The organism is Gemmatimonadaceae bacterium (assembly GCA_036273715.1).
Lineage (GTDB): Bacteria > Gemmatimonadota > Gemmatimonadetes > Gemmatimonadales > Gemmatimonadaceae > JADGGM01.
The window spans coordinates 1-57,426 of sequence record DASUHB010000011.1 but is presented as its reverse complement, the minus strand read 5'-3'; the positions used below and the strand labels follow the sequence as shown (position 1 = coordinate 57,426).

The following is a 57,426-nucleotide window of genomic DNA, read 5'->3' as shown; positions in this document are numbered from 1 at the left end:
GGCACGGTGGTGAACGGCACGGTCGAGCTTGCAGAGCCGGGGCGAGTGCGCGTCACCGTGCGGCTCGTCGACGCGCTCAGCGGCACGCAAATCGACAAGACGGTCATCGAGCACCCCATGGGCAGCTCGCTCGACCTGCAAGATTCGGTGGCGCACACAGTGTCGCTGTTTCTCCGCAAACGCCTGGGGCAGGAAGTGCAGGAATTGGTCTCCCGCGTAGGCACACGCAACGAGGCGGCGTGGGACGCGCTTGAGCATGCGCGGCAAACGGAATCCGAGGTGGATGCGCTGGTACGTGCGCACGACGTGCCGGCGGCCGTGGCCAAGCTCTCGGCGGCGGACACGGCCCTGGCGGCAGTCGAGTCCATTGACAAGAGCTGGCCCACGCCGAGCGTCGACCGGGCGTGGCTCGGCTTCAAGGCGGCGCGGCTGGTGGGCCCGTCCGACTCGAATTTCACCAGATGGATCGACGCCGGACTCGCCGATGCCGCGCGGGCGCTTTCGCGGGCGCCTAACAACATCGACGCGACCGAGGCGCGCGGCACGCTGCACTACCTGCAGTGGCTGTACAACCTTGCGCCTAACCCGGCGGCAGCCGACGCGTTGATGGCGTCGGCCGAGCGCGATCTGCGCACCGTGACGCAGGCCAACGACCAGCGGGCCTCGGCGTGGAACACGCTGAGCCACCTGCTCATCAACAAGGGACAGCTCGCCGAAGCCAAGCTCGCCGCCGAGAACGCGTACAAGGCTGACCCGTATCTGACTGATGTCGACAAGACCATCCTGCGGCTCTTCCTCGCGTCGCTCGACCTCGGCATTAGACCGGAGGCCGAGCGCTGGTGCACGGAAGGCCGGACGCGATTCCCGCAGAGCTATCGCTTCACCGAATGCAAGCTCTGGCTCTATGCGCTGCCCGCGCCCACGCCGCCCAACATGGCCGAGGTCTGGAAGACCTACGACGAGTACGTGGCGGCGAGTCCGGCGAACGTGCAGGAGTTCGACAAGTTGAAAGGGAAAATGATGGTCGCCCTGGCGCTCGTTCGCGCCGGACAGATGGATAGTGCTGCCTCGCTGGCCAAGGCATCGGAGGGCGACCCGCAGATCGATCCCACCGGCGAGCTGACGAACTACGCATCGATCGTGTTTGCGCAGAGCGGTCACAAGGATGCCGCGATCGCGCTCGTTGCCCGGTTCCTGGCGGCGAACCCGCAGCAGCGTGCGTTTGCCGCCAAGGATGAATCGTGGTGGCTCAAGGACCTTCGTTCGGATCCGCGCTACCAGGCCCTGCTCAAGGGAGCCAACTGATCGTCCTGCGCGGCCCCGTCCGATACCGCCTAACGGAGTAGTTTTTTTCACCAGGACGTGCGTTGCACCAGCACGTTATTCCCGCAGTTCCGGAGACTTTTTAACTCATGCGCTACCTCACTACGGTTGGGTTCGTCGCTGCATCGGTGTTGGCCCTCACGGCCTGCGGCGACACGGCCCGGCCTTCCGCGACCGCCGCACCACGGGCCGACGTCACGGGCCCGCTCGCCGTCAGCTGCAACTTCACGACGCTCAAGCAGAACGCCCGCTCGTATGCCGCATCGAACAAGGATGCGCTGTTCACCATCATCGGCGACCTGCAGTCGTTGTCGAAGAGCGGTCCGAACGCGGCGGCCACGGACAGGGCGTTCGACGGACTGTCGCGTCTCGCGGCCATGCGCGGCACGAGCGCACAGGCGAGCGGCGCGACGGGCGCCGTGTTCAACGCGCTGACGACCGGGTTCCTGGGCTGCATGGAGAGCTACATCACCGCGACGATACCGGGCGACTTCACGGTGGCCGGCGCCCTGGGACCGGGCTGGCTGTACGAGGTGCGCGGCAAGGACGCCTCGGATGGTTCGTTAGGCGCGTACGAGCGCGGCACGACGCCCGACTGGGCCGCCGAGGCGCCGGCAGGCTGGGGCGCGTCGATCAGCGCCGCCTCGCAGGCGAAGCGGTTCCTCGTTTACGGGTCGCAGATCACGGACTTCCTGACCAACGATCCGGAGGTCGGCAGCTCGTTCGAGCTGCGCACGATCCCCACCATTGCGTCGGGCGTGCTTGCGTTCTCGTCGCCGCTCACCATCGGAGTGTGCAACATCGACGTCACGCCGACGCTGCGCGTACAGCACGTCGACGCGATTCTGCCGCTCCGGCCGCTCACCTGCAGCGCGCCGCCGGCGTTTGCCGCCGCCGCCACGCGGAGCACGCGGTTTCTGGCTGCGCTCGCCCGGCAGGCCGCGAACCTGGTTACGCCTAACACCGCCGAAGCCGCGTTCAAGCTCGGCGCAATCGGCGGAGGCGCCAGCGAGCTCAGTCCCAGTGTGGTGATCGACATGCAGCGGGTGACGCTGTCGTTCGTGAAGGGAATTGCCAATGGCACCAACAGCGCGCCCCTGGCCGATGCCAACGGCAACCCGATTCAGGTCGCGGTCACGACGCTCAACGGCACCCCACTACCAAACGTGGTGGTGACGCTGAGCATCGTCGGCAACAGCAGCTCGATCGCGTTCTTCGCCGATGGCACGAGCACACCGAGCGCGACGGTAACGCGGACCACCGGCGCCGATGGGATTGCCACCTTCACCGGCGTCTCGTTGACGAAAGCCGGCGGATATCAGCTCAGCATAGCGGGAAGCTTCGACGGTGTAGCGGGCGCGCCCGTTGCATCGAACTCCTTCAACATCCAGAACAAGTAGACGAGCCTCACCGGTCGGGAGGGAGATCGCGTGTGCGATTTCCCTCTCGACGCTCTGCTACCCATCACTCGGCGCGGAACGCCCTCGCTGGATCGATGCGGCTTGCGCGTCGCGCGGGCAGGAAGGCCGCGAGTGCGCCGATCGCCAGCAGCAGCGCCGGCGCGATCAGGAACGCCGCCGGATCGAACGCCGCCACCCCGAACAACAGCGACTGGAGTGCGCGGGCCGCTGCCGCCGCCACGAGGAGGCCGATCGCGGCGCCGATCCCTACCAGCATCACGCCGTCGCGCATGAGCAGCCGCACGACGCTGTCGGGCCGCGCGCCGATCGCCAGCCGGATGGCGACCTCGCGCGAGCGCCGCGCGACCGCGTAGCGCACCACGCCGTAGACGCCGATCATCGCCAGGATGAGCGCCAGCGCGGCGAAGAGGGCGAACGCCACCGCGCCTAACCGGGCCGGCAGCAGCTGCGTCCCGAGCAGCTGTGCCATCGTTTTCGCCTGATAGATGATGAAGGACGGATCGAGCGCCCGCAGCACGGCGAGTACGCGCGTCGTCGCGGCGGCCGCGTCGCCGCGCGAGCGCACGACGACGTTCAGGAACGGCGTCACGTCCTGCGTGTACGCGGCGATGATGAGCGGCCTCGGCGCTTCGCCTAACGAACGGACCTTGGTCGTCTTGACGATGCCGATGATGTGATACTCGAGAGAGTCGCTGCGGAAGGTCCGGCCGATCGCGTCGCCGCCGGACCAGAATTTGTCCGCCATCGCCTGATTCACCAGCGCCACCCGCTCGCGCGCCGGCGTGTCCGACGAATTGAACACCCGCCCGCGCACCAGTGTGAGGCCGGCGGCGTCGAAGAAGCCGGAATCGGCGCTCGTGTAGTCGATGTCGAACGCCGTGTGGCCGGGCGGCGGCTGGACGCCGTCGACGCGGATGCGCTCGGAGTTGTTGCCTAACGAATTGAGCAGCATGTCGCTGATCACGCCGGCGCCGCTCACGTCGTCCAGCGCCCGTACCCGCCGCTCGATCTCCGCCACGGCCTGGGCCCGGCGCGCGGCAGGATATTGCTCGCTGGGCAGCGCCATCCAGACCAGACCGCCCGGCGCCGCGCCGAACCCGGCGTCCACCTTCGATTGCGCGGCGAAGCTGCGGAGAAACAGCGCCGCGGTGATGAGCAGCACCAGGGAGCCGGCCGTCTGCGCCACCACGAGTCCGCTCCGCATCGTGAACCGGCGGCCGCCGTTGCCGCCCGTGTTTTCGCTCTTGAGCGTCTCCACCACGTCGGGCCGCGTGGCTTGCAGCGCCGGCAACAACCCGAACAGCACCCCCGCCGCGACCGTCGTCGCGATCACGAACGCCAGCACGCGGCCGTCGATGCCGACGTCGAGGTTGATCGGCAGCGGAATGGGCAGGTTGGCCGTGAGGAGCACGTGCAGCGCGAGGCGCGAGAGCACAATGCCTAACGCTCCGCCCGCCGCCGCCACCGCCAGCGACTCGACCAGCAGCTGCTGCATCAGCGCGCGCCGCGTCGCGCCGATGGCCAGCCGGATCGCGATCTCGCGTCGCCGGTCCCGCGCCTGCGCCAGCAGAAAACTCGCCAGGTTCGCGCACGCGATGATCAGCACCAGACCCACGACGACCATCAGCGCCGCCGCCGCGGGCACCACGATGTCGTCGACGATCGGATTCACCGCGATGTGCGAGAGCGGAATGACGCGCACGCCCATGCCCGACGGCCACGAATTCGGGTACTCGCGCTGCATGTCCCGCACGTAGCGCTCGATCACCGCATTGGCCGCGGCGAACGACTGCCCATCGGCCAGCCGCACCTTCACAAAGAACGAATGATTGCCGCGCTCGGCGAGCTGGTCGTCGGGCGAGGGTTCGAGCTGATTGATCATCTGGATGGGGACGTACACCTTGGGCAGCAGGCCGGGGAGCAACCCCTCGACGGCCTTCGGTGCGACGCCGACGATCGTGTACGCGCGGCCGCCTAACCGCATCTCCCGCCCAACGACGTCGCGATGCCCGCCGAAGTCGCTCATCCAGTACGTGTAGCCGAGCACCAGGACCGGGTGCGCGCCGCGCGCGATGTCGTCCTGCGGTCCGAGGAGCCGCCCAACCGCGGGCTCGAGACCGATCAGCGGGAAGTAGTCGCCGTTGACGAGCTCCCCGGTGAGCGATTCGACGTGGTCGCCGGCGTCCCGCGGGAACATGCTGAACTGCTCGATCGCCAGCTGGCTGAAGACGCCGGCTCCTGCCTCGCGCAAGTCGCGCAGGTCCGGATACGAAAGTGGTCCCGAGATCTGTCCGTGATCGGTGAGATCCAGCTCCGCTACCCGTTCCGAATGGACGGTCGGCGTTTTTCGGAGGATCACCGCGTCGATCAAGCTGAACGCGGCGGTGTTGACGCCGATGCCCAGGCCGAGCGAAACGACTGCGATCATGGTGAAACCGATCCGCGTGCGAAGCCGGCGGAAGGCATACTGCAGGTCGCGAACGAGTCCGCTCATCGGAGTCTCCGGCGCCAGGTGGGGGGCGCGACGCGCGCCAGTACGACCACTCCTACGGAACGGGAAGGGGAGTGTTTCGCGGCCGGCGGTATTTCTATGGGGCGGTCGTCCTCTTATTGCTGGTGTTACTATGCTCCGCGTGCCAACGGTGCTCACGAAGGCGTGTGTGTCTCCGCGGAAGTAATCCGTTGCCTGCGGGTTACGGGCGTTTTGGCGGGGAGTCTGTCTGACGTATGGAGAGCGTCGAAGCCCAACCCGCCTTACTGGTGACCCGGCCCACTCGCTGGATGGCAATCCTCGTCGGTACTGTGGCGGCATTGCCGTATCTGAGCACGCTCGCCTACCCGTTCGTGTACGACGACGGCTCGATCATCGTCGCGAATACGGCGTTGCACACGCCCGCGGGATTGATCAAGGCATGGGCGCTGCCGTACTGGCCGCCGGCGGTATCCGGACCGGCGGGCCTGTATCGGCCGGTGGCGCAATTCATCTACGCGGCGCTCTGGAACGTCGGTGGCGGACGGCCGCTCGCGTTCCATGTGTGGGCCGTTGGCGTGCACATCGCCGCGGCGCTGGCGGTGTTCGCGCTGCTGGCGTTCGCGCTGGCGCCGAGGGTGGCGCTCTGCGGCGCGCTGCTGTTCGCGGTGCACCCGGTGCACGTCGAAGCGGTGGCGAGCCTCGTCGGCTCGGCCGACGTACTGGCAACGCTGCTGGCGCTCGGGTTCGTCCTCATTCTGTTAGGCGCACGAGATCGCGGCGCGCCCGACGAGCCGTTGGGTTGGCGGACGGCGGTGCTGCTCGGCGTCCTCTATGCGCTGGCCATCGGAGCGAAAGAAAGCGCGGCCGCGACACCTGCGTTAGGACTCGTCGCGCTCTGGGCGTGGCGCCCGGCCGCGGACGGCGCGTCCCGTTGCATGGCGGACGCGCTGCGTCGCGGCTGGCGCGTGTGGCTGGCCTGCGCGGCGGCGCTCGCCGTGATGACGATTGCGCGCGGCGCGGTGCTGGGCGAATGGTCGCCGCCGGCCGGCATGATCGCCGACGGCATCGCCGGCGTGTCCACCGCGGCGCGATTCTGGACGATGACATCGGCGTGGCCCACCGTCGCCGCGCTGCTGTTCTGGCCGGCGCATCTCATGATGCACTACGGCCCGTCGGCCATCCCGACGCAGCATGCGCCGACGCTGCGCGCCGGCGCGTCGTTAGTCCTGGTGATTCTGTGCGGTGTCGCCGCCGCCGTGCGACGAACCGACCGGCGGCCCGCGGCGGCGCTGGCGTTCATTCTGTTAGGCTACTTGCCGGCATCGAACCTGCTCGTACCCACCGGCCAGCTGCTTGCCGAGCGCACATTGTACCTGCCGTCGGTCGGCGCCGTGATGCTGCTTGCCTGGATGCTCGGCGCCCTCACCGACCAACTGGCGCGGCGCGCCATCCGCCGCGCGCCCAGGCTGGCGGCGGCCGCCGTCGCACTTGTCACGATCGCCGGCCTCGTTCGCACGACCGGCGACGCGGGCGTGTGGCGCAGCGAAGACGCGTTGTTCGCGTCGGGCATCGCCGCCGACCCGCGCGCCTTCCATCCGCGAATCCAGCTGGCGCGCTGGTATGGGCGCCACGGGCAGGAAGCGCTGGCGCTGGCGGAGATGGATACCGCCGTCCGGCTCGCGCCTAACAAGGAAGACCTGGCCTTCGAGTATGCCACGCATCTGCTCGCGGACCATCGCGCCGCAACGGCACTACCGGTGCTGGCGCAGGCGAGCGCGGCCAACGACACGTCGACCCGGCTTCGCCTCACGTATCTCACGACGCTGCTCACGGTGCGGGGCCCGCGCGCGGTCGTGGACGAAGTCACCGCGCACAATGGCGTCGCGGAAGCTGGGGGCGGCCCGCTGCGGTTCGTCGTGCTCGGCAATGCCTACGAAGAGTTAGGCCTCGCCGACTCGGCAGTCGCCGCGTACGGCGCCGGCGTGGAGCAAGCGCCGAGGAACGCGTCGATACGCATGGTGTTCGCGCGCGCCCTGGACGCCGCCGGTCTAACCGATGCAGCGCGAGCGCAGCGTGACACGGCTGCGCGCCTGGGGCACGACGGCGGCTGATCAGCCGCGGGCCTGGACACCGTGGCTCGACCTGCCGTCGGCCTGAGGCAGATCGAGCCGCACCGATGGGCCGCGTGTAGCCGCGCACGGAGCTTGCGACGCTGATGTCCCGCACGCTGTGCTGTAATCCACGCGACAACAAGGCGGTGTCCCATGCTGAAGGTGTCCGACATCATGACCAGAACGGTGCTCACGGTGGAGCCCGAGACCACGCTCCGCGACGCGGCCGAGCTCTTTTCGGCGAAGCACATCGGCGGCGCGCCGGTGTGCCGGGGGAACAAGGTGGTCGGCGTCATCTCGTTGGGCGACATCATCGACTTCACCACCAGCGCGCCCGACGAGGTGGTTGCGGACGCCGGCACGTCGCCGACCGACGGCGGCGACGCCTCGGAACGCCAGGATCGCGCTGCGGCGTCGTTCTACATGGATCTGGCCGACGACGATGCCGACGTCGACGATCGGATGCGCGACCCGGAGTTCGTCGAGCGGCGCTTGTACGACGAGCACGTGGTCGAGGAAGCGATGTCGCGCAACCCGATCGGCGTTGCGCCTAACGACAGCGTGGTCACGGCCGCGGATGTGATGCGGCGCCGCGGCGTCCATCGCGTCCTCGTTCTCGACGGCGGAAAGCTGGAAGGCATCGTCAGCACGATGGATCTCGCCCGCGCGCTGGCGGATCGGGCGATCGGGTGACGCACGTGAAACACGCGACCGCCGGCACTCGTAGTCCGGGTGTCTTCACACACCCGAGACTCTTCCATGGGCCTGCCCTCGTCGCTCAGGCACTCCTGGCGCTCGCTTCGCCGCGCGCCCGGATTCAGCGCGTCCGTCATCCTCACGCTCGCCATCGGGATCGGAGCGGCGACCGCCATCTTCGCGGTCGTCGACGCCGTGCTCTTGCGGCCGCTTCCGTATGGCGATCCCGGACAGCTGGTCGGCGCCTGGTTTCACATCCCGTCCGTTGGACTCAATCAGGCACAGCAGACGAAGGGCACCTTTTTCACGTTCCAGCGCTACGCCCACACGATTTCGGGCATCGCTGCCTACCAGTCGAACTCGGTCGATCTCGTCGATCCGCAGGGGAGCGCTGAGCCCGCGCACCTCGACGACGCGCAGGCGACCGCGAACCTGGCGCAGGTGCTCGAGGTGCCGCCCGAGCTCGGACGCTGGTTCTCAGCCGAGGAGGATCTGCCTAACGGAGCCCGCGTTGCCGTGCTGAGCGATGGGCTCTGGCGGTCGCGCTACGGCGCCGACCCCAAGGTGATCGGGAAGACCGTCCTGATGTTTGGCCGCAGCACCGAAATCATCGGCGTCATGCCCGCGTCGTTCCGGTTCCCCGACAACACGACGAAGCTCTGGGTGCCGCTGCGCCTCGATCCGACCGATCCCCAGAGCGGCGGCTTCAACTACAACGCGGTCGCGCGGCTCAAGCCCGGCGTCACCATCGAGCAGGCCGAGCGCGACTTCAAGGCCGTGCTGCCGCGGTTCGCCGACGTCACCCCGATGATGGTGCAGGGGGTCACGACGCAGATGGTGCTGAACCAGGCCAAGCCCGTGCCGTTTCTCACGCCGCTGCGGCAGGATGTGGTCGGCGATGTCTCTCGCACGCTCTGGATGATCGCGGCCACGGCCCTGCTGGTGCTGCTCGTGACGTGTACCAACGTCGCCAACCTGATGCTCGTCCGCGCCGACGCCCGGCATCGCGAATTCGCGGTGCGGGCCGCGTTAGGCGCCGGCCGCCGCCGCGTGGTCGGACAGTTCTTTGCCGAAGCCATCGTGCTGGCGTCGGTGGCCGCCGTGTTGGGGTTAGGCGGCGCATGGGCCGGCGTCCGGGTGCTCGTCGCCGGCGGACCGACCGGGATCCCGCGCCTGAGCGAGATCCACGTCGGATGGCAGGTGGTCGCCTTCACGGTCGTCACGACGGTGCTCGTCGCGTTCGCCTGCAGCCTCGTGCCCGCCGTGCGATTCCTCCGGGGCCCCGTCTACTCCGGACTGCGCGAAGGCGATCGCGGCGGCACCACCGGCCGCGCGCGCCAGCGGGCCCGCAGCCTGCTCGTCGGCGCGCAGATCGCGTTCGCCCTCGTCGTCCTCGCGACCTCGGGACTCCTGCTCAGGAGCTTCGAGCGCCTCATCACGGTGCGTCCGGGCTTCGATGCCGGCGGCCTCGCCACGCTCTGGATCACCGCGCCGCACCAACGCTATCCCAACGACACCGCCATCGTCCAGTTCTATTCCCAGGTCGCACAGCGGGCCGCCGAGATCCCGGGCGTGACATCCGTTGGCCTAACGGCACATCTCCCGCTCGCCGGCAACGGCATGAACTGGGATCCGACCTACGCCGAAGGCAATGTCGCCGATCGAACGAAGATTCCCCCGCTCGCGATCTACAGCATGGTCGACAGCGGCTATTTCTCGACGATGCACATGCCGATCCTCGCCGGACACGGCTTCGGTGACATCCGGCGCCAGAGCCCCGGCGAAGTGGTCATCAGCCGCACGGCGGCGCGCGTGTACTTCCACGACTCGACCGGCGCGAACGCGCTCGACAAGACCGTCCGCGAGCTGCCGACGAGCGTACCGCTGCGGGTGATCGGCGTGGTGGGGGATGTTCGCGATACGTCGTTGGCCGCACCGCCGGCACCCGAGATCTACCAATCCGAGTCGGTTGGGAGCGACACCACGTTCGGCGGCGTGCAACAGACGATGGCGCTCGTGGTCCGCACGCACGAAAACGTGGTGACAACGACTCGGGCCATGGAAGCGGTGGTCCACGACATCGATCCCACGCTGCCGACGTTCGACGTCGCGACGATGCGCCAACTGATGGACAAATCGATGGCGCGCCTCACGTTCACGATGATCATCCTCGGCGTGGCGGCGGCGGTGACGCTGATCCTGGGCGTGATCGGCCTGTACGGCGTGATCGCCTATATCGTGACGCTCCGGCGCCGCGAGCTCGGCGTCCGCATTGCGTTAGGCGCGCAACCGGCATCGGTGGCGGCGATGGTGACGAGGCAGGGACTGGCGCTCGGTGTCGGCGGCGTGGCGGTGGGACTCGTGCTCGTCGCCATCGTCGCGCGGTTCCTCAGGTCATTCCTCTTCGAGATCGGGCCGACCGACCCGGTGACGTTGGGCGGCGCGACGGCGGTGCTCGTGTTCTTTGCGCTCGCGGCGAGCTGGATTCCGGCCCGGCGGGCGGCGCGGGTGAACCCGATCGAGGCGATGCGCGGGGACTGACGCACGCCTAACGAAAGGCGGCGCCGCCGCGGCCATAGCCGAACGGTCGGGCTTGTCATCGCCCGCCGGCGCCGCTCACCGCGCGCGGTTATCCGTTCCGCCGGAACGCGTCGGAGCCCGCGGCAGCCCGCACGCGCCCCGGTCGTACGGGGCGCGCGTGAGGCACGCGGTTATTTCATGGACTGCACGTGCGCCACGAACTGCTCGAGCGCGATCTCCGTCCCTCGCCGCCAACCCGACGCTTTGTTTTTCTCGAAGTCGGCTTCGTCCCGGTGCAGGGCCGTGAACACGTAGCGCGTTCCGGTTCCCACGGTTTCCATCGTCATGATGGCCGTGATCGGAACGTCGTCGAAGATCGCTGGGCGATAGCCGGGGAACAACATGGACGTCCAACTGAGCCGCTCCGTCGGAATGACTTCCAGGAAGCAGCCGAGGTTCGGGGCCTCGCGTCCGTCTGCCGTTCGGATGTCGATGCTGAATTTGCCGCCCGGTCGCAGGTCCATTTCACACTTCGATACGGTGCCCCACGGCTTGGGCATGTACCACTCCTTGAGGTGTTCCGGCTTGGTCAACGCTTCCCACACCAGGCGCTTGGGCGCGTCGATGAAGCGTTCGATGACGAAATCACGTTTCGGATCGATCGTGGCTTGGGCGCTCATCGTGTCGACTCCCGTTCCTTGAGGTGTTTGACGTATCTGTCGAACCGGTCTAACCGGGCTTCCCACGTTTTCCTCCGCTCCGTTAGCCAGTGCTCGGCGACCTTGAATCGTTCGGGGGTGATCTCGTACGTCCGGACCCGTCCGCGCTTCGTCGATTTCACCAGCCGGCTCCGCTCGAGCACCGACAGGTGCTGCACGAACGAGGGCAGCTTCATGTCGAACGGCGCTGCCAGCTCGCTGACCGTGGCTGGTCCCGATGACAGGTGCTCGAGGACTTTCCGCCGAGTCGAGTTGGACAGGGCATAGAACACATCGTCGGCGACTGCGGATTGCATCATTGCGACACCGCTGGCTGGTTGGGTGGCGTGGTCGTACGGAGGGAAGGTATCACGAGGCCATACTAAGGTCAATACCTAAGTATTTGTGGACATGAATCAAGACTATCGAGCGGCGTGTGGTGGCGCGATGACTACCTGGCCTTCGTTCCTGCCAATTTGATGTGCACCACCGACTCGGTCGACCCAACCTTGTAGTACGCCGACTCGGTGCCGACGAGCTTCGCGTCGCGCAGGTATAGCACACCATGAATCGTGACCGTCGCGTCCTGGCGGGCAGTGCTGGCGTATGGCCCTGCATCCATGATGATGCTGTCGGCATCGGTGCGAACGCGCAGTGCGATCGGCGTCGTGTGGTTTGGATACAGAATGGACCAGCCGGCGGTGTCGGCGGTCGCCGTCATCTCGTACGTCACGAGTGTCGAGTCGTTCGCGGCATTGGTGGCTGTCATCGTCCACGTTCCGGCGAGCTCGGCCAGCTGGAGCGGAGAGCGGGCGTCGTTCTTACAGGCGACGAGGGCGAGTGCGGCGACAGCGAAACGTGAAAGTGGCGGCCTTCGCCGGACCTTCATTTGTGCAGTCCGGCCACGAACGACGCAATTGCGTCTACGAGTCCTGTCGCGAGCGGAACATCGGGTCCCTGGTAGCTCGCCATCTGACCGGCCATGTCTGCAGGCGTTTGCTTGAGCACGTGGTTCATGCCATCGATGCGCGCCATCTGACAGCGCGGGTTGGCGCGCTCGAGCAGATCGGCCTCCGAGGGCGCAACTTGTAGATCATGCGAGCCCTGCACGATGAGGCACGGGATCTCAAGCCGAGCAATTTCGGACTGCCCGGAGTATCGAAACCAGGAAATCAAGTACGGCTGGACGCTCGGGCGGAACAGCGCGGCCAGCGCGGGTGGCGTCGAGTCGGTGACGAGGCCGCGCGTTAGGCGGTCCAGTATCGTGTCGCTTTCCGCCATGAGCGGCGCCGGCAGCCGCGGCACAAGCTGATCGTGGAGCACTTCGTTCGCCGGACGCGCCGGGCCCTCGAGGGAGATGTAGGCGGCCGCGGGAGCGGTGTGGAGCGCCAGCAGCGCGAGTAAGGCGCCCTCGCTGTGACCGGCGACGATGACACTCGAGAAGCGGTGGTCGTTCGAGAGGAAACGCAGCCAAGCCGCGACGTCATCGGCAAACATCTCGAACCGGAGCTCCGCCTCGGAAGGCGCCGCAGAGACGCTGCCACCCACCCCGCGCTTGTCGACGCGCAGCGTCGCGATGTGTTTCGTCGCCAGTGCTTCGGCAAGCTGCCGGAGCGACGACGGGCCAACGCCTCGTTGGTTTCCATCGCGGTCCGTTGGGCCCGATCCGGCGACCAGGAGCACGACAGGCATCGGGCCGGTCGGCCGCGGAATGAGGAGCGTGCCGGCGAGCTCACCGTGCGCTAACGGAAGCGTGACGGCTTCGCTGGACGCGGCGGCCGTGTCCTGCGCCTGCAGAAAACCCGCGGCAGCGAGCGTGAGGCTCGCGGTGAGCGCCGTGCTTGCGATCAAGTCCAAAATCAGCTCCCGTGGTTAGAGATGAAGAACAGGTACTGGTTAGACGGCGCAGCCCGCTGCGACCCCAGCAGCACTTTCCGAAACTGCACCACGCGACCGACCTCTTCGTAGCCCAGTTGGTTGTGCGCGGCGTGGCTCACCGAATTGTCCAGCAGCGCGTCCGAGGCCATCTCGCTGTAGCCACGGGCCACCGCCCACGCTTCAGCTGCCGCTATCAGCGTGCGACCGTGCCCCTGGCGTCTCGCATCCGGGTCGACATACCACGCTTCGATGAGTGGCCGCCGAGTACTCAGGGAAGAGTGCCACACTCAAGCGGAGCCACTCCGTCCAGTCGCCGTCGTCATATGGCCGAATCTTCATCGAAAGGTGGCATCCGCCTAACGCCCAACCAGCGGCGGCGGTCGCAGCGGTCGGCGTCGGGCCCTCGATAATGGTGTCGAGACGACAGGCGCGCAACCTGATGCTCCAGGATCGGCCCGAGCATGCTGGAACTGACGATACAGGCGACGGACGTACCATCTGAGAGAGCGATCCCGTATCGCACGTTCACCTATTCCTTTGGCGAGCTCCGTACGTGGATAGAGCGCGAGCAGGAGGCCGCTCTCCATTTCAAAGAACGCCGCCGCGCCGGCCGCGTCCTCGGCCGTTGCCTCGAATTCAGTAGCGACGATGCCCTTCGTCGGAAGGCCGAGGCCGTCGCGGTAGAACGCGACGGCCCGTTCGAGGTCGCGCACCGCCAAGGTGATCACGTCGAGATGAGGTTTCATGGTCGCTCGGATTCGCTGGTCGGTCTGGTCGGGAGCGAGCCCGCGAAAACCGTACCTCGCCGCGACCACGCGGCGACACGTCGTTAGGCGAGCCTCAGGCGCCCATCGGCAATCATCGCCGGACAGAAACAAATGGAGCTCCCTACTATAGTATGGTCGGAATGCGAATGCGCAGACCCCCGTCGCGGACGGTGCGCATTAGACCGACTCTCTCGCCTAACGGCTCGGCGCTGAGGGACAGGAAAGACTGGCAGTTGCGCGCCTACCTGCCTGCCGCAAGCGCATCACCGAGTTTTTGCCTACAAAGTAGGTAGAAACTCTGTGATGAAGCGCGTGACCACGCCGACACGTACTCACGACCTCGTCGCTCGTTGCATGACGAGGACCACGCCGACCGCGGCAACGAACGCGACCGCCGTCAGCACATCAAAGCGCCGTTTCCGCGTGAGGAGCGCCGTGAGTTCAGGGTCGTCGAGTGCCAGGTATCGCTTGCCGCGGACGAACTGCACGAAGGCAATCGAGTGGACGGACTTCACCCGCAATGCATCCCACGTGGCGGGATGGCGTTCGCGGATGCGAGCGCCGGCCCGGCGCAGGAGGACAGCGTCGACGGGCAGGACAACCAGAAAGTACAGGGCCAGAATCGCGACCAGGACAGCGTCACTTGGTCTCATGGTCGGAGCGCGAAGTGAGTGTCAGCGGGCCAACTACGGTGCGTGCCGTCGCGCCGCGATCGCGAAGTGCAAGAAGTAGCGGGACAGACCAGCGGCTGAATCCGGAGAGACCGATTCGTCGAAGAACAGGCGGCAGAACTCGGATCGTGCTCGCAGGATCTCGCGCCGACGCGCACCTCGCCAGCGGTTGTCCGCTGCCGTCAAGTCGAACAGTTCGAGCGCGCGCGCGAGCGCACCGTCGAAACGGTTACGATTCCCCGCGTTGTACGCTCGGATCGCCCGGTCGACCTCGCTCCCGACGTGTGCGAGCTGCTCCACGAGTTCCAGCGTGTTCCAGCGCCGCGCCGCGTCGGCATGGAGCATCGTGTTGGCGCTCATGCGTCCGGCACCAGTGTGTGGACGACACGCCGGATGGTCGCGCGCGTGTTTTCGTCCTCGACGGATCGGCTGCGATTGTTTTGTGAGGGGCGCACGTTGATCACGGAGTCAAACTCGATCCAATCCTCGCCGGCTTCAGCAGGGTAGAGGTTTATTCCCCACAGGTCGTGCTGCTGCGAGCCATCGTCCAACAGGAGGGCTTCTTCATCCGAGTGCAACTCGCCGCTGACAGCCATGATGCCGCGCGCGATGTCGACGACCGCCTTGACGAGGTCGCCGAAGCGAGATGCGGCAAGGGTCGTCAGTTCCGAACGTGAGATCGGAGCACGGACGATGCGCGGTTGGTCTGGGTTCATGGCCACGCAAGATAACGAAGCGTTCGTTCCGGGCGAGGAACCGTCAAGTCCGGGGACGCCGGTTCAACGCACGCCGTGAACGAATCCCGATAGCCACGCGAGGACGAGCGGCGCCGCCAGCAGCGTGTAGAAGCCCAGTCGTGCGAGCACGTACGTGACCGGCTCGCAAAACCAGGACGCCCACCATCCTGCAGCCGTGATTCCGCCAGCAAGGACTTGCAGGGCAACGATGCTCCGAATTGCGCGCTGCTCGATCGGCGGCTGAAACCGCCGGCGCCCAAGGTCCTGGAGTAGCGTGGCGAACAGGGTAAACAACCATCCCCCGCCGAACCCGAACGCGATAGCATGCTTGGGTTCGCGCGTGATCCATATCGCCCACGCGAGCAAGACGCACCAAAACGTGAGCGCAGACAGGAGACAGCGGCGGCTCGCCATGCGCAATGATCGCTGATCCGAGCAGGGCTTGCCAGGGCGAGCTCCCATATGGTAGGCCGCTCGCGCTTGTCCGGTGGAAGAATTCGTTAGCCAGCGTGGTCGAGAATGAAACGCGCACCGGCATCCTCGCCCTCGAAGTACGCCAGCCGTCCGGGAATGCAGGAGAGGAATGTACCGATGCCGCGCCCCACGACCAACGCGAGCGCCTCCTCGAGCGGAAGTGCGCGAGGCCGACTCGGAGCTTCGCGCGCCCTTTCGCGCTCGCCAGGAGGCTGCGGAGCCGCGCTTTACGTTCGGGCCGCACGAACGCGTCCACCAGAGCCGAACCCGAATGTTCAGCGCTCATGACCAAGAGTGATGTTGTAGGTGGCTAACGCTGTGGCATAAGCTGCGCGCCTCCAAAGGCGCGAGCCGGTCCATCGGCCGCCGAACACCGACACAACGGATTTTGACCCGTTAGGCGTCAATGCCCACGGCGAGCCTCACGAGTCCTTCGCGGCCACCCCTTGCGCGCCGCGACCGCGTGCGTTAAATACTGAACCGTATGGTTCAGTATACGACCACCCGCCTTGATGCCTCGTTCGCGGCGCTCTCGGACGCCACGCGGCGCGGCGTGCTCGAGCAGCTCGGACGAACCGACGCGTCGATCACGGACCTCGCCGAGAAGTTCCACATGACGCTCACGGGCATGAAGAAGCACGTCGGCGTGCTGGAGCAGGCGGGGCTCGTCACCACGAAAAAGGCCGGGCGCGTGCGGAAGTGCCAGCTGGGCCCGCGCCGCCTGGAAGACGAGACGGCCTGGCTCGAGCGGTATCGCCGGCGCTGGGACGAACGCTTCAACGAGTTGGACAAGATTGTCGAGGAACTTTCACGAAAGGAGAAGAGCGATGAACGCAAAAATCGAACGTAAGCCCGGCCCCGTGAAGAACCGCACTACCGTAGAACGGACGTCGGATCGCGAGGTGGTTGTCACGCGGACCATCAATGGCCCGGCGCGCATCGTGTTCGAGGCATTTACCAAGGCCGAGCTGCTCAAGCGGTGGTGGGTGCCCAAGTCGATCGGCATGACGCTGCTGTCCTGCGAGGTGGATGCTCGTGTCGGAGGCAAGTACCGATTGGTATTCGACGCGAGCCCCGAGCCGGTCGCGTTCTTCGGCACGTATGTCGAAGTCAAGCCGTATTCGCGCCTCGCGTGGACCAATGAGGAAGGTGGCGAGGCCGGCCCTGTCACCACGGTGACTTTCGACGAGCAGGGCGGCAAGACGCTCGTGGTCCTGCGCGAGAGCCATCCTTCGAAGGAAGCGCTCGACGCTGCCGGCACCGGAGCAGCCGATGCAATGGTCGAGACGTTCGACCAGCTGGACGAGCTGCTCGTCGCTCTGGGTGAAAGCTCGGGACAGTAACGGCGAGGGTGATCGGGCCGGGAGTCATTTCTCGAAGGCAGCGACACGCGTTCGCTGTTATCATTCGACCGGCCCCACACACCTCAACCTCCGGACCCCGATGACCACGACTGCGCCAGCACCCGCCTCCACGCCGACCCTTCATGCGACCGGCATGGGTTGTTCGCTCACTTGCAAGAACGTCGAGGCGTCGATCCGTTGGTACCGCGATGTGTTAGGCTTCATCGTGGCGCAGACGTTCGATCGCGATGGAAAAGTCGCCGGCGCCGCCATGAGTGCGGGCGACATTCGGATCATCCTGAACCAGGATGACGGCAAGCTGGGCTGGGACCGCATCAAGGGGCAGGGGCTCTACCTCCAGCTCAACGTCAACGGACCCGCCGATGTCGATGCTGCCGCGGCGCGGATCAAGGCTGCCGGGGCAGGGACGCTCCTGGATGAGCCGGCCGATCGCCCGTGGGGCGTGCGCATGTTCCACTTCAAGGATCTCGACGGGTTCAAGCTCGGCGTATCCACGCCGCTGACGAAATGAATCTCGGCGAGCGCGGCTGCCGTTAGAGCTTCACTCTGCGGAGCAGCTGTGCATTGACGGCGACAATGATCGTGCTCAGCGACATGAGCACGGCGCCCGCGGCTGGACTGAGCACGATACCCTTCCACGCCAGCGCGCCCGCTGCCAGCGGAATCGCCACCACGTTGTATCCTGCCGCCCACCACAGATTCTGCACCATTTTCCGATAGGTCGCGCGGCTCAACGCAAAGATGCGCGGCACGTCGCGCGGATCGTTGCGCACCAGCACGATGTCTCCTGCCTCCACGGCGACGTTGGTGCCGGCGCCGATTGCAATGCCGACGTCGGCCGTCGCAAGCGCCGGTGCGTCGTTGACGCCGTCGCCGACCATTGCCACTCGCTTTCCATCGCGCTGGAGTCGCTTAATCGCGGCGACCTTCTGCGCGGGCAACACCTCGGCAAACACTCTGTCGATCCCGAGGTCGCGCGCAACCGACTCGGCGGCGGCGCGGCTGTCGCCGGTGACCATCGCCACGTCGATGCCGGCGTCGCGCAGCAGTTGGACGGCCTCGCGCGATTCCGGGCGCACGGCATCGGACACGATGAACGCGGCGCGAACGGTCCGGCCGTCGATCAGGTAGAGCACGCTCTGGCCGCGCGCGGCGGCGTTAGACGCAAAGGCGAGCATCTCCGGTGCCGGTTTCAGGCTGCGTTCGCGGATCAGGTTAGGCCCGCCCACGGTCACCGTGCGGCCATCCACGGTTGCTTCGACGCCTAACCCGGGAATCGCGCGGAAGTCCGCCGCGCGGGGCAGGGCGAGCGCGCGGTCCGTCGCCGTGGCCAGCACGGCGCGCCCAACCGGGTGCTCCGAGTCCTGTTCGACCGCCGCCGCGAGGCGGAGCGCGTCGTTTTCCGTCAACCCGTCGGTCTGAACTCCCACGACGCGGTGCTGTCCCAGCGTCAGCGTTCCGGTCTTGTCGAACACCGCCGTCGTCACCAGGCGGGCTTGCTCGAGGCCGCGCCGGTCACGCACGAGGAGTCCGTTGCGCGCGGCGACGGTGGTGGAGAGCGCGACGACGAGCGGCACCGCGAGGCCGAGCGCGTGCGGACACGCGATCACGAGCACAGTCACCACGCGTTCGACGACGAACGAGCCCGGCGCGCCCGCGGCGACCCACGCGGCGGCCGTGATGGCCGCGCTCGCGAGCGCGCCGATTGTGAGCCAGAGGGCGGCGCGGTCGGCCAACACCTGTGCGCGGGAGCGCGATGCCTGGGCGTCGGCAACGAGACGCATGATACCCGCGAGGGCCGTGCGATCGCCCGTGCGCGTGACGTCAACGCGAAGCGATCCATCGCCGTTGACGGTACCGGCGATCACGCTGCTCCCGGGGTTTTTGGCAACCGGTTTGGATTCGCCGGTGAGCATCGATTCGTTGACGAAGCTTCGTCCCTCGCGCACCGTGCCGTCGGCGGGGATCGCCGCGCCGGGGCGCACGAGGACCACATCGCCATCGCGCAGTGCGCCGATCGGCACGTCTTCCGTTAGGCCTGCATCCGTGAGACGCGTCGCGGTGTTGGGCAGGAGCTTCACCAGCTCGGTGAGCGCGCCCTGGGCCCGCGAAATGGAACGCATCTCCATCCAGTGGCCGAGGAGCATGATCGTGATGAGCGACGACAGTTCCCACCAGAGCGACGCGCCGCGGGCTCCGAATGTGACGGCCACACTGTAGGCGAACGCCACCACGATAGCGAGCGAGATGAGCGTCATCATGCCCGGGCGGCGGTCCACGAGCTCGCGCCAGGCGCCCTGGAGGAACACCCAACCGCCGTAGACGAACACGGCGGTGCCGAAGACTAACGGAATGAAACGGGATCCCGGGAACGCGGGCGGCGCGACGCCCCACGCGTGCGCAAACATCTCGCCCCAGATCGCGGCCGGGATCGTGAGGATGAGGGCGATCCAGAATTTTCGCCGGAACATCGCGACCGAATGGCCGGCGTGTGTGTCATGGCCTGCTCGGGCGGCGGAATGGTGTGGATCCACGTGCATCACCCTGCGCCGCGGCGGGCATCGGCTGCGAAATGCTGCAAGACAGCGGATCGTTTCAGGATTGACATTGGCCGCGCGCGCACGCGACCGATGGTGAGCGATATCCGTCCGAGCCAACGCCGGCATCTACGCTCATGAAGACGCGGACAAAGCACGGACACGACGGACAGGGCAACAAGAAAAAGACAGGAGACCGCGTCCGAGTTTCTGATTACACGCCGGCGGTACGTTTGCAAGGTGCAGGCAGTCATCCAGCGACACCGAGAAACGCACGCATGCGGTCGAGCTCGGCGTCGAGCTCCCGCGCGAATGCCGCGTCGCGCGGCGCGCGCGCCCCCACAAAGCGAATCTGCGACTCGAGGATGCCGTTAGGCACCGACACATTGCCCCAGCCGATCAGCCGGTCGCGCCACTGCAGCGGCAACGCATAGTAGCCTAATTTCCGCTCGGGCGCCGGCACGTAGGCCTCGAAACGGTATGCCCAACCCCATAACAGCTCGAACCGGTCGCGGTCCCACACCACAGGATCGAAGGGCGCGAGCACGCGCACCGTGTCCGCCACCGGCTGGTGGTCCGGATGCTCGTCCGGCGGCCAGTACCACTCGACACCGTCCACGCGCGTGTGCGCGAGCTGGTGCGTTGCGCGTTCGAGGGCGCCCGTCAACTGGTTGCGCCACTGCGGGACGGCATACCGGAGCCGGCGCACCAGTTGCGTTAGGCCTTTGGTCGTGAGCGGCGCATAGATCGCGACCGCCGCTCGCGCCAGCGCGTCCACGCGCTCGCGAATCGCTCCCGCAGCCACGGGTTCTTCCCCATGCTCGTGCGGCGCATACACGCGAATGCCCGCGTCGCGGCGCTGGATGCGCAGCATGCCGCGGTAGTGCATGCCGGCGAGCAAGGCGGTCGTGGCGTTGGACGACCCGCCCCAGTAGTTCCTAACGGAACGCGGCGAAAAGTGCGCGGCCACTTCCCGCGGATGGACGCACCCGCGCTCGCGGACGAACTCGAGCAGCCGCTCCGCTTGCGCTCGCCGGGCACGGGACCATGGCACGCCGGGAGTGACAGGCACACCACGAATCGAGCGCGGGTGCATGAGCGACTCGATGGACCTGGTCACGAAACCATAGGCGAGGAAGAAGTCTTCCTCGACGCCGAGGGTGGGATAGAGCCGTTCGAGATCGCCTGTGCGGTAGCCGGTGACGCGGTGGCGGAGGATCAGATCCTGCGCGCGGGCGGGTGCCCGAATCGGGTCGGCCTGCACGTACCCAAAGCGAGTGAGGGCGCGCTCGAGCGTCGTCGGCGCAAACAGGCTCCGGCCGATGGCAAAACGCCGGAGGTCATCGAGTGTGATCGGGCGGGAACTCATTCTCCGTATGGAAAGCGGCGCCACGGGCGCGCTATTGGCGTGTGACCGATGTCGTAGACTCATCCCTAACGACCTCCGTGACCATGACTGCATCAGCCTCCCCGTCCAGATGACGCGCAGGGCATCTGCCTAACGCGCTGGCCACGGGAGAAATCGCCGACAAGCGACGCACGGCATCGCACTGCCTCGGACTCCGCGCGCCTACACGGCGACAGGCACCTTCGGCTCGACGGGGGAACATAAACGGATTGACACATAAAGGGCTTGAAGAGTCACCGGGTGTCGTTGCATGATCGGCGTGACGACCCGTCCGTATCGCGGTCGAAAGCCGGGCGGCTTGCTTCGGTGGCGCGAGTGTCGAGCCAAGCATACGCGATTGCGGCAACGGAACGCCGTCGCGCGCGGAGCAAGCGGCCTCGTCGATGACGAGGCGTACTGCAAGCACAATTTGTCAAGCGCTGGCCGAGTCCGGCGCGCCTAACGACGTCACCGCGCCGTGTACGCGGCATAGAGCTCGTCGAAGAGGAGCGACCCGCGTTCGAGCCGGGCCTCGTCGGCGCGGTTGTCGGCGGCGATGCCCGCCAGCACGCGTTCGATGCCCGGCGCCTCATCGCGGCCGAACTTTGCATCCTTGAGATCGATGTCGTGGACGATCTCGGCGATCGCCCGCAGCGCAGGATCGCGGATCGCAAACCGGCTGAGCAGGGTCTCGAAGGTGCACCGGTCGCCGTCGTGGGTGAACTCTCCCTCGAACATGTCGAACCGGAGGTCGCGGGGCGCGGCGTGGTGCGCGGCCGGGTCGACGAACTTGAAGCGGGCGTCGCGATCGATGAACCGGCGGATGAGCCAGGCGCTGGCGATGCGGTCGACGAAGATGCCGGTGCGCGTGACCCAGGTGCGCCCGCGGACGCGCCGGCCTTGCGCTCTGCCTAACGGCGGCCGCGGCGCCGGCGGCGCGGGCTCCAACGCGTCCGACACCGTGCGGACGGACTGCTCCGCCATCGCCCGGCCCGGCGCCCGGAAAAAGTCGATGGCCGTGATCGACGCGAGCCGCTTCGTGAGTCGCACCAGGTCGTCATCGGAGCCCGCGCTGCGGCGTCCGGCGTCGGGACGGGGGCGGCGCAGTGCGGCGAGCGTGTCGCGCGCCGCCGCCGCGAGCTCGGCGTAGTCCTCATCGCGGGCCCCGCGAAAGAGGGCGACGATCTGCTCGTTGGTCAGCCCGTCGACGAAGTCTGCCTTGCAGATCGACGCATCGCCGCCGCCGTCGATGATCTCGGCGCGGACCCATTGGAAGTCCTCCACGGATTGCGGCCGGCCGGGCAGCACGTACACCGACTTCTTGACCGGCACCGCGCCTAACCGCTGCAGTCGTCGCCCGATCTTGACGCGCAGGTAATCCGGTTTGGGCGGTATCTGGTGGATGAGGAGGAGCCACGGGGCCGCCGAATCGGCGCGACGAGATTTCATGCGGGGGTTATTGGTCTAACGGGCGGAGCGGGGCAGGTGGGCCGCGCCGCGACGTGCGGATGCTCGCCCGCGCTCGCACGCCAGAAAGATGGGTCACGCCCATATTGCTAATATCACAATTGAAGCATCGCAATAGGACTCCGCCCAGCCGAACGCCGCGCCCGCCGCCGGCGCCCGGGACGGCCGCACCGATCCCCTGGTGAGCCCGCCAACGGCTCCTTGCCATGGCCGCAATCCACGCTATTATCGCAACTGAATCAACCCTGGCCACTCCTTCACCGGCAGGACTCCTATGGCTCGCGTCTGGTCGCGCGCAGTGCGACGCCTCGCTCTCATCGCGATGCTCGCTTCGTCCGCCGCGGCGTTGCCCGCGCAACAGAGCGCATCATGGACGGCCATCGAACAGGCGCTCGGTCGCACCGGCGCGCTGCAACCGGGCGGCGTCATGAAGTTCTCCTTCCCGCGGCGCGATCTGCACGTGGTGGTCGGCGGCGTCCCCGTGCGGCCGGCGCTCGCCCTCGGGGGCTGGGTGGCGTTCAAGCCGCTCGCCAACGGCATGGTGATGGCCATGGGCGACCTCGTCCTAACGGAAGACGAGGTCGGCCCGGTCATCTCGGCCCTGCAGGCAGGCGGCATCGAGCAAACGGCGTTGCATAACCATCTGTTAGGCGCAGTGCCCAACCCGATGTATTTGCACATCGCGGCGCGGGGGACGGGCGTCGACGTCGCGCGGGCGCTTCGCCGCGCGCTCGAGGCCAGCAAGACGCCGCTCGACTCGTCCGCCGCCGGGCCGCCGCCGGCGCTCGGCCTCGATACCGCCGCCATCGCCAAGGCGCTCGGCTACCACGGGCATGCGAGCGGCGGCGTGTACCAGGTTGGCGTCCCGCGGGCCGGACGCATCCTGGAAGGCACGGAGGACGTGCCCTCGTCGATGGGCACGGCGACATCGATCAATTTCCAGTCGTCGGGCGGCGGCAAGGCGGTCATCACCGGCGACTTCGTGCTCACCGGCAACGAGGTGAACCCCGTGATCCGTGTATTGCGCGATAACGGCATCGAAATCACGGCGCTGCACAGCCACATGATCGGCGACATGCCGCATCTGTATTTCATGCACTACTGGGCGAACGACGACGCCATCAAGCTGTCCCGGGCCATGGGGGCCGCGCTCGCCAAAACGCAATCGGTGAAGCCTAACGCAGCATCCTGAGGCCGCGCCGGCGTCCGACGCGCCGCCAACTGCCGTGTGCGGGCCGGCGGCGCGGGCGGTGTGCGTGCGGTTGACGCGGGCGGGATGCTGCATCGCCGTCGCGTCGCTCATCGCGGCGTCGGTTGTCGGCGCGCAAGCGGACACCGCGAGCCGCGGCGCGGCGTCGGGCGCCTCCATCACCGCGCGACCAGTGAACGCGCCGCCGCCGGTGACGGCTGGATGGAATGTCGGTGTGTGGAGCACCGCCGATTCGATCGTCGATTTTCGCCAGCAGGACCCTGCGATCGGCGCCGCGGGCAGCGAACGCACGGTGGTGAAAGTGCTGCACGATCATGAGAATCTGTACGTCGCCGTGCGCTCGTGGGATCGCGAAGCGAACCGGATCGTGGCCACGCAACTCCGCCGCGACGCCGACCTCTCGTCCGACGACAACGTCACGATTCTGATCGACAGCTTTCACGACCGGCGAAGCGCGTACCTGTTCGAGACGAACCCCAACGGCTCTCGCTGGGATGCGCAGATCACGACCCAGGATGAGAACGCCGATTGGAACGGGATCTGGTATGTGGCCACGAGCCGCGACCCGTCCGGCTGGACGGCGGTGTTTCGAATTCCGTTTCGCACACTGCGATTCCGGTCGGGAAGCGGCGCCGCGTTTGGATTCAACGTTAGGCGGGAGATTCGCCGGCGAAACGAAGTCGACCTGTGGCGCGGCTGGCGTCGAACGGAGGGACTCAACCGCCTGGACATCGCGGGCGACCTCGTGGGTCTGGGCGGCGTGAGCCGATCGCGTGATCTCGACATCAAACCGTACGTGCTCGCCGACGCCCACCAGGCGCCGCACGATTCGGTGCTCGATCGGACGGGCGGGGCGGGGCTCACGGCCAAGGTCGGGGTCGATGCAAGACTTGCGGTGACGTCCACGTTGACCGCCGATCTGACCGTGAACACGGATTTCGCGCAGGTCGAAGTCGACAGCCAGGTGATCAACCTGACGCGGTTTCCGACGTTCTTCCCCGAGAAGCGAGACTTCTTCCTCGAGTCCAGCAGCATCTTCCAGTTCGGATTCAACCAGAAGGCGCTGCTCTTCTATTCGCGCCGCATCGGCCTGACAGACAGCGGCACCGTCGTGCCGATCGTCGCCGGCGCGCGCGTGTACGGGAGGGCCGGACCGTGGGCTCTCGGTATCATCGATGCGCGGACAGGCGGCGACGAGGACGCGAACGACGTGGCGATGCGCGTCACGCACGATCTATTCGAGCGCTCCTACATCGGCGCGATGGCCACCATGCGTACGGCGCCGAGTGCGCGCGGGACCGAGACCGCGGAGGGGCTCGATGCCGATTTCCCGTTGGTCATCGGCACGCAGAACATCGAGCCAACCATTTGGGTGGCGGGCACGCAAACGCCTAACGCGACCGGCACGCAGGTCGCGTGGCGGCTGGCCACGGATTTCCCGAACGACCTCTTCGACAACTTCGTCGGGCTTGCCCGGTACGACGCGCGATTTTCACCCGCGCTCGGCTTCGTGAGCCGGACCGATGCATGGGAGACCTACGGCCACGTGGACTTCACGCCGCGCCCGCACGTGCTCGGCGTTAGGCAGCTGCTGTTCGAGCTGCCTTCGTGGGATATCTATGCGAACCACGATGGATCGGTGCTTCGCGCGCGGGACTGGCAGAGCGCGTCGATCGAGTGGCACCCGATCGGCGCGCTCTTCGAGAGCGGCGATCAGGTCCAGGTCATGATCGTTCGCGACATGGACGCGCCGGCCGAACCGTTCTTGATCGCGCGAGGCGTGTCGATTCCCGCCGGCCGGTATTGGTGGACGCAGTCGGGCGCGCAATTCCAGACCTCGCCGGGCCGGGCGGTGAGCGGGTTCGGCCACTTCTCGACTGGCCGGTTCTACGATGGCCGCAGCACGGAAACCGACGGCGGCCTGACGTGGCGGTCGGGCGGCCATCTCATTGTCGGCGGCGGTCTCTCGCGTACCGCCGTTTCGCTCCCGGCCGGCCGCTTCGTGGCCGTGCAGTCCAGCGGCCGGGTGGAGTACGCGTTCACGACGCGCATGGACTTCATCGGATTTGCGCAGTACGAGACCGCGCTCGACCGCACCGACTTCGACCTGCGCTTCCACTGGACGCCGGTGATCGGCGATGATCTGTACGCGGTGTGGAACTCCGGCTATACCAACGATCCGGGATCGCCGTTTCGCTTTCCGGACAGCCGCGCCATCGCTCGGCCGTTGACCGCGACGTTCACCATCAAGTACGTCCACCGCATCGCTCCCTGACTCCCTGACCCCATGCGCCTAACGCATCTGTTCGCGCTCTGCGCCGCGTGTGCGCCCGCCGCCGCGCAAGCGCCCGTGCTTCGCACCGTGGCCGACGTGCCCATGCCCGGGCCCGCCGTGCGCTTCGACTACCAGAGTCTCGATACCGCCGCGAATCGGCTGTACATCGCGCACATGAACGCCGGCCGGTTGGTGGTGTTCGACATCGCCGGGCGCCGCGTGGTGGCCAACCTGGGTCCATTCGATGGTGTGCACGGCGTGTTGGCCGTGCCCGAGGTGGGCCGCGTGTACGCGTCGGTGACGGGAAAGCACGAGGTGGCCGTGGTCGATGCCAGGTCGCTGGCGGTGCTGGCACGCGTGCGCGGCGTCGACTATCCGGACGGCATCGCGTACGTCCCTGGCGTTAGGCGGGTGTTCGTCTCCGATGAGCGTGGGCGTGCGGACGTGGTGATCGACGCCGCGACCAATGCCTTCGTGACATCGGTGCCGTTGGGCGGCGAGGCCGGCAACACCGTATATGATCCCACCGCGAAGCGCATCCTGGTTGCGGTGCACGAGTCGAACGAGTTGGCGGCGCTCGATCCGGCGACCGCGAAGATCACGTCACGGTTTCATCTGCCGGGCATCGAAGCGCCGCACGGCATCGCGCTCGATCCGGCGCGCCGGGTCGCATTCGTAGCCGGCGAGGGAAATGCGAGGCTGGCCGTGGTCGATCTCTCGACGATGAAGGTGCTCTCGACCGAGGCCGTGGGCGATGATCCCGATGTGTTGGCCTTCGATCCGGGATGGCGCCGGTTGTATGTGTCCTCGGAGTCCGGCACCGTCGCGGTATTCACCGAGCGTTCGGGCGCGAATGGAATCACGCTGCATCGCGATGGCAACATCGTCATGCCGCACGCGCACACGGTGTCCGTCGATCCGCGCACGCATCTCGTGTATTTCCCGCTCGAGAACGTGAACGGGAAACCGGTGCTTCGGATCATGGCTGGCGACGCGCCACGGTGATGGTGCTGATGACGGGTTGCGTTCGAGCCTCGAATGGACGCCCGTGGTCGCGCGCTGCACCGTCGGGTCGGGACGCGCCCGAGCTCCGCCGAGATGCTCATCTAGCTCCAGGTCGGCGCAGTCGGTAGATTGTTTCGATCCCAGAGCGCCGGCACATCCCGCGCTCGCCCCCCTCCGGAATGACACTCCGCGACGACCTCCAGTCGAGTTTAAGCGACGCGTACACCCTCGACCGCGAGCTCGGCGGGGGCGGCATGTCGCGCGTCTTCGTCGCCGAAGAGCGCCGACTCGGCCGCCGTGTCGTGATCAAAGTTCTTCCAACGGAGCTCGCCGCCGGCCTCAGCGCCGAGCGATTCGAGCGCGAAATCAGGGTCGCCGCGTCGCTGCAGCAGGCCGACATCGTCCCGGTGCTGAACGCCGGTGACACGAAGGGCGTCCTGTACTTCACGATGCCGTTCGTCGAGGGAGAAAGTCTCCGCGCACGGCTCCGCGAACGCGGCCCGCTCTCGCCCGGCGAAACGGTGAGCATTCTCCGCGACGTGACGCGCGCGCTCGCCTACGCGCACGATCGCGGCATCGTGCACCGCGACATCAAGCCTGACAACGTGCTGCTCTCGGGCGGCACCGCGGTGGTCACGGACTTCGGCATCGCCAAAGCCATCTCCGCTGCGCGCACCGACGGGGAATCGGCCACGCTCACGCAACTGGGCACCGCGATCGGGACGCCGGCCTAAACCTCGCCCGAGCAGGCGGCCGGCGATCCCGCGGTGGATCACCGCGCCGATCTGTACTCGTTCGGCTGCATGGCGTACGAGATGCTCGCCGGACAACCGCCGTTCGCGAACCGCACGCCCCAGCGGCTCATGGCCGCGCACATGGCCGAGGCGCCGCGTGCCGTGCAGGAGCTGCGTCCCGACACGCTGCCGGCGCTCGCGGGTCTCGTGATGCGGTGCCTCGAGAAGGACGCGGCGGCGCGTCCGCAGTCGGCGTCGGAGATTCTCGCCTCGCTCGACGCGTTGTCGACCAGCGATCCGGGGCGGGCGGCGATGCCGGCCGTTCTGTTAGGCGGACCGCGCATGTTCTGGAAGGCGTTGGGGGTGTACGCGGTGGCGTTCATCGCCGTGGCGGTGCTGGCGCAAGCGGCGATCGTCGGCATCGGGCTGCCGGGGTGGGTGTTCCCGGGCGCGCTCATTGTCATGGCGTTAGGCCTGCCGGTGATTCTGTTCACCGCGTACACGCAGCGCGTGTTGCGCCGGACGGTGATCCAGTCGCCGAGTTTCACGCCGGGCGGGACGCCCAGCCTGCCGACGCACGGCACGATGGCCGCGCTGGCGATCAAGGCGAGCCCGCACGTGTCGTGGCGCAAAACGATGCTGGGCGGCGTGTGGGCCGTGGCCGTGTTCGTGGTGCCGGTAGGCGGCTTCATGCTGCTGCGCGCGTTAGGCATCGGGCCGGCGGGCTCGCTGCTGGCGGCCGGCAGGTTCTCGGCCCGGGCGCCGGTGCTGATCACGGACTTCGCCACGGCCAATACCGACTCGTCGTTAGGCCCGGTGGTGAGCGATGCCGTGCGGGCGGGGCTCGGGCCGTCGAAGGTCATTTCGCTGATGGCGCCGGCGCTGGTCGCTTCGACGCTCCGATTGATGGGCCGGCCGGCCACGACGCGCGTCGACCTGCCGGTGGCGCGCGAGGTGGCGCAACGCGAGGGCGTGCAGGCCATCGTGGATGGCAACGTGACCGGCGTGCCCGGCGGGTACATCCTGACGCTGCGCCTGGTGACCGCGGACTCGGGCGTCGAGCTCGCGTCGTTCCGGGAAACCGCGGACGGACCGCGCGGGCTCATCGATGCCACCGACAAGCTCGCGCGCGCGCTCCGAGAAAAGATCGGCGAATCGTTGCGCGAAGTGCAGGCGACGCCGCCCTTGGAGCGTGAGACGACCTCGTCCCTCGAAGCGCTGCGCTTGTTCAGCGCCGCCACCCGCAGCGCCAACATGGCAGGGGACGTCCAGCAATCCGAGGGGCCGACCCGGCAAGCGGTGGCCGTCGACTCCAATTTTGCACAGGCATGGGGCGACCTGGCGATCGACCTGCTCAACATGGGCGCACCGCAAGCGTCCGTCGATTCGGCGCTGGATCATGCGTACCGGCTCAGGCTCCGCCTAACGGACCCCGAGCGCCTGAGCATTGAGGCGACGTACTATGATGTGTCATCGCACCGTGACCGCGTGCGCGCCCTCGACGCATACAATCAACAGCTCCGGCTGCCCGACGCGCGTGTCGCTCCGACAGTGGGCAACATGGGTGAAGTGCTCCGCAGCATGCGGCTCTATGCCCGCGCCGAGTCGCTCGATGTCCGCGAGTTGCAAATAGACTCTGGCATGACGATCGGGGCGGTCAACGTGATGGAGCTGGAGCTCGATCGCGGAAGCCCTGACTCGGCCGCGGCAATGTATGCCATCGGGCATCGCCGGCAACCTGGCAGTCCGATCCTCGAGGTGCAATCTCCGCTCATCGCATACGCGCGCGGCGATCTGGCGGCTACGCGTCGCCTGGCCGATTCATTGGCGCGAACGAGCAACGATGTGGCGCGGTCGTTCGGTCTCGCGTACGGCGCCCGCCGCTCGCTCGTCCAGGGCCAGCTCGCGCGCGCCGAGCAGGAGTACGCCCAGGCCGGCGGCGCCGCGCCGGTCGCGCTGGTCGATTCGGCCACGCTGATCACGGCGTCGACGTGGTTCCGCAACACGAATGCAGGCCCGGCGGCGCGCCTAACGGCGGCGCTCGCGCGTTATCCGTTCGGCGCGATGGCGCCGGTCGACCGGCCCTATTTCGCGGTGGCCACGGCGTGGGCGCGCATCGGGAAGCCGGATCGGGCGGAAGCGATCATCGCGGCGTATCGGTCGGCGGTGACCGACACGGCGGTGCTGCGGGTACAGAGCGCGGCGCTGCACACTACGTTAGGCGAAATCGCGCTGGCCGAGCGCCATGCCGATCGGGCGCTCGCCGAGTTTCGGCGGGGCGACACGGCATACGACAATCGCCCGGCCACGGAGTGCGCGCCGTGCTTGCCGCTCGAGCTCGCACGTGCGTTCGATGCCGCTGGGCAGTCGGACTCGGCCATTGCGCAGTACGAAGCGTTCATCGCGACGCCCTACTATAATCGGCTGGTGGAGACCGATCCGCTGGCGTTGGCGCTGGCGCACGAACGGTTAGGCGAGCTCTACGAGGCGCGCGGCGATGCGGCGCGGGCGGCGGCGCACGATCAGCGGTTCATTGCCTTGTGGGCGAACGCCGATCCCGCGCTGCAGCCGCGGGTGGCACAGGCGCGGGAGCGGCTCGCCCGGTTAGGCGCGGAAGAAGGGAAGCGCTGAGCGGAAACTACGTGCGCGTGCGCCGTCCGTCTGCCACGACGAGCACGATCCCGAGCACGATGGCGATCCCGCCGGCGACGGGCGAAACGAATCCCTTTTTCACCGTGCCCACCTCGATCGGACCGACCTGCGCAGTGTGCCGTTCTTTCACGTAGCTGAACCCGCCGAGTGCCAGCACAACGATCCCGGCCACGATCAGGAGCCAGCCGAGAATGCCGAGTGGTCGCATGGTGCCTCCTCGAGAATGGGACGCATCCAAGCATGTAGCGTGCCCAACCGCTAGGTCGGCGAGTACGTTCAGGCGGAGGTGTGGCTGCACATTGCGCCGATAGTGTATGGCCACGGCGAGCGGTTATTCGAGGGCGTGAGCATGCAGGGTCGCTAGCACGGCCATTCGATTTCACGACGGCTATGAATCACCGCGAGAATGTCTATTCGCGATGGCTGGACCATGCGCTCTGCGTAAAGCGGAGATGTGCGCGCGACATGGCGCGCGATATCAGCCAGGTGCTCAAGAGCAGTTTCTGACCAGTGGATTGGCCGACTCACGACGCTCTGCGCAAAATACCGCGCAAGCGAGCTCTCACTTGGTCATGAGCGACCGTTCGGCCGGCGGCAACATCTGCAAGCCCCGCATCGATCGACTCGCGCACCTAAAGTTCGTACGTCAGCGCCCGATACGCCGTGTCGCGCAGCTGGCGTGAGTCCGAGTGTGATCGCACAGCGCGCGCGCTACGTCTTTTTCGCCGCCGATGCACACCCGTCGGGAATCTGTCTTCCATAATTGAAAATCGACTGCGATGGCCACGTCCATACGTTGCCTACCGCATCGAGGGCAGTTCCTGTGATCGGCTTGAGAAACACGTTGATTGCCGCCGCGACCCAGCCCGGCGTTTGCCAGCCAATGCCGGAGTCGAGATTCGCGCCGAGCGTCGCCTGGCGGCAGGGGAACGCTTCGGTGGGCGAGCCGAGAATGCTTCCGCCGAATCGGATTGCCGCGTAGACACCGGCGTTGAATCCAAATGCGCCGACGCCCACCAGGGCGCGGATCGAGAACGCCATCGCGAACGAATTGATTCCCACCGATATGTTGCTCAGCGATTCCGTGAGATCGGTGACGATCTTCGGCTCACTCGGCGCCGAGATCGACCACGTGCTGCCGGCGCGTCCCGCCCAGATCCGGCCGCCGAAGTCGTATTGTCCCTCCGCCCGGAGGATCGTGGACTGGGCGCTGATGCCGGAATTCACGTCGAACAACGTCGCGAACGTGAGCGCAAAAGGAACGGGCCCGCCTAACGGAATGCTGAAGTCGACCGGCACCCAGTGCTTGATGTGGATGTTCACGAACTTGGTCGTCGGACTGTGTGAATCGAGCATCAGGTGCACGCCTGCCGATCCTTTGAGGCTGATGCCGGCGCTGTCCACCTTGCCGTTCAAGAACCTGAGCACGCACTCGATCTGCGGCTTGTTCAGCGTCACCGTTCCCGACGCGGTCACGGCCAGGCCCGCCGGGTTCGTGTAGTAGTACTGGAGTCCGACGCCGGAATTGCTCGCCACCGGCTTCAACACCGTGTTGTGATCGTCGGCCGTCAGCGACGGAATCGCGCCCAGCCCCTGCTGCGGCGAGGGCAGGGGAACGATCTGCCGGACGGCGCCTAACGTACGCAGCCCGCCGGCGGCGCTGGCGCCGGACCACTGATTCAGGTCGGACGTCTGCGCCCCGACCCACCGCCGGCCGCGGCGGCGGTACGTGACACGCCGCCCGTCGGCGCCGGTGCGCGACATCGAGGCGGGCGTCCACCGGCCGCGGTCGATGCGCGAGATGACCACCGTTTCCTCACCGCCCGACTGTGCGTTAGGCGCGCCCAGGCTCGCGGACTTCGCGGCCCCGCTGTCGTTGTCGAGGCCCGGATAGTCGCGTGCGACGTACGTGATCATCTTGTCGGCGTCCACGGCCTGGTCCATGACGAACCGGCCGTTCTTGATCAGGTCGGTGAGCTGGACCGGTCCGAGGATGGCCGTCACCGTCGAGCCGCTGCGTTCGAGCTTCAGGATCCGGCCCACCGCACGTCCGGTGGCGAACACGATCTTTCCTTCCTGGAAATCGCTCACGTTGGGCGCGTTGGCGTCGAAGGTCCACGACATCCCGTCGCCGCCCACGGCACGGATCGCCTGATCGCCGTGCTCCATGATGATCACGCCGGGTTGATACTCGACGTCGGGACTTCGCTTGGGCGCTACGCCGAACTGCACTTCGCTCTTCGTGAGCGTTTTTGGATCGATGGCGGTGAGCACCGTGGTGCCCGGGGATGCCTGTGGATGGTCGAGCCACTCGGGTGCTTGGGTGGCGCTCTGTTGTTGGGCCGGTCCCGGCGTAACCGGCGGGGACGCGGAAGTCTGCGATGGCGGCGGCGCCGGACTTTTCTTGCACGCGGATGGTGCGATGGCGGCAGCCAGGAGCGCGATCGCGACGGTGCGGCGGCACGAGGCAATGGTCAACCATGTTCTCCGGTTGGCCGAGCCGCTCGGCTAATCTTATGGCGGAGCCGTGCTCGGTGACGGGCCAATGGTATCAAGGCGCCGTTACCTCCAGCGACGAGCGGGCGTTACCGACGCGTTGTCAACGGTTGGAGTGCGACGGTGTACGTGGCTCGGCTGGCGGCCGAGCTGTGCCTAAATCGCGCCCCAGGCGACCACGAGCGCGAGCGCGTGATCCAGTGACCACGCGTCGAATCGCTCCGGGTCGTAGTGGCGCGGGAGCCAATTGACATACTCGGTGTGTTCCGGGTGTCCCGGGTCACGCAGCGCCGTGAGCATGTTCGCGTATCCGAGCGGCCCGCCCGCATCCTCCGGCGGCGCGGCTCGCGCACCGCCTAACAGACGGGGCGACCAATCGGGGCTTCGCTCCGACGGCATCGGGAGAACCTTCTCGACGCGAATGTCGTGATGCCAGTCGTCGCCGAAATCGTAGATGTACACGAATTCGGAACCCGCGCGCAGGTCGAGGTGGCGAAGCGCGGTCGACGCAGCATCCTCCGTTTCGTATTCGGCTTCTGGATCCTGCATCTCGAAGCGCCGCGCAGCGAGCTCGAAGGCAAAGAGGTGGTAGTCCAGGCGGCTGAACACGATTTGCAGGACGCGATGAAATTGGTGAAGCGTGAAGGCATCCGGAACGGTAACGAGCCGCCAAATGGGCGGATCGATGTCGCGCATCGTGATTCGGGTCAGGAGCTGCTTCGGGCCGCGTTTGCTCGATCGCGTTCGCGGTGCGGTGGGCGATGCACTCGTGTTGTCCTCTGTGCCAGGCGAGCCATCGAGTGATACGGCCGGCATTGCGATCGGTGCCGGAGCCGACGTCGCGTCCAAGCGGGCGGCTCGTTCTCGCGCGAAGCGATCCGCGCGACGTGCCGCGCATCGTGGCGCTGAGCCGACCCAGCTACCGGAAGATGATCCAGAATCTCTAGTGGGCGGCAGGGGACAACGTCTTCGACAGGCCGCGTCAGTCGAGAATCATCCCTACTTGGTAAACACCTTCCGCAGGATGCGCCCCGACGCAGAGTCGATGTCGCAGGTCCAGCACTCCCACGTGGCGCAGCGAAGCACGCCGTTGCCCAGCCACCCTGCACTCACGTACGCATCGGACGCCGAGGGACGTTCGGCCCGCCAGACCTCTTTGAGCTGCGAGTCGAGATAGTAGACATTCGACCTCGCCCGCGGATAGTGGTAGTACGATTCCAGCACGATCACGCCCGACGCGGGTCGAAGCAGTTGCACGACCATGGTGCCGGTCGCTGGACACGTGGCGACCTCGGCACCCGTCTCCGCGTCGACGGCGCGAACGCCGCCGCTGATCGTGATCTCGTAGTTGAGTGTCGCCATGCGGCTGATGCTCTCGGTTAGGAAGTGCTCGTGGGCGCAGTCAGTCGCGATTCACTCGTAAGCCAGAATGGCGCCGAGGAAGATGTCGCATGGCAGCCCGTTGAGCAAACGAAATGTCTTTTCAACGTCCTGCGCGATTGCCGGGTACTGCGCGTTGCCGACGAGCGTGTAGCCGGCGTTCACGTTAGGACTGCCGACGATGACGACGTCGTACATCTTCGCGCCCCTCTGTGACTCTCATTGTCCACGTCGTGCAGTCTCCTACGCCCCCGGTGGATCAAGCTGCACGGCCGCCCGGGCGTATTGAAGTTTCTCCGTGCCGGCCGTTGATGGCTCCTTTGCCGGACGGACTACAAGGAGCACGACTCCAATAGCGCCAATGAACACAATGTCAAAGGGGCCATCCTGCCTGTGCATCCCGTGGGACCAGGCCTCGACCGACATGATTGCCATCGTGAACGCATGGGCAAGGCTTGACCACGCCCCATAGGCGATGAGCGAGCGATGTTTTGCCGGCTCCTTCACAGCCAGTAACAGAAAGACCCCGAGCACGGCGTTTAGGCTCGTGAACATCGGCATGGAATCCTGATGCTTCTGAAGCCAAGTGAGGTGCCACAGGTTATCGAACGTGATATAGGCCCAGGTCAAATACAACAGGCCCACCAAGACCAAGACGACCTGCACGGTGCGCTCGCGCTTCATACAGTCCTCCGTTTTGGGACGTGTCTGCAGCCCGCTGACGACGGATGACAGGCTAATGGTCGCTCCGTGGTGTCGACAAGCCTTGTGGGACGGACGATGGCGTCACGCTGATCGACTGATCTCCTCGGGTGACAAACGGCACCGGTTGCCGCCGTCGGATCATCGTCGCATGATGTCGCATGGCAGCGGACAGAATGCGGATCACCCCGATCGTGGCGCTCGTGCTCTTGGTCGGCACGCTGATCACGGCGCAACTGGTGCTGACGCAGCTCCATTCCGGTCAGCCCGTCGACATCGGACAGACCGTCATCGCCGCGCTGCTTTTCTGGGGGCTATGGGCTCTCCTAACTCCAGTCGTCGTCTTGGCCGTGCGTCGTTGGCCACTCGACACAAAGCCCATGTATCGACCGATTCTCCTTCACGCCACCATCTCGATCGTGATCGCTGTTGTCCAGACGGCGCTCACGCTCGGCGTCATGTCTTTCTCGTTGTATCTGTCCGGCTTGGGGGGGTCGCACGTGGCACTGAAAGTCATCGCCAATCCGACAGCGTTGGCATGGGGTGCGTTTACTGGTGTGTTCTTCTATTGGCTGGTCGCAGCGGTGGATTCGACGCTGCGGTTCCGACGTCTCTACGCCGAACTGGAGTCGGAGCTCAACCGGTCGAAACTCGATGCCTTACGATCACAGCTCCGGCCTCACTTTCTCTTCAATACACTGAACGCCATCTCGGCGCTCGTACCGCAGGGCGACAAAGCTCACCGGATGTTGTTGCGGCTGTCCTCGCTCCTTAGGCGCAGTCTCGACGAAGACTCGCACGAGGTTCCGCTTCAGACCGAGTTGACCTTCCTCAACGATTATCTGGACATCCAGCGCGTGCGTTTCGGAGACCAATTGGTCATCGATGTCGACATAGAGCCAGGTGCGTTAGGCGCGCGAGTGCCTGTGTTCCTCTTGCAGCCGCTGCTGGAGAACGCGATCGAGTACGGGGAGTCCGACGATGGCCATACCACGATTCGACTGTCCGCTCACCGAGAGGCAGATCAATTGGTCATTCGAGTCGAAGACGCTGGACCTGGCGTCGCACGTGTGAGTCCGGTACGTGAAGGCGTCGGACTTGGAAACAGCCGAGCGCGGCTGCACCATCTCTACGGCTCACGAGCGACGGTCGAGCTGTCGGCGCAGCGTGACGGCTCGCGACTGCAAGGCACCAGCGTTGTGATTCGGTTGCCCTGGGCCGGGTCGCCATGAAGGTGCTGGTTGTGGACGATGAGCCTCTGGCGCGGCACGTGCTCCGGCGCGCGCTAGACCGCTTGCCGGACATGACGTGTGTTGGCGAGTGCGGCCGGCGCGACGACGCGGTTGCGATGATTCTCGAGCGCAAGCCGGACATCGTGTTACTGGATGTGCAGCTGGGGCGCACGACGGCATTCGAGATCATCGAAGACATCGGCGTCGACGAAATGCCGCTGGTGATCTTCGTGACAGCGTATGACCGGCACGCAGTCAAGGCGTTCGAGGTGCATGCGCTCGATTATGTCCTCAAGCCCGTTGATCCTGACCGTCTGCGGGAAGCGCTCGACCGGGCCGCATCTTTTCTGTCGTTGCAGCGCGGGGCTTCACTCGGTGATCGGCTGGAAGGGCTTTTGGCGCATTTGCCGACTGGCTTGGCGCCAAGTGTGGCGCCCGTGCCGGCACAACGCCTCACGGTGCGAGATGGAGAGGGACTCCGCTTGCTCGATTCCAGCCAAGTCGAGTGGATCGAGAGCGCAGGCAATTATGTACACGTGCATAGCGGCGGTCGCGCGTATGTGATCCGGACTACCATGGATCGCGTCGCGCGGCGTCTGGCCGCCGATACCTTCTTGCGTGTGCGGCGAACAGCCCTCATCAACACGCGTTGCGTGGTCAAGATCGAACGCTACGGAAAGGGCACCTATGTCGTGCATCTCCGCAGTGACGCGAAGGTGATCACGGGCCGGTTCTATCAGGCTGGTCTGCGCCGGCTGCTGGAATCTGGAGCCTGAATCGTCACGGCTTCGCGCATTATTTTGTTGCGACGCGCGGTCTATCGTACATTGTTTCGGTCGCGTGGCGTGCGCCCCGACAAAGCGAATCTGCACCTCTCACAAAATGAGTCGCGGGGCGGCTGCCCAACGCCCCTATCGTTAGGCGCAACGCGCGCACCCGCACGCGACCTTGCGAGATCGGCGCCGACGCACCAACATGGTATGTCCCTGCCGGCCTGCGAGCCGCCCCTCGGAAGAACGCCTCACGCGCGGAATGTCATCGCCCCTAGCAGTGCTTCGCGCAGTCCTCAACGACCGCTACGATGTCGAACGTGAGATCGGCCGCGGTGGCATGGCGACCGTCTACCTCGCCCGCGATCGCGCGGACGCGAGCACCGTCGCTATCAAGGTGCTGATCGCCGACGTCTCGCAAATGCTCGGTGCCCAACGATTCCGGCGCGAGATCGAGCTCACCACCCGCCTCAGCCACCCCAACATCCTGCCCGTCCGCGACTGGGGCCAGACGGGTGAATCCCTGTACTATGTGATGCCCTACGTGGCGGGGGAGTCGCTGCGCGATCGCCTCAGCCGTGAGCGGATGCTCCCGATGGACGACGCCATCCGGATCACCTGCGACATCGCGGCCGCGCTCGAGTCGGCGCACCGAAGCGGCATCGTCCACCGCGACATCAAGCCCGAGAACATTCTCCTCGACGGGAACGTCGCCCTCCTCGCCGACTTCGGGATCGCCCACGCCATGAGCGCGGCGGGCGAGCAACGCCTAACGCAGACCGGCATCTCGCTCGGTACGCCCACCTACATGAGCCCCGAGCAGGCGATGGCCGAGCGCTCGCTCGACGGCCGGAGCGACGTGTACAGCCTGGCGTGCGTGACGTACGAGATGCTGGGCGGCCAGCCGCCGTTCACCGGTCCCACCGCGCAGGCCATCATCGCGCGCCACGCGCTCGAGAGCGTGCCGTCGCTCACCATCATCCGCGGCACCGTGTCGCCGGAGATCGAGGCGATCCTCCGCAAAGCGCTCTCCAAGTCCGCCGTGGACCGATACGCGTCCGCCGCGGAGTTCGCCGAGGCGCTGCGTCACCCGGAGACACAGTCCGGTCTCGTGCAACCCACGGCACGAGGCGCGACGTCGCGTCGGCGCTCGCGCCGCCGGCTCACCGCGATCGGCGCCATCGTCGCGGCGGTGCTCGGCCCGGTCGGCATCTTCGTGTGGCGCACCCGCGGCAGCGCGTCACCGGCAGGCGGTCCCGGCGGTCCCGATCCGCACCGCGTGGCCGTGCTCTATTTCCAGGACCGGAGCAAGGACGGGAAGTTGGCGTATCTCGCCGACGGCCTAACGGACGCGCTGATCGACCGGCTCTCGGCCATCCCGCAGCTGATCGTCACCTCGAGCAACGGCTCCGCGCTCTTCCGCGGCAAGGATGTCCCACGGGACAGCATCGCGCGGGTGCTCAATGTCGGAACGCTTGTCGACGGCAGCGTGGACCGGCGGGGCGACCGGATGGCCGTGAAGGTGATGCTCGAGGATGCCGGCGGCGCCGATCTCCAACACGCCACGTTCGAGGTGCCCGCCGCGCAGCCCCTTGCGCTCACCGACACGCTCGCGGCACGGGTCGCACGCTTCCTGCGCGCGCGCCTCGGCGAGGAGGTCGCGCTGCGCACCGAACGAGCGGGCGCGAGCAATTCGCAGGCCTGGTCGCTGCTACAGCGCGCAAAGCTGCTTCAGGCGGACGGGGATCGCGCGCGTCTGGCGAACGACACCGCGGCGATGCTGCGCGACTTCAGGCGTGCAGATTCCACGCTGGCCGCCGCGGAGCCGCTCGATCCCAAGTGGGCTGCGATCTCTGTGCTGCGCGGAACGATCGACTACTGGACCTCGCGCTTCTTCAGCGGCGACCAACTCCGCGTGAAGCAGTGGGTGGACAGCGGCCTGGTGCATGCCAAGCGGGCGCTCGCGGACGCGCCGCGGAGCGCCGACGCCTACCGCCTGCGCGGCGAGCTGCGTTACTGGCTCTGGCTCATGGCGGTCGAACCGGATCCGACGAAGGCGAAAGCCCTGCTCGACGCGGCCCGCTCCGACCTCGAAACCGCCACGCAGATCGCGCCTAACCAACCGGAAGCATGGTCCATCCTCAGTCATCTGTACTACCAGTACAACGACGTGGTGAGCGCCAAGCTGGCCGCGCGACGGGCCTATGACGAAGACGCGTACCTGAGCGACGCGAACCTGATTGTCTGGCGGCTGTTCACCACGTCGTTCGATCTGGAGCAATTCCCCGACGCCATTCACTGGTGCGACGTGGGGGCGGGACGCTTTCGCGCGGACCCGCGATTCGTGGAGTGCAAGCTCTGGCTGATGCCGACCGGCGCCGTGAAGGTGAACCCATCGGAGCCGTGGGCGATGGTCGATTCCATGGTGAAGCTGTCCTCGCCGCCGGACCGTCCGTACGAGAAGCTGTTCGGCATCCCGCTCGCCGCGGGTGGGTTGTTCGGAGCTGGCCTGCGCGACAGCGCGGCGCGCGTGCTCGACCGGCTTGACGATCGAGCCGACATCGATCCCACGAAGGATGTCTCGCAGTACGCGGCGCTGGACTGGGCGCTCATTGGGAAACAAGGACAAGGCGATCACGGCGCTGGCGTTGTACCTCAGCGCAAATCCGGCGCGCGCCGTGGGCTTCGATGACGAGCACAGTTGGGAATGGCGCAGCATCCACGACGACCCGCGCTTTCAGGCGCTCGTCGTCCAGCGGGCGAGGTAGGCCGCCCCGTCTTCGTATGCATTCGAGGTGAGTCGCTCGGGCATCGAGAGCGTTGGGCGTCATAGAGCGTGTGCCCAACCCAATTCGTTAGGCATCAGCACTGCGCCGTGCGCTCCGACGCAATCTTCGAGTGCAGGTGACCGACGCGGCGCTCTTGCGGGTGCAGGGCGCGGCGCTGCACACGACGTTAGGCGAGATCGCGCTGGCCGAGCGCCATGCCGATCGGGCGCTGGCCGAGTTTCGCCGGGGCGACACGGCCTACGACAATCGTCCGGCCACGGAGTGCGCGCCGTGCTTGCCGCTCGAGCTCGCGCGTGCGTTCGATGCCGCTGGGCAGTCGGACTCGGCGATCGCGCAGTACGAGGCGTTCATCGCGACGCCGTACTACAACCGGCTGGTGGAGACCGATCCGTTGGCGTTGGCGCTGGCGCCCGAGCGGTTAGGCGAGCTCTACGAGGCGCGCGGCGATGTGGCGCGGGCGGCGGCGCACGATCAGCGGTTCATTGCCTTCTGGGCGAACGCCGATCCCGATCTGCAGCCGCGGGTGGCGCAGGCGCGGCAGCGGCTGTCGGCGTTAGGCGCGCACGAGGGGAAGCCGTAAGGATCGGGGACCGTTGAGAAAGGTCGGACCCGTACACGAAGACTTCTCTGCCGCCGAAACTGAACCACTACTGGTCGACGCGCATTAGCCTTCACGGGCTTACGGTAGTATCTTTCGTACGTGTTGGTCTCTCAAGAGCGAGAGACTGCGGCGCGAACGTCACGCGGAGTGGTCCATGCCTCCCTCGGTGCTCGAAGTTCAGGACCGCTTGCTCAAGGAGATGAGTCCGGAACGCAAGCTGCTCGTCAGCGATGCACTGCGCCGCAGCGCGTGGCAGCTCAAGGCCGCATGGGTTGCGCGCCAGCATCCGGAGCTCGACGCGGAGGCCATTGACGCGCGCGTGCGGCGCACGTTCCTCGATGCCGGCGCCTGACCTCTACACACACTTCCTACAGCGCCTGAACGCGACTGGCATCCGCTACATGGTCACCGGCGGTGGGCAGCGCCTATGGCTGCCGAAACGGTATGGGTGGCACCGATCGAGTACGTGATCTTGATGAAGCTCGTCTACTTTCGTGACGGTGGTTCGGAGCGACACCTGCGGGACATTTCCGCGATGCTTCGGATCAGTGGTGAAGCGATCGATCAAGCAGCGTTGGAGTCGTGGCTAGAGCGTCTGTCGCTGCGCAGCGAATGGACTTGGGCAAGAACCTACTAACGACCACGCGTTTAACATCCAGCAGCGGGTCTGACACTCGGCTGGGCAAGTCGCCTCAAGGCTGCCGCGGGGAGAGCCGCCGCCGAACCATCGACACTCAGCGTTGCGCGCGGTCGACCGCCGCTTTCACCTGCGCCACCCAGTTGGGCACGACGCGCAGGTACGACGCGCTGCGCTGGGCCGGCTCCTGCATATAGATGATTCCGCCATCGTGCGACACGCGATTGGACCAACCCGCCGTGTCCGAAAACCGCGGGTCGCGCGCCCAGAGCACCGGCGATCCCTCGGGCGCACCGGTGACGGAGTCGATCGCGACGCTGTACCACGAGACGCCTTGCCGATAGAGCAGCTGCGTGTCGGACAGCCAGATGGGCTCGACACCGCCGTCGGCCACCTGCCACTGTCTGGCTGCCTTGGGAAACTGCGACACGATGATACGCCCCGTCTGGCCCGTCTGTACGACCAGGTGCCGACCGTTAGGCGAAAGGGTCGCGAACGGAACGTCGCGCGCGACCGCCTCGAAGCGCAGCGGATGGGCCGATGGGTCGAAGGAGAACACGGTCGAGGAGACGACATCCTGGGCGAGCGCCGTGTGCTCCGATTGAAAATCGAGCGGTTGGGGCACTGATGCGGGAGCCGTCGCCGCCATCAGCGTGTCCGGCGGGAGCCCCGAGCTCGGCGAACCCATGACAATGGCGGCGCGGGTGGAGTCGCGCGCCCACACCAGAATACGCGTCCCATCACGGCTCCACAGCGGCTGTCGGATGTACTCGGCGCGGAACCACGAGAGCTGTTGCCCGGTGCGCAGGTCCCGAACGTGTAGCTCGTCGCCCTCGTTCGTTAGCACGACAAAGGCGAGCCAACGGCCGTCCGGGCTCAAGTCGAATCGTTGATAGGCCGCGGCCGGCATGTCGAACGGACGCGCGGTATCGCGCGGCGCCAAGCGGGCCATGCGGCCGATGCCGGCATCGGCGCCCGGCGCGTAGACCAGCGTTCCGTTAGCCGTGAGGTCGTATTGCGCGTCGCCCACCGCATCGCTCCGGACCCCCGTGAGCACCGTGACCGAGCGGCCGGCGAGATGGCGATCGGGGTCGTAGCTGGCGGCGCGCACGTCGCCCTCGACCGAGAGGTAGAGCAGATAGCGCTTGCCCAAGAGCCGGTAGTCGGACCCGGGAAGCGTGGCGCCGGGCGAGCCGTCGGCGCGCGGCGCGCGCAGCGCCCACCCGGTCCCGGCGTCGGGATCCACGACGCTTCCGTTAGGCACGAGGGAGCAGATCAGCCGCCGCATGGCCGATGCCCACACGCCGTGCGCGCACCGGGCGCCACGCTTGGAGCGGAGCAGCCCCTGGTCCGGGTCGAGCCAGTTGTAGCGATATCCGTCCTCGTCCATCGCCAGCAACTGCGTGGCCGAGAGCCACGTGAGGTCCATGACCGTCGTGCCCTCGAACACCGGCCGGGCCTGGCCGCCGGCGACCGGCACGACCATCACCCGACCGGCCTTGATGAAGGCGACGCGGTTGCCGTCGGGCGAGACGCGCGGTCCGAAGGCGCCCATCGTGCCCGCGATCGGCCGGGCGGCCGCGTTCTTCAGGCTCCGATACCAGAGCGTGGTCGAGTCGCCCTCGAGGGCGGCGTACACCACGAACTCTCCGTTAGGCGCAACGGAGAGGGACCGCATGGCCGTCCCGTAGCTGGTCATGGAGGACGTGCCTTCCGCCGACATGGTCGCGCTGTCGGGCAGCGCGGCGTCGTACACCGTTGGTCCGGGCGTGGCGCGGGTGGCCACCGCCCAGGCGCCCAGGGCCGCCAGCGCCACAACGACGCCGAAGAGTCCCGCGGCGATCCGCCGCCACGGCGCGGGGCTTGGCCCGCCTAACGGAGCATCGGCGCGCGCGGCGGCGCTCGCGGCGCGGCCGGCGGTCCCGGGCTCATCCGAGAGCGCCGCCGCGAATTCGCCGGCGGTCCCGAACCGGTCGGCCGGCAGCTTCTCGAGCGCGGTCAGCACCGCGCTGTTGACCGAACGCGGCACCGTGCGCCGCACGCTGCTCGGCGCCGCCGGCTCGGCCGTCATCACCTTGGCGACGATCGACTGCGCGGTCGGGCCGGTGAACGGGGGCTCGCCCACCAGCATCTCGTAGGTCGTCGCGCCTAACGCGTAGATGTCGCTGCGCGCGGTGATGTCGCGCTCGCCCATGGCCTGCTCGGGGCTCATGTAGTGCGGCGTGCCCAACGACATGCCGGTCTCGGTCATCCGCGCGCCGCCGGCCTCGCTCACCGCGAGCGCGATCCCGAAGTCAGCGACGAGCGCGCTGCCGTCGTGCAGCAGGATGTTCTCCGGCTTGATGTCGCGATGGATGATGCCGTGTCGGTGCGCGTAGTCGAGCGCGGCTGCCACCTCGCGCGCGATGCGCACGGCGTCGGGCACCGGCAGCTGCTTTTCGCGGGCGAGCCGGTCGCGCAGCGATTCCCCGTCGACGAACGGCATCACGTAGAACGCCGTGCCGCCCACCTGGCCCGAGTCGATGAGGCCCAAAATGTGGGGATGCTGCAGCGTCGCGATGGTTCTGATTTCGCGCAGAAAGCGCTCGGCGCCGATCACGGCGGCGAGCTCGGGGCGCAGCACTTTTATGGCGACCTTGCGTTCGTGGCGGAGGTCGTGCGCCAGATACACGGTCGCCATCCCACCGGCGCCGATCTCGCGGTCGATGCGGTACTGGCCGGCGAGCGACTCGCTCAGCGTGTCGGTTGTGCTCATGCGGGGTGAATCGGAGACGGCGGGCGTGCCAAGGGCGGGCCGGCGGCAGGACCAGTCAAAGGTCGCGTGAAGAGGCGAGTTCCGCCAGACGGCGGGTTCGCACGAGCCGCCTCGCCGAAGGTCAGCACGTTTGCGCGCGTGCCTTCCGGGCGGTGAACTCATCCTGGCGGTCACGTGAGCATCGGCGGCTCACCTTCTCGTCGCAGGACGCTCATGCTCAGTTGCGTTAGCTGCGCACATCGTCACCGATGTCGTGGACATCATCCACGGCAATCGGATATTGTTCTGGCGCGCGTCCCGATCTCCACGAACGCCACTCGAACGGAGCGCAGAAACTCGTGTCCTAACCGGCGCTCCGGCGTTCATACCAGCGGAAGGCTTCTGCAATATCGGCGCGGACCGCTCGCCGAACGAAAAAGTGCGGCGTCACTCGCCGCGCTGGGCAATCTCGTCCAGCGTCTCGTCTCCCGGCTCGCCAAGGTCGCCGTCCGCTTGGAGCTCGGCTCGGCGTCGCCTGAGCTCCGCGACCTGCTCAGTAGTCGGCGCGACATCTCCTGGATCCAAGCTGTCCCATAGCTGCTCGGCGAGCTCGATACGCTCTTCCGGAGTCAAATGGCTGAAGTCGAGAATGGGAGCGGCCATGTACGGAACTTGACCACGTTGCGTAGACAGAGCAAGGTGGCCGCGGACGCGGACGACTCTACGGCGCGCGCCGATGAGGGCATGGCGAAGGAGATCACCGTCGTGCGCGGCCAGGCGGTCCTTTGCGCTAACCTATCAGTTGGGTTATCATGTAAAGTGCCGACAGTGCTCCGCGAGGCGCGGACATTACGGCCGCATGCCATCTCGTGGAGCGGCACACCGCTCATCTCCTGCAGTGCTGGAGGAAGTACCATGACTAACGAACGGCGGACATCGAAGGCCGCGATCCTGGCTCAGATTCCGGCCGCGCGTGCGCGTGAGGCTCGTGCGCGCCGCACCGGGCGTCGAGCCATCTCGGCGCGCTACGACCGCCCAACGGGGCGTGTCATGATCGAGCTCACCATGGGATACGTCTTCGGCTTCCCGACCGATGCGATCCCGGCGCTGGCCAAGGCGCGACCCGAGCAGCTCGCGGCCGTGGAAGTGAGTCCCGGTGGCAGCGGCCTCCATTGGGAAGCGTTAGACATTGATCTGAGCGTGCCGGGTCTTTTGCTGTCCTCGCTCGGCCGCGCGCAGCAACGAAGCGAACTTGCCCGTCTTGCGGGGCGGACGACGAGTCGTCTCAAGGCCGCCGCGGCGCGGGCGAATGGTGCGAAGGGAGGACGGCCGAGGAAGTCGGCGCGGCGCGGCTGAGGCAAGACTGCGCCGAGCGACGACCCGCCCTGGGCATACTACTTCAGGTCGATCTGAAGGCGAATCGGTCAGGCCGAATCCAGAAAAAAACCAACCGTCACCGTTGAGCCGGCGGCGCGGAAAGTTCGCCGAGGGCGGCGATGCGCACGTGGTCCTGCGTGCACCACCATGCACCGTCTTCGTACCAGAGGGGATGCTTCGAATGCAGCGGACATGCCGGCCATGTCGAATTCACCGTGTGATGAACGGTTTGCTGCACGTGTTCGACCAGGACGTCATCGATATCGGGCCCATCGAGAATCGCGACGACGCTGGTTTCGAAGCGCACGATCTTGCGATGGCGCGCGCCGAGTGTCCGCTCGACATCACGGTCGAGTAGTTGCGCGGTGCGTATCAAGTCCTTCCGCATGTCAATTCAAAGGTAAGGAGCTTCCCTCAATTGCGTCGTGTCAGCCGGCCGTCAGATGGCCCATATGCTAACGCTGCGCGCGCGCACGTCGCAGAGTCCGTGACAACTGATACAGAGTCCGCTGGTAGCTGTGGCAGATTCCAGCGCATCCGATCGTTGGCGCTGACTGAATCAGTGTCCGACACGAGACGTTGGTAGACTCGCGTGGATGCGTTCCATGCCTAGTCGAGGGCAATACAGCCGGACTGCAGTTGTCCCACAACGGCGCCTGCGGATGTACCGGAGGATTCCACCACAGCCGTGACCGCGATCAGAAAGAACACGCCGCTCCGACCCAGCACGCGAACTGTCACGATTGCCCCCGGGGGAGCATGTCTGGGATGATGCGATCGGATGACGCGACAGTTCATCCTCGTCCATGTCTTAACGCCCCGCAGTTTCGGTCAAACAAGTCACATCGTTACTTGGCGAAGGTTGCGAGGACAGTGGTAAACGAGCTGTCAAAGACCATATCGATTGTGAATCCCCAGCGGTGGCGTGCGGGTCGCCGACGACGTACCGCGTAGGTCCGAATCGAACGAGAATGACCCGGCGAGGAGTTATCGTATCCGGAACGTCGAGATTCCGGCCGTATGTACGCCAGAACTGCTCGCATGCATGTCGCGGAGTCGCTCACGAGCGAGACTGAATCCTTCGGGAGTTGCGGCAGATGAAAAAGTGTGCGGCCGACAGCCGTGATTGAATCAGTATCAGATGCCAGCGCCTGGTATTCGCTTAGCTCGCCGATCCATGTCGAGTCGTAAGGTTCACAGCCGGACTGTTGCTCGCCGATTCCTGTACTGGCACCGGTAGCGCCCGGAACGGTCAGTGCCACTGCGAATAGGAACGACACTTTGCCGGCTGGACCTAGCGAGCACGTTCTCACACGTGTCTCCTCGAGCTGGTCAGCGCTCTCGTTGGGATCATATCACTGAAGACTTCCGGCAGTTTGTCGATATGTGCCGGCGATGTCTGCATCCAGTAAATGAGCGATTTTGTCCTCCGCGCGCCACGTGACGAGATCCGACCGGCGTCGTTGATGCACGATGTCAACTCGGTGCCCGGGGCCGCAACGTGCCGAAGGCTCGCGGCAAGTTGCCATCGAGCAAGATGCGCGCGAACGACTATGCCGCTGGCGTGATCAGCGCCTGCTTGGCGAGCTCCAAGACAGCGACCGCATGCTCGCGGGTGACAGCTGGAAATTCGTCCAGGAACTGGTCGAGCGGATGGCCAGCTTCCAGGTAGTCGATCAATGACTGCACCGGGACGCGAGTGCCTGCGAATACCGGCGTGCCTCCCAAGCGCTCGGGCGAGGCCGTGATCAAAGGGTCTGGTAGGGGCGACATTCTGAGCTCAGAGCTTGGGGTGGCGGCAGGACCAACTAGAGGTCGCGTGAGTAGGCGGGTTCCGCAAGACGGCGGGTTCGCAAGGGCCGCTTGGCGAAGATCAGCGAGCTTGGGCGCGTTGGAAGGCGCCAGGCGCCATATCCAGCGAGCGTTAGTACGACCCGAGATCCGATTCCTTTACATCAAGGCGAGACGCAATCGCAGCCAAGGTCTGTGCTTGTGGCGCGCCGATCTCATTCCGCTCGATTCTCGCGATCGTCTTGGCGGAGATTCCAGGGAAGTCATCGCGCCGAAGGTTCTTTTGAAGACGTAGTCGGCGAATCGACGCTCCAAGCGATTTGTCTTCCTTTAGCAGCTCTTTCTTGCGCCGACGCCGGAAGTCAGAATCGAATTCGTACAGGATCGCATCTGAAGCAGCCTCGAACTCTCCGAGTTTTACTGTTTGCCCGAAGTCGGAGACTTGGAATTTTTGCGGGTCTGCTTTGGGACTCGAGCTACTCTGGCCAACAAACCATGCGAGCGGCACAACCAACGGATCGATCGTTCCTTTGTACAGAACAACGGCTTCATCCTTCATGTCGACCGTTCCGCCAATGAACAAGTCGGCTCGATTTGGAGCAACCAAGACCTCAGCAAGTTCCTTCGCGTCTAGATAGCTAATCGCTTCCTTTGCTGCGAGTACATGGCGAAAGTAGACGTTCAGGACATGCCGCGTTGCCTCCGCCACCTCGCTAAAGACGAGCAGCCGATGTTCGCTCTGAAAGACGGAGATGTGATTCGCAAGCGAACTAAACGCGCTTGAATCAAACGATAGCCAAATCGATCTCGGACTCGCATGCTGGAACGACGAGAGCAAGTCATCGTCATTGTCCAGCAAGCAGGTATGTCTGCACACCGCTTTCCACAAGCGCTGTGACTTCTTCTGGCGCCGCTTCCTCTGCGTATCAACGAAGTACACGCAATGACTCCCGAATCTCATCTCGCGCTTCGATCGCTCGCTTCGGGAGGCGCTTCTCTTGGTAACGCCAGAGCTAGTCTTCATCATCGGAGTCGCGCTCCAGTGATTGCACAGGATTCAGAGGATACAGTTCGCCCCAGACGGAGATGAACTCGTCGAAGCGACCGAGCACGTGTCTTAGCAATTGCCGTGGAACCTCCCTGGGAGCCGGTGTGCGATCGAGAAACTGGCCCGTTCTGAGGTTGATTCGCCAGGACTTCGTGCCGCGCAATAGCGTTACGTGAGGCGGTTCTACCGTCTCTCTGTCGCGAATCTTGAGCCGCCAGGATTTCCGCCACGGCTCCGGAAGTTCGAATGCAGTTGCCAGGCCGGTGTCTCATGGATCACCCCGCCAGAAAAGATAATGTCCTCTTCTGATTTACGCCAGAAGAGGACATTTTGTTCCGTTGTCTAATCGCCGATCCCCGAATGGCAGGTATCGAAGAAGGTCTGGGGTTCAGGCGTCAGTTTCCCATTTGCTTCTTGAGCGCCGTGCGAAACGCCTCCTCGCGTTCGGCGACGTACGCCTTGTAGCCCGCGGGGTCCACGAACGCCGTCGCGTCGCCGGCTTTGAACTTCTCGTACTTCTTCTCCATGTCGAAGTACGCGCCATGCGCGCCGAGGAAGATGTCGCATGGCAGCGCCTTCAGCACACGAAATGTCTTCTCGAAATCCTGTGCGATCGCCGGGTACTGCGCGTTGCCGACGAGCTTGTACCCGGGGTTGACGTTCGGACTGCCGACGATGACGACGTCGTATGTCTTCGCGCCCTCTCTGACTGTCATCGTCCACGTCGTGCAGCCCTTGGTGTGACCGGGCGTCAGATGCGCCACGAGCGTGGCGTCGCCGAGCGTGACGTGGTCGCTGTCGTGCAAGACGCGATCGACGGTGGTCGGGGGGTAGAGCGATGACGCGTCGGTGCCATACTGAAAGTCGAGTTTCCCGCCGGACTCGACGACCGGCACGTCGGCGTCCATCACCATGTACTTGGCGCCGGTGAGCGCCTTGATCCTGGCGCTTCCAGCGTCGTGGTCAAAGTGTGCGTGGCTGATCAGGAGGATCTTGACGTCGCTGAACTTGAAGCCGAGGTGCTCGATGCTCGCTTTGATTTGTGGGACGTTCTGCTCGAGGTCGCTGTTGATCAGGATCAGTCCGTTAGGCGTCGTGACGAGGTAGCTGGCGAGGGCTTTCGTGCCGACGTAGTAGAGATTCCCGGCGATATGGAACGGTGGAAAAGGTTCGGCCCACGTCGAATCGACCTGGGCGGCGACAGGCAAAGCCGAAGCAACTCCGAGTCCGATTGCAAGCACGACTGTACTGAGAGTACGCATCTTCCCGAATCGGCTTTCATCAACATCCCGCGGCGTGCCGCGCTCAATGACGTGCTTGCGCCAACGTCTTGCTCATGTGAACGGACACCATGGCCGACACCCTTACCGAGAGGCTGCCGCGCGCAAACGCTCGGCGTCCCGACGCGGCGGCTGACCAAATAGCCGGACGTACTCCCGATTGAACTGCGACGCGCTCGCGTAACCCACCTCATAGGCAACGGCTTCCGCACTCGTAGCTTCGGAAAGAAGGAGACGACGAGCCTCCTGCAGGCGCAGATGCTTCTGGTATTGAACCGGACTCATTGCGCAAACCGACTTGAAGTAGTGATGGAGTGCCGACGGGCTCATGTTGACTCGCTTCGCGAGTGCGTCGATCCGGAGCGGTTCCGAGAAGTGTTCCTTGATCCACGCAATCGCCCCAGACACCCGGCGCAGTCGCCCATCACCGATCGCCATCTGAGCCAAGCGTCCAAACTGTTCGCTCTGGAGAAGTCTGTAGTGGAGCTCTCGCAGAATGAGCGGTGCCAGCACCGGGAGATCTTGCGGCGCATCGAGCAGCCGCACCAGGCGAAGGAACCCGTCGAGCAGCGGAGCCCGTAGCGCGCTCACGTAGAGGCCTCGTCCGTCGTGATCGTCTCGCGGTGCCTGCCGTCCCGTTTCCACGATCAGTGCCGCGAGGTCCCGCGGGTCCACACTGAGAGTCATACATAGGTACGGCCTACCCGGGCTCGCTTCGAAGACACGCCCGACGGCAGGTAGATCCACCGAGACCGCGAGGTACTGTGACTGGTCGTAGAAGTACGTCTCGTTGCCCACCGTCACTTCCTTTCGCCCTTGCACCACAACGTACACCGCCGGCTCCATGAGGACGTTCGCCGATTCGGTTGGTTGTGAATACCGATACAGCTTCAACTCCCTGATCGCGGTCTCGTTCCGCCCTTCGGAATTCGTCCGGCGCTCGAGCACCTTCGCAAGCTCGCGCCGTAGAGCTTCGGCAACTACCTCAGTCTCCTCGCGTTCGGCCGATGCGGATCGACTGCGATGGAATTGAGTAGCTGCGCGTTTCCGATGAGTAGACACGTTATTCGCCATGTCTGTACGGTAGCGCCCCGCGGAACGTTCCTCCAGAGACGTGGAGCAATAGGCAAGAGTTCTCCTTGATCAGGCAGGGACGCACCGCCTGGACAGCGCTACCATCCGTTCGTCGCACTAAAGCAGAAATGAGCAAATGAACGTCTGGTCGGAAATGCACAAACCATTCTGCAAACGGAGACACATCGCGATGAAACACGTCTCGATCGGAGGACTCGAGGTCTCGCGCATAGGGCTGGGCGCGATGACGATGGCCGGGTACTACAACATCGGTGCAGGCAGTGACGCGGAGTCCATCCGCACCATCCATCGGGCACTGGACCTGGGCGTCACTCACCTAGACACCGCCGAGATCTATGGTCCGTATACCAACGAGGAACTCGTCGGCCGAGCGATCAGGGATCGCCGCAACCAGGTTGTGTTGGCGACAAAGTTCGGCCTCGTCTCGCACTCCAGCGGCGGCCCGGGCGTGCTCGACAGCAGCCCAGCGAACGTCCGTGTGGCGGTCGAAGGGTCGCTGAGACGGCTCGGCACCGACCACATCGACCTGTACTATCAGCACAGGGTCGATCCCAAAACACCCATCGAGGAAACCGTCGGCGTTCTGGCCGAACTTGTCGGCGAGGGGAAGGTCCGCTACATCGGTCTGTCCGAGGCCGGTCCCAGCACAATCCGCCGCGCCCACGCTGTGCACCCGGTGTCCGCGCTGCAGACCGAGTACTCCCTGTGGACGCGTAACCCGGAGGCGGAACTGCTGCCGCTGCTGCGCCAACTGGGCATCGGCTTCGTTCCTTACTCGCCGCTCGGCCACGGCTTTCTTACAGGTGAGATACGCTCGCCCGAACAGCTCTCCGACGACGACTGGCGCAAGACCAACCCACGCTTCTCCGGCGAGAACTTCAAGCGCAATCTGCGCATCGTGGACGAAGTAAAGGCGGTGGCCGCGGAGGCGGGCGTGACGCCGGCGCAAGTGGCTCTGGCCTGGCTCCTAACGCAGGGCGACAACATCGCCCCAATTCCTGGTACCAAGCACGTGTCCCGCGTCGAGGAGAACATCGCGGCCGACCGCGTCGAGCTGAGCGCCCGTCAGATCGACCGACTGAACAACCTCACTCCGGCTGCTGGCGAGCGACACGAGGAGGGAAACATGGCCCGAATCGAGCGATAACGCTGGAGCGACGCTGCATAGTCGCAGGGCTGTTGCGCTATGTCGCCGGCGCGGAGCGGTCCATTGCTTTGTTGGAAGCAGCCTGCTGTGATTTTCGATGGCATCATTCAAGGCGACACGCACGCCTTCGAGCGACTCTCCACCGAGCCGGCGATCACGCAGGCTAGTGGCTGTCGAACCTGGCTTCGCTTGTAGGCGGGTTGCGGCCTAACGCCATCGCATACGCGCTCGCTGATTCAGGGCTCTCCTCGAAGCTGCTGTACGGCGGTCCGAATGTGGTCGTCCACGGTTGGCAAGCCGACGAGCGTCGCCTTATCCTTGGCGTCGACGAATGCGGCCCATTTCTCTTCCCGCAGCTGGTTAAGCGCGTCTCTACCGAGACAAAGGTGACCGCCGATGACGAGATAGCAGATCCCGACTTTTTTGTGTCTTGCGCGAATGTCTTGTAGGTTGTGATACGTGGGGCGCCTCACTGACTGCTTGAGTTCCAACACTACTTCGCGTCCTGTTGGACCCCTGAGGTAGATGTCCGGGCGGCGTGGAATCGTCTCGCCCCTTCGATGGCCGCATCTGTTGAACTCCACTTCAATGGCACCCGTGGCGCTCAGAATGCGCGGGAGCACAAGCGCCGGGACGAGGTGCTCGAAAAAGAACCCCGTGGCTGATCCAGCGCTCGGTTCATCTTCGGCCGGTCCGTGAATTCTGCACGTCTTTCGCAGATCCGTTCGGCTGCTTTTGCAAATCCTTCGTAGATACTCCCACGACGCCCAATAAGCGCAGGCCAATACGTCGTGGACTTCGCCATCGGGGATATTGATCGCGGCCTTTTGCAAGTCGCTGAATGCCGACGAGAACCGTTCGGCTGCTGAGGTCCATGCTTCGAGATAGCACGCCGCGATGTCGCTGGCGCTCATGGCTGTTGCCTGGAATGATTGGTGAGGTGTGCACTTGCCTTACGTGACTGACGACTTTCCTATTCCAGGTCGTCACGGCTCACGGGACGGAAGCGGGCCGAGCTCGGACAGTTGCCTAACTCGAGTATGAAGAGCGGGCCGCTAAACGCCTGGAGAACTTCCTTCGTCACGGCATGAACCAACACGCGTGAGGGTCCAACTCGGTCGACGTACACGATGTCGCCAGCTGAGAGAGCGTCGGCGAGCTCAACATCGTCGCCGATCTCTGGAGGTCCATGTCTCGTACTCGACGCGGCGTCAGTCATTGGGTCACTCTCGTTGGCGCCGACAGCAATGTCGTGCCGATGGAACGGCAGCGTGCCACGGCCTCTTGCAATGGTGAACCTATCACTGTCATCTGACAGCGAGTCGACGATGCCAGGTCGGAATTCGCATCACGCGCTTCGCCTATGCGGCATCAAGGCTCACGCGGTCAGGTCAGAAGTGACATGCGGCCGGCAGCCAATGTCGCGGTAGCTTTTGTGCGAGGTAAGCGACGACTGCCTTCCCGTGAATGACGGTCAGGCGCACCGCAGTAACGGTGGCTCTCGTCCGGAGCGGCCCATGGGTGGCGACATAGTCGAGGATGAAGCGCGCGTCGGTAACCATCGGTGCCTGGGCCACGTCGTCGACCGACAGCGTGTCGTCGAGCATGAGCGCGCTGTTGGGCGCGCTCCAATCCGCGTCGAGGAGCTCGCGCATTTGGTTAGGCGAGAGGCCGCCAAGGTCTGCCTGGGGGCGGTCGTTATAGGCGCGCGTAAGGCGATCGGCGACGCGCTGCGCGTGCGCCATGGACACGTACGGTCGGTGGGTCTTGAGTTCGTCCAACAGCGAGTCGAGGAAGGGCGGGCGATCGTCACGCATATTATGCAGCTTGCGCGCGTGCTCCAGCGGTGCGCAAGAGCGGAAAGGGGCCGCCGACATGTTGCAGGCGGGGTGGGTTGGCCCGGCGCGCGTATTAGGCCGTATGGGTGTTGGGCACACCTCTCACGTGTGAGTCTCTGAGGGTCGAGAGACTGTGGCGCGAGCGACAGGCGGAGCGGCCTTACCAACGCCTTGGTGGTGAACACCGTGATCGATCGAATGTAAGCCGCACGAGTGGGTACTATCCGTCACCCTCCCGCTTGGGGGTTTCGAGGTAACGTTCCAGCAATTGGCGTGGTGTGACGATCGCGAGACCGGCCCAGCCGTTTAGGCGGAGCAAGTGCTTATCACCTGACACAATCGTTGGTACACGTGCGGCAATCGCACATGCCAGGAACTTGTCGTCTTCCGGATCGGCCGAGACACCATAGGAAAGAGCGGGCGCATCGACAACGGTTGCCGTTTGCGTCACGAGCGCCAGTATTGCATCGAGGCCGGTGATCGCCGGGTAGCGGGTCGAGAGAACTGCGGCGGCCTCGTAGTCCTCCGCGAGAATGTCAGGCGAGAGCACAAGTTGCATCCGGCTTTCCTGCCAAGCGGTGAGCAGGCGTCCAGGCACGCCACCGAAGAAGATTCCCGACAGGAGCACGTTCGTGTCGAAGATGACGGGGAGAGGCGCGGGCCACGAAGATGGTGCAATCACCGGCGGTCGAGGCTGTCTTACTTGCGACCACGCGCGCGGCGGCTGCTCGCGACGGCTCGTGCGACGTCCCCGCGCCGCATACCGCTTTGTTTAGCCGCAAGGCGAGCCTGCTCGACGAGCATGGCGAACTCTCGCTTGTCCGGCTGCTGTAGGACCTTGAGGATCACTACGTCTCGGTCGCCGAGCACGACGAATTGGGCGCCGGGTTTGAAATCCGGCCGAGACGGGTAATGACCGCCACGGGCACGATGTCATTGGTTCCGCGTCGAGGGAGCACGCATGCGCGGTGATGCTACGTGAGATCGATCAGAACGCGAATCGAGCGCGGGAGTGCCTGGCCGTTGAAATCGCGGCCGCGAGCGATGAAACCGCGACGCTCCAAGGTCTTGATCATCTCGTGCACCGAGGGAGCCGATACCCGGAAGTAGGCCTGAATGTCGCTTTCCGCGGGCGCGATTCCGAACCGCACGAGGTAGCGCACGATGAACTCGAGATATTGGCGCTGCCGTACCGACGGATCGCCGGCCCCCCGTGGGCGGCGCGCCGCCTCGTGAAACCTAACCGTGAAACCCGCGGGCTCGGGGCTAACCGTTAGGCGCGTTCCATCGATGAAGTGAATGGCGATGCCGCCGGATGGGATAGCGTCGACGTGGCTGATCCGTCGGTCGGCAAGCGTGTCAGAGAGCGATCGAGTGTCGTGTGCCACGCGGCGTACGGGAAGGGTGACGTTGCCTGTGTATCGCACCACCACGCGATGCTGAAAGGGCCTGCGTGTGATGCATGATACGCCCGGTGTCAGGCGGCATGCTTGCCGCGGCGAACTTTCACTGTCACGTCGACGCCTCGAGCATCAGATCGGCGCGGATACGAAGATGCTCCGCTTCGACATGATCGAAGCCGACGGCCTCGAATGCGTTGTCATATCGCCGACCTCTCGGCATGACTACCTCTCGACATTCGACATCACGCGCCCGGCGTCGAGCGGTTAGGCGCTAACGCGCGTCACGTGCCCGGCGGGTGTGCGGGCAATTGCTGCGAGGATGACAGGCGCGAGCCGGCGTAGGTCCTCCACGCGATTCGATCGGGCGTGTACGACGACCACGGCCAGCCCGGTGGCAGCGACGTTCTGCTGGAACGCGAGATTCCGATCAACGGTGACGAGTGTTGCGAAGCCGCGTTCGCGCATCAGACGCAGGAGATCACCGTTGCGCCGGCCCGCCCATCCTTCGCTCACTACGTGCGAGACATCGAGTCCGTGGAGATCCCTCTCGAACCGTCGGGGCACGCACTCGTCGAGGAGAACGCGGCGTGGCGGTGAGGTCACGCCGCCGCAGCGCGCGCGAGGAGCATCTCCTTCGCGAGCTCGAGAACTGCAACGGCCTGTTCGCGCGACACACTCGGAAAGTCCTGTAGGAACTCGTCGAGCGGGTCGCCGGCCTCCAAGTAGTCCAGCAGCGTTTGCACCGGCACGCGCGTGCCGACGAAGACGGGCGTGCCCCCCAGGATATCCGGGTCGCTGTGGATAGGAAGTTGGTTCGTTTGCATCAGGTTCTCCTGTCGCCTCTGTCCCGTGTTCTATGCCGCCATCGTCAAGCAGTCCGACTCCCTCGCCAGCGCACTTCTCCAGTGTACGGCGGTCTCTCGCCCTGCGGCAAGGTGGTCTGAGTCCTGGCCCAGGTGTGGGCCGGCCCGATTACGTCAAGTTGGGAAGTCCGACTTCGCGGGTCCCTGCGCGTACGCGAATGCGTACGAATGGCACACCGGGAAAGAGATGGTGTTCTCCCGGGCTTCTTGACGATCCGTTCGCTCTGGCCATTCATGACATCGTGCTCGCTCGGCGGGCTGCCAGCTCGTCCAACCCAGCGAGCCGTCGCAACGCACGTCTTGCTCACGAAGTGGAAGTGCCTTTCGGGGCGCTGGTCGAATTCGTGTTGGTGCGCCTGCGTGCAGCCGAGTCCTAACAGGTCGCGAGCAGGAACAGGCCGCTGACTGCATGACGCATCAATCTACCGGGAGCTTCGCCCGCGTGCACTTGCGGTAGTACTTTGATCGTATGCGTCCGTCAAGGCGAGAGACATTGTGGCGCGAACGAGAGGCCAAAGCGGCAATGCCCCACACCGTGCTCGAAATGCAGGACCGGTTACTCAAGGAGATGAGCCCAGAACGTAAGCTGCTCGCGAGCGATGCGTTGCGACGTACGGCATGGCAGCTCAAGGCGGCGTGGATTGCGCGCCAGCATCCCGAGCTCGATAGTCAGGCCGTCGACGCGCGCGTGCGACGCGCGTTCCTCGATGCAGGCACCTGATCTCCATCTGTGCAACCAATGGTTTGGTAGGGACACCATGCTCGCAATGCTCGCCTGTCTCCTGAGCATGTTCGCTTGCCATCGCGTTGACCCGGTTCCTGCTCCGGTGGCGAGACCGATGGCCATGCGCGCGGTCGGAGCACGCCCGGTTTTGCTGACCGCAACCTGCACGCTCTCACGGAGAGCGAGCGCGATATCGTGTGTGCCCGCCGCTCCTGCCCCTCGAACGGATGACAGCACACACGTGGCGCGCTCGCCGGCGGGTCGGTATGGGGAGTTCCTGGCGACCAACCTTGTGCAGGATAGCGTCAGGCAGGTGTGGTCGTTCGACGCATCCCTGCACAACTCGTTAGGACAAGCGATCGGCACGCTCGACGGCACGAGCGTAACAGGCTCGGATATTTTGGTGACCGCGATCCGTGCAACGCAGGGCACAGGAGCCGTCAGCGTGATCAACGCCGATGGCGTGGCTCATGTCACCGCGCCGAATCAACCCTGCTTCGCCTACGACCAGATCGTGGCGTCCGGCGCGCACAGCACCGCAAAGCGGTGGGAGCTCCGCGTGCCGAATACGGTGGCTACCGTGAGTCTCGACATCCTCGTGACGACGGATTTCCCCGCCGAGCAGAGTGTTGCCTTGCTGCCGCCCGATACCGTGCCGTCGTGGGTCCGCGCCGACACGAACATCGCCCCTCCCACTGATAGCTCACCAGGCCATTTCGCGAAGCGGATCGTCATTGTGGTGTTTCGGCCAACGGCGACACTCGCGGAGCGGCAGCTCGCGATCGCGTTCGTGAACGGAGTAGTGGTCGGGGGCATGCACAGCCGTGATGGCAGCATCGGCACCTACTACGTGAAGGTCCCCGACGACGCCTCGGAAAATGGAGTGTTTGCGGCAATGCAGGCGCTCGACGCGCTACCACAGGTACAATTCGCGGCCTTGGAAGTGTACCTGGACGAGCTCTCTTCGCCTAACTGATGGTAGTTGGCCAGTTCGCACGTCGACGCCTGTCCGGGCGAGCATTTCGACCAGAGTATCGATGCTGAACCGCTCGATTTTGCCCCGCGTGAGGTCAGAGATCCGCGGCTGGGTGACGTGAAAGAGCTTCGCGGCCTCCGCCT

Annotated in this window: 54 protein-coding genes and 1 pseudogene (1 of these 55 only partly in view); 25 read left to right on the top strand and 30 right to left on the bottom strand. The window is 65.7% G+C overall.

Going from position 1 to position 57,426, the window contains the following annotated elements:
* Both VFW04_01435 and VFW04_01430 read left to right on the top strand, forming a co-directional pair.
* Positions 1-1,305, top strand: the final stretch of a protein-coding gene (locus VFW04_01435) for a serine/threonine-protein kinase (protein HEX5177965.1). 1,308 nt of this gene lie to the left of the window's left edge; 1,305 of the gene's 2,613 nt are visible here — the last part of the coding sequence; the start codon falls outside the window, past its left edge; its stop codon occupies positions 1,303-1,305.
* Between the two features lie 107 nt (positions 1,306-1,412).
* Positions 1,413-2,723, top strand: a complete 1,311-nt coding sequence (locus VFW04_01430; protein ID HEX5177964.1) for a hypothetical protein — start codon at positions 1,413-1,415, stop codon at positions 2,721-2,723.
* Positions 2,724-2,787: 64 nt separating this feature from the next.
* Here VFW04_01430 and VFW04_01425 read toward each other — a convergent pair whose 3' ends face one another.
* Positions 2,788-5,238 (bottom strand): ABC transporter permease, encoded by a 2,451-nt coding sequence (locus VFW04_01425; protein HEX5177963.1) that lies wholly within the window; start codon positions 5,236-5,238, stop codon positions 2,788-2,790.
* Positions 5,239-5,471: 233 nt separating this feature from the next.
* Here VFW04_01425 and VFW04_01420 point away from each other — a divergent pair, with 233 nt between their 5' ends.
* The 3 genes from VFW04_01420 (at position 5,472) to VFW04_01410 (ending at position 10,565) form a co-directional block, all read left to right on the top strand.
* Positions 5,472-7,328, top strand: coding sequence for a hypothetical protein (locus VFW04_01420; GenBank protein HEX5177962.1), 1,857 nt, complete (start codon positions 5,472-5,474; stop codon positions 7,326-7,328).
* A 153-nt stretch (positions 7,329-7,481) separates the two neighbouring features.
* Complete coding sequence (locus VFW04_01415) at positions 7,482-8,021, top strand: CBS domain-containing protein (protein ID HEX5177961.1); 540 nt, start codon at positions 7,482-7,484, stop codon at positions 8,019-8,021.
* A 66-nt stretch (positions 8,022-8,087) separates the two neighbouring features.
* Positions 8,088-10,565: an ABC transporter permease gene (locus VFW04_01410; GenBank protein ID HEX5177960.1), complete on the top strand. Its 2,478-nt coding sequence runs from the start codon at positions 8,088-8,090 to the stop codon at positions 10,563-10,565.
* Positions 10,566-10,735: 170 nt separating this feature from the next.
* Here VFW04_01410 and VFW04_01405 read toward each other — a convergent pair whose 3' ends face one another.
* The 5 genes from VFW04_01405 to VFW04_01385 all read right to left on the bottom strand — a co-directional run bounded on the left by VFW04_01405 (position 10,736) and on the right by VFW04_01385 (position 13,407).
* The gene (locus VFW04_01405; protein ID HEX5177959.1) at positions 10,736-11,224 is read right to left on the bottom strand and encodes an SRPBCC domain-containing protein; all 489 of its coding nucleotides are present in this window, start codon (positions 11,222-11,224) and stop codon (positions 10,736-10,738) included.
* Positions 11,221-11,562 (bottom strand): metalloregulator ArsR/SmtB family transcription factor, encoded by a 342-nt coding sequence (locus VFW04_01400; GenBank protein ID HEX5177958.1) that lies wholly within the window; start codon positions 11,560-11,562, stop codon positions 11,221-11,223. Before VFW04_01400 ends, VFW04_01405 begins: the two co-directional genes overlap by 4 nt.
* A gap of 131 nt (positions 11,563-11,693) precedes the next feature.
* Positions 11,694-12,011, bottom strand: coding sequence for a hypothetical protein (locus VFW04_01395; protein HEX5177957.1), 318 nt, complete (start codon positions 12,009-12,011; stop codon positions 11,694-11,696).
* A gap of 116 nt (positions 12,012-12,127) precedes the next feature.
* Complete coding sequence (locus VFW04_01390) at positions 12,128-13,099, bottom strand: alpha/beta hydrolase (GenBank protein HEX5177956.1); 972 nt, start codon at positions 13,097-13,099, stop codon at positions 12,128-12,130.
* A gap of 2 nt (positions 13,100-13,101) precedes the next feature.
* The gene (locus VFW04_01385) at positions 13,102-13,407 is read right to left on the bottom strand and encodes a GNAT family N-acetyltransferase (GenBank protein ID HEX5177955.1); all 306 of its coding nucleotides are present in this window, start codon (positions 13,405-13,407) and stop codon (positions 13,102-13,104) included.
* Between the two features lie 174 nt (positions 13,408-13,581).
* Here VFW04_01385 and VFW04_01380 point away from each other — a divergent pair, with 174 nt between their 5' ends.
* Positions 13,582-13,953: a hypothetical protein gene (locus VFW04_01380; protein HEX5177954.1), complete on the top strand. Its 372-nt coding sequence runs from the start codon at positions 13,582-13,584 to the stop codon at positions 13,951-13,953.
* Positions 13,954-14,219: 266 nt separating this feature from the next.
* Here VFW04_01380 and VFW04_01375 read toward each other — a convergent pair whose 3' ends face one another.
* The 4 genes from VFW04_01375 to VFW04_01360 form a co-directional block, all read right to left on the bottom strand.
* A complete protein-coding gene (locus tag VFW04_01375) occupies positions 14,220-14,540 on the bottom strand; it encodes a hypothetical protein (protein HEX5177953.1) in 321 nt (106 codons plus the stop codon).
* Between the two features lie 33 nt (positions 14,541-14,573).
* Positions 14,574-14,918: a hypothetical protein gene (locus tag VFW04_01370; GenBank protein ID HEX5177952.1), complete on the bottom strand. Its 345-nt coding sequence runs from the start codon at positions 14,916-14,918 to the stop codon at positions 14,574-14,576.
* On the bottom strand, positions 14,915-15,274 hold the full coding sequence (locus tag VFW04_01365) for a DUF5674 family protein (GenBank protein HEX5177951.1): 360 nt from the start codon (positions 15,272-15,274) through the stop codon (positions 14,915-14,917). Before VFW04_01365 ends, VFW04_01370 begins: the two co-directional genes overlap by 4 nt.
* A 63-nt stretch (positions 15,275-15,337) precedes the next feature.
* On the bottom strand, positions 15,338-15,709 hold the full coding sequence (locus VFW04_01360) for a hypothetical protein (GenBank protein HEX5177950.1): 372 nt from the start codon (positions 15,707-15,709) through the stop codon (positions 15,338-15,340).
* Positions 15,710-16,253: 544 nt separating this feature from the next.
* Here VFW04_01360 and VFW04_01355 point away from each other — a divergent pair.
* The 3 genes from VFW04_01355 to VFW04_01345 all read left to right on the top strand — a co-directional run bounded on the left by VFW04_01355 (position 16,254) and on the right by VFW04_01345 (position 17,644).
* Positions 16,254-16,619: a metalloregulator ArsR/SmtB family transcription factor gene (locus VFW04_01355; protein ID HEX5177949.1), complete on the top strand. Its 366-nt coding sequence runs from the start codon at positions 16,254-16,256 to the stop codon at positions 16,617-16,619.
* 10 nt (positions 16,620-16,629) lie between these two features.
* Complete coding sequence (locus VFW04_01350; GenBank protein HEX5177948.1) at positions 16,630-17,112, top strand: SRPBCC domain-containing protein; 483 nt, start codon at positions 16,630-16,632, stop codon at positions 17,110-17,112.
* A 100-nt stretch (positions 17,113-17,212) separates the two neighbouring features.
* On the top strand, positions 17,213-17,644 hold the full coding sequence (locus tag VFW04_01345) for a VOC family protein (protein ID HEX5177947.1): 432 nt from the start codon (positions 17,213-17,215) through the stop codon (positions 17,642-17,644).
* A 22-nt stretch (positions 17,645-17,666) separates the two neighbouring features.
* Here VFW04_01345 and VFW04_01340 read toward each other — a convergent pair whose 3' ends face one another.
* The 3 genes from VFW04_01340 to VFW04_01330 form a co-directional block, all read right to left on the bottom strand.
* Positions 17,667-19,604 carry a heavy metal translocating P-type ATPase gene (locus VFW04_01340; GenBank protein ID HEX5177946.1) on the bottom strand — a complete coding sequence of 646 codons (1,938 nt, stop codon included), beginning with the start codon at positions 19,602-19,604 and terminating at the stop codon, positions 17,667-17,669.
* A 316-nt stretch (positions 19,605-19,920) separates the two neighbouring features.
* Positions 19,921-21,039, bottom strand: a complete 1,119-nt coding sequence (locus VFW04_01335; GenBank protein HEX5177945.1) for a crosslink repair DNA glycosylase YcaQ family protein — start codon at positions 21,037-21,039, stop codon at positions 19,921-19,923.
* Positions 21,040-21,525: 486 nt separating this feature from the next.
* The gene (locus VFW04_01330) at positions 21,526-22,506 is read right to left on the bottom strand and encodes a chromate resistance protein ChrB domain-containing protein (protein ID HEX5177944.1); all 981 of its coding nucleotides are present in this window, start codon (positions 22,504-22,506) and stop codon (positions 21,526-21,528) included.
* Positions 22,507-22,822: 316 nt separating this feature from the next.
* On the opposite strand from VFW04_01330, the gene VFW04_01325 reads away from it, so the two are divergent.
* The 4 genes and pseudogenes from VFW04_01325 to VFW04_01310 all read left to right on the top strand — a co-directional run bounded on the left by VFW04_01325 (position 22,823) and on the right by VFW04_01310 (position 30,379).
* Positions 22,823-23,716, top strand: a complete 894-nt coding sequence (locus tag VFW04_01325) for a DUF1259 domain-containing protein (GenBank protein HEX5177943.1) — start codon at positions 22,823-22,825, stop codon at positions 23,714-23,716.
* 64 nt (positions 23,717-23,780) lie between these two features.
* Complete coding sequence (locus VFW04_01320; GenBank protein HEX5177942.1) at positions 23,781-26,009, top strand: DUF5916 domain-containing protein; 2,229 nt, start codon at positions 23,781-23,783, stop codon at positions 26,007-26,009.
* A gap of 12 nt (positions 26,010-26,021) precedes the next feature.
* A complete protein-coding gene (locus tag VFW04_01315; protein ID HEX5177941.1) occupies positions 26,022-27,014 on the top strand; it encodes a YncE family protein in 993 nt (330 codons plus the stop codon).
* 179 nt (positions 27,015-27,193) lie between these two features.
* Positions 27,194-30,379, top strand: a pseudogene (locus tag VFW04_01310) (protein kinase).
* Between the two features lie 7 nt (positions 30,380-30,386).
* Here VFW04_01310 and VFW04_01305 read toward each other — a convergent pair.
* From VFW04_01305 to VFW04_01280, 6 genes are all read right to left on the bottom strand, one after another.
* Positions 30,387-30,608, bottom strand: a complete 222-nt coding sequence (locus tag VFW04_01305; GenBank protein ID HEX5177940.1) for a hypothetical protein — start codon at positions 30,606-30,608, stop codon at positions 30,387-30,389.
* A gap of 503 nt (positions 30,609-31,111) precedes the next feature.
* Entirely contained in the window at positions 31,112-32,878 is a 1,767-nt protein-coding gene (locus VFW04_01300) for a hypothetical protein (GenBank protein ID HEX5177939.1), read from the bottom strand.
* Between the two features lie 174 nt (positions 32,879-33,052).
* On the bottom strand, positions 33,053-33,592 hold the full coding sequence (locus VFW04_01295; protein HEX5177938.1) for a plasmid pRiA4b ORF-3 family protein: 540 nt from the start codon (positions 33,590-33,592) through the stop codon (positions 33,053-33,055).
* A 303-nt stretch (positions 33,593-33,895) separates the two neighbouring features.
* Complete coding sequence (locus VFW04_01290) at positions 33,896-34,258, bottom strand: hypothetical protein (GenBank protein ID HEX5177937.1); 363 nt, start codon at positions 34,256-34,258, stop codon at positions 33,896-33,898.
* Between the two features lie 51 nt (positions 34,259-34,309).
* Positions 34,310-34,474, bottom strand: coding sequence for a hypothetical protein (locus tag VFW04_01285; GenBank protein ID HEX5177936.1), 165 nt, complete (start codon positions 34,472-34,474; stop codon positions 34,310-34,312).
* 45 nt (positions 34,475-34,519) lie between these two features.
* Complete coding sequence (locus tag VFW04_01280; GenBank protein ID HEX5177935.1) at positions 34,520-34,960, bottom strand: DUF6632 domain-containing protein; 441 nt, start codon at positions 34,958-34,960, stop codon at positions 34,520-34,522.
* Positions 34,961-35,172: 212 nt separating this feature from the next.
* Between VFW04_01280 and VFW04_01275 the strand changes: the two genes are divergently transcribed.
* The 6 genes from VFW04_01275 to VFW04_01250 all read left to right on the top strand — a co-directional run bounded on the left by VFW04_01275 (position 35,173) and on the right by VFW04_01250 (position 41,007).
* On the top strand, positions 35,173-36,210 hold the full coding sequence (locus VFW04_01275; GenBank protein HEX5177934.1) for a histidine kinase: 1,038 nt from the start codon (positions 35,173-35,175) through the stop codon (positions 36,208-36,210).
* Positions 36,207-36,986: a LytTR family DNA-binding domain-containing protein gene (locus VFW04_01270; GenBank protein HEX5177933.1), complete on the top strand. Its 780-nt coding sequence runs from the start codon at positions 36,207-36,209 to the stop codon at positions 36,984-36,986. The genes VFW04_01275 and VFW04_01270 overlap by 4 nt, the downstream gene beginning before the upstream one ends.
* Before the next feature lie 274 nt (positions 36,987-37,260).
* Positions 37,261-39,672 (top strand): protein kinase, encoded by a 2,412-nt coding sequence (locus tag VFW04_01265; GenBank protein HEX5177932.1) that lies wholly within the window; start codon positions 37,261-37,263, stop codon positions 39,670-39,672.
* 212 nt (positions 39,673-39,884) lie between these two features.
* Positions 39,885-40,349: a hypothetical protein gene (locus tag VFW04_01260; GenBank protein HEX5177931.1), complete on the top strand. Its 465-nt coding sequence runs from the start codon at positions 39,885-39,887 to the stop codon at positions 40,347-40,349.
* A 175-nt stretch (positions 40,350-40,524) separates the two neighbouring features.
* Positions 40,525-40,722 carry a hypothetical protein gene (locus tag VFW04_01255; protein ID HEX5177930.1) on the top strand — a complete coding sequence of 66 codons (198 nt, stop codon included), beginning with the start codon at positions 40,525-40,527 and terminating at the stop codon, positions 40,720-40,722.
* A 75-nt stretch (positions 40,723-40,797) separates the two neighbouring features.
* Complete coding sequence (locus VFW04_01250; protein ID HEX5177929.1) at positions 40,798-41,007, top strand: hypothetical protein; 210 nt, start codon at positions 40,798-40,800, stop codon at positions 41,005-41,007.
* Between the two features lie 97 nt (positions 41,008-41,104).
* On the opposite strand, the gene VFW04_01245 is transcribed toward VFW04_01250, so the two are convergent.
* Positions 41,105-43,762: a protein kinase gene (locus VFW04_01245; GenBank protein HEX5177928.1), complete on the bottom strand. Its 2,658-nt coding sequence runs from the start codon at positions 43,760-43,762 to the stop codon at positions 41,105-41,107.
* A 426-nt stretch (positions 43,763-44,188) separates the two neighbouring features.
* Positions 44,189-44,404 (bottom strand): addiction module protein, encoded by a 216-nt coding sequence (locus VFW04_01240; GenBank protein ID HEX5177927.1) that lies wholly within the window; start codon positions 44,402-44,404, stop codon positions 44,189-44,191.
* 252 nt (positions 44,405-44,656) lie between these two features.
* Between VFW04_01240 and VFW04_01235 the strand changes: the two genes are divergently transcribed.
* Positions 44,657-45,097, top strand: coding sequence for a DUF2442 domain-containing protein (locus VFW04_01235; GenBank protein HEX5177926.1), 441 nt, complete (start codon positions 44,657-44,659; stop codon positions 45,095-45,097).
* 241 nt (positions 45,098-45,338) lie between these two features.
* A complete protein-coding gene (locus tag VFW04_01230) occupies positions 45,339-45,476 on the top strand; it encodes a hypothetical protein (GenBank protein ID HEX5177925.1) in 138 nt (45 codons plus the stop codon).
* Between the two features lie 1,193 nt (positions 45,477-46,669).
* Here VFW04_01230 and VFW04_01225 read toward each other — a convergent pair.
* From VFW04_01225 to VFW04_01210, 4 genes are all read right to left on the bottom strand, one after another.
* Complete coding sequence (locus VFW04_01225) at positions 46,670-46,891, bottom strand: DUF433 domain-containing protein (protein ID HEX5177924.1); 222 nt, start codon at positions 46,889-46,891, stop codon at positions 46,670-46,672.
* A 151-nt stretch (positions 46,892-47,042) separates the two neighbouring features.
* A complete protein-coding gene (locus VFW04_01220; protein HEX5177923.1) occupies positions 47,043-47,849 on the bottom strand; it encodes a helix-turn-helix domain-containing protein in 807 nt (268 codons plus the stop codon).
* Between the two features lie 503 nt (positions 47,850-48,352).
* Positions 48,353-49,165, bottom strand: coding sequence for a subclass B3 metallo-beta-lactamase (bla, locus tag VFW04_01215; GenBank protein HEX5177922.1), 813 nt, complete (start codon positions 49,163-49,165; stop codon positions 48,353-48,355).
* Positions 49,166-49,321: 156 nt separating this feature from the next.
* On the bottom strand, positions 49,322-50,185 hold the full coding sequence (locus VFW04_01210) for an AraC family transcriptional regulator (protein ID HEX5177921.1): 864 nt from the start codon (positions 50,183-50,185) through the stop codon (positions 49,322-49,324).
* 316 nt (positions 50,186-50,501) lie between these two features.
* On the opposite strand from VFW04_01210, the gene VFW04_01205 reads away from it, so the two are divergent.
* Positions 50,502-51,479, top strand: coding sequence for an aldo/keto reductase (locus VFW04_01205; GenBank protein HEX5177920.1), 978 nt, complete (start codon positions 50,502-50,504; stop codon positions 51,477-51,479).
* Between the two features lie 236 nt (positions 51,480-51,715).
* On the opposite strand, the gene VFW04_01200 is transcribed toward VFW04_01205, so the two are convergent.
* The 4 genes from VFW04_01200 to VFW04_01185 form a co-directional block, all read right to left on the bottom strand.
* Positions 51,716-52,393, bottom strand: a complete 678-nt coding sequence (locus tag VFW04_01200; protein ID HEX5177919.1) for a hypothetical protein — start codon at positions 52,391-52,393, stop codon at positions 51,716-51,718.
* A 477-nt stretch (positions 52,394-52,870) separates the two neighbouring features.
* On the bottom strand, positions 52,871-53,296 hold the full coding sequence (locus VFW04_01195) for a hypothetical protein (GenBank protein HEX5177918.1): 426 nt from the start codon (positions 53,294-53,296) through the stop codon (positions 52,871-52,873).
* A gap of 241 nt (positions 53,297-53,537) precedes the next feature.
* Positions 53,538-53,999: a putative toxin-antitoxin system toxin component, PIN family gene (locus VFW04_01190; GenBank protein ID HEX5177917.1), complete on the bottom strand. Its 462-nt coding sequence runs from the start codon at positions 53,997-53,999 to the stop codon at positions 53,538-53,540.
* Between the two features lie 292 nt (positions 54,000-54,291).
* On the bottom strand, positions 54,292-54,705 hold the full coding sequence (locus tag VFW04_01185; protein ID HEX5177916.1) for a hypothetical protein: 414 nt from the start codon (positions 54,703-54,705) through the stop codon (positions 54,292-54,294).
* A 381-nt stretch (positions 54,706-55,086) separates the two neighbouring features.
* Here VFW04_01185 and VFW04_01180 point away from each other — a divergent pair, with 381 nt between their 5' ends.
* Positions 55,087-55,317: a hypothetical protein gene (locus VFW04_01180; GenBank protein ID HEX5177915.1), complete on the top strand. Its 231-nt coding sequence runs from the start codon at positions 55,087-55,089 to the stop codon at positions 55,315-55,317.
* 2 nt (positions 55,318-55,319) lie between these two features.
* Here VFW04_01180 and VFW04_01175 read toward each other — a convergent pair whose 3' ends face one another.
* On the bottom strand, positions 55,320-55,544 hold the full coding sequence (locus VFW04_01175; GenBank protein HEX5177914.1) for a DUF433 domain-containing protein: 225 nt from the start codon (positions 55,542-55,544) through the stop codon (positions 55,320-55,322).
* A 562-nt stretch (positions 55,545-56,106) separates the two neighbouring features.
* On the opposite strand from VFW04_01175, the gene VFW04_01170 reads away from it, so the two are divergent.
* A complete protein-coding gene (locus VFW04_01170; GenBank protein HEX5177913.1) occupies positions 56,107-56,304 on the top strand; it encodes a hypothetical protein in 198 nt (65 codons plus the stop codon).
* A gap of 244 nt (positions 56,305-56,548) precedes the next feature.
* Entirely contained in the window at positions 56,549-57,283 is a 735-nt protein-coding gene (locus tag VFW04_01165) for a hypothetical protein (GenBank protein ID HEX5177912.1), read from the top strand.
* Positions 57,284-57,426: the final 143 nt, after the last annotated feature.

Bases quoted from the DNA above. Each gene is read 5' to 3' on its own strand.
- VFW04_01430 (HEX5177964.1), top strand. From the start codon at position 1,413: ATGCGCTACCTCACTACGGTTGGGTTCGTCGCTGCATCGGTGTTGGCC.
- VFW04_01425 (HEX5177963.1), bottom strand. From the start codon at position 5,238: ATGAGCGGACTCGTTCGCGACCTGCAGTATGCCTTCCGCCGGCTTCGC.
- VFW04_01420 (HEX5177962.1), top strand. From the start codon at position 5,472: ATGGAGAGCGTCGAAGCCCAACCCGCCTTACTGGTGACCCGGCCCACT.
- VFW04_01415 (HEX5177961.1), top strand. From the start codon at position 7,482: ATGCTGAAGGTGTCCGACATCATGACCAGAACGGTGCTCACGGTGGAG.
- VFW04_01410 (HEX5177960.1), top strand. From the start codon at position 8,088: ATGGGCCTGCCCTCGTCGCTCAGGCACTCCTGGCGCTCGCTTCGCCGC.
- VFW04_01405 (HEX5177959.1), bottom strand. From the start codon at position 11,224: ATGAGCGCCCAAGCCACGATCGATCCGAAACGTGATTTCGTCATCGAA.
- VFW04_01400 (HEX5177958.1), bottom strand. From the start codon at position 11,562: ATGATGCAATCCGCAGTCGCCGACGATGTGTTCTATGCCCTGTCCAAC.
- VFW04_01395 (HEX5177957.1), bottom strand. From the start codon at position 12,011: ATGACAGCCACCAATGCCGCGAACGACTCGACACTCGTGACGTACGAG.
- VFW04_01380 (HEX5177954.1), top strand. From the start codon at position 13,582: ATGCTGGAACTGACGATACAGGCGACGGACGTACCATCTGAGAGAGCG.
- VFW04_01375 (HEX5177953.1), bottom strand. From the start codon at position 14,540: ATGAGACCAAGTGACGCTGTCCTGGTCGCGATTCTGGCCCTGTACTTT.
- VFW04_01370 (HEX5177952.1), bottom strand. From the start codon at position 14,918: ATGAGCGCCAACACGATGCTCCATGCCGACGCGGCGCGGCGCTGGAAC.
- VFW04_01365 (HEX5177951.1), bottom strand. From the start codon at position 15,274: ATGAACCCAGACCAACCGCGCATCGTCCGTGCTCCGATCTCACGTTCG.
- VFW04_01360 (HEX5177950.1), bottom strand. From the start codon at position 15,709: ATGGCGAGCCGCCGCTGTCTCCTGTCTGCGCTCACGTTTTGGTGCGTC.
- VFW04_01355 (HEX5177949.1), top strand. From the start codon at position 16,254: ATGGTTCAGTATACGACCACCCGCCTTGATGCCTCGTTCGCGGCGCTC.
- VFW04_01345 (HEX5177947.1), top strand. From the start codon at position 17,213: ATGACCACGACTGCGCCAGCACCCGCCTCCACGCCGACCCTTCATGCG.
- VFW04_01340 (HEX5177946.1), bottom strand. From the start codon at position 19,604: ATGTTCCGGCGAAAATTCTGGATCGCCCTCATCCTCACGATCCCGGCC.
- VFW04_01335 (HEX5177945.1), bottom strand. From the start codon at position 21,039: ATGAGTTCCCGCCCGATCACACTCGATGACCTCCGGCGTTTTGCCATC.
- VFW04_01330 (HEX5177944.1), bottom strand. From the start codon at position 22,506: ATGAAATCTCGTCGCGCCGATTCGGCGGCCCCGTGGCTCCTCCTCATC.
- VFW04_01315 (HEX5177941.1), top strand. From the start codon at position 26,022: ATGCGCCTAACGCATCTGTTCGCGCTCTGCGCCGCGTGTGCGCCCGCC.
- VFW04_01305 (HEX5177940.1), bottom strand. From the start codon at position 30,608: ATGCGACCACTCGGCATTCTCGGCTGGCTCCTGATCGTGGCCGGGATC.
- VFW04_01295 (HEX5177938.1), bottom strand. From the start codon at position 33,592: ATGCGCGACATCGATCCGCCCATTTGGCGGCTCGTTACCGTTCCGGAT.
- VFW04_01290 (HEX5177937.1), bottom strand. From the start codon at position 34,258: ATGGCGACACTCAACTACGAGATCACGATCAGCGGCGGCGTTCGCGCC.
- VFW04_01285 (HEX5177936.1), bottom strand. From the start codon at position 34,474: ATGTACGACGTCGTCATCGTCGGCAGTCCTAACGTGAACGCCGGCTAC.
- VFW04_01280 (HEX5177935.1), bottom strand. From the start codon at position 34,960: ATGAAGCGCGAGCGCACCGTGCAGGTCGTCTTGGTCTTGGTGGGCCTG.
- VFW04_01270 (HEX5177933.1), top strand. From the start codon at position 36,207: ATGAAGGTGCTGGTTGTGGACGATGAGCCTCTGGCGCGGCACGTGCTC.
- VFW04_01255 (HEX5177930.1), top strand. From the start codon at position 40,525: ATGCCTCCCTCGGTGCTCGAAGTTCAGGACCGCTTGCTCAAGGAGATG.
- VFW04_01250 (HEX5177929.1), top strand. From the start codon at position 40,798: ATGGCTGCCGAAACGGTATGGGTGGCACCGATCGAGTACGTGATCTTG.
- VFW04_01245 (HEX5177928.1), bottom strand. From the start codon at position 43,762: ATGAGCACAACCGACACGCTGAGCGAGTCGCTCGCCGGCCAGTACCGC.
- VFW04_01240 (HEX5177927.1), bottom strand. From the start codon at position 44,404: ATGGCCGCTCCCATTCTCGACTTCAGCCATTTGACTCCGGAAGAGCGT.
- VFW04_01235 (HEX5177926.1), top strand. From the start codon at position 44,657: ATGACTAACGAACGGCGGACATCGAAGGCCGCGATCCTGGCTCAGATT.
- VFW04_01230 (HEX5177925.1), top strand. From the start codon at position 45,339: ATGAACGGTTTGCTGCACGTGTTCGACCAGGACGTCATCGATATCGGG.
- VFW04_01225 (HEX5177924.1), bottom strand. From the start codon at position 46,891: ATGTCGCCCCTACCAGACCCTTTGATCACGGCCTCGCCCGAGCGCTTG.
- VFW04_01205 (HEX5177920.1), top strand. From the start codon at position 50,502: ATGAAACACGTCTCGATCGGAGGACTCGAGGTCTCGCGCATAGGGCTG.
- VFW04_01200 (HEX5177919.1), bottom strand. From the start codon at position 52,393: ATGAGCGCCAGCGACATCGCGGCGTGCTATCTCGAAGCATGGACCTCA.
- VFW04_01195 (HEX5177918.1), bottom strand. From the start codon at position 53,296: ATGCGTGACGATCGCCCGCCCTTCCTCGACTCGCTGTTGGACGAACTC.
- VFW04_01175 (HEX5177914.1), bottom strand. From the start codon at position 55,544: ATGCAAACGAACCAACTTCCTATCCACAGCGACCCGGATATCCTGGGG.
- VFW04_01170 (HEX5177913.1), top strand. From the start codon at position 56,107: ATGCCCCACACCGTGCTCGAAATGCAGGACCGGTTACTCAAGGAGATG.